Origin of the sequence: Lysinibacillus contaminans (assembly GCF_001278945.1) — a bacterium.
In the GTDB taxonomy this organism is placed as follows: domain Bacteria; phylum Bacillota; class Bacilli; order Bacillales_A; family Planococcaceae; genus Lysinibacillus; species Lysinibacillus contaminans.
This window is the reverse complement of sequence record NZ_LGRV01000003.1, coordinates 1,499,460-1,557,130: the sequence shown is the minus strand read 5'-3', so window position 1 is coordinate 1,557,130 and position 57,671 is coordinate 1,499,460. Positions and strand designations below refer to the sequence as shown.

56 protein-coding genes (1 of these 56 only partly in view) are annotated in these 57,671 nt (G+C 35.9%); 47 read left to right on the top strand and 9 right to left on the bottom strand.

Annotation, left to right across the window (positions count from 1 at the left end):
• Both AEA09_RS09780 and AEA09_RS09775 read left to right on the top strand, forming a co-directional pair.
• On the top strand, nucleotides 1-505 hold the 3' portion of the coding sequence (locus tag AEA09_RS09780) for a LysE family transporter (protein ID WP_053583654.1). Its footprint begins 80 nt before the window's first position; the window shows 505 of its 585 coding nt (coding positions 81-585); its start codon lies beyond the left edge, outside the window; the stop codon is at nucleotides 503-505.
• A 252-nt stretch (nucleotides 506-757) separates the two neighbouring features.
• A complete protein-coding gene (locus tag AEA09_RS09775; RefSeq protein ID WP_053583653.1) occupies nucleotides 758-1,204 on the top strand; it encodes a hypothetical protein in 447 nt (148 codons plus the stop codon).
• A gap of 194 nt (nucleotides 1,205-1,398) precedes the next feature.
• Here the strand turns inward: AEA09_RS09775 and AEA09_RS09770 are convergent, their stop codons facing one another.
• Nucleotides 1,399-1,911: a cysteine hydrolase family protein gene (locus AEA09_RS09770; protein ID WP_053583652.1), complete on the bottom strand. Its 513-nt coding sequence runs from the start codon at nucleotides 1,909-1,911 to the stop codon at nucleotides 1,399-1,401.
• Nucleotides 1,912-2,284: 373 nt separating this feature from the next.
• Between AEA09_RS09770 and AEA09_RS09765 the strand changes: the two genes are divergently transcribed.
• Nucleotides 2,285-2,701 (top strand): NUDIX hydrolase, encoded by a 417-nt coding sequence (locus AEA09_RS09765; protein WP_053583651.1) that lies wholly within the window; start codon nucleotides 2,285-2,287, stop codon nucleotides 2,699-2,701.
• Nucleotides 2,702-2,855: 154 nt separating this feature from the next.
• On the top strand, nucleotides 2,856-3,407 hold the full coding sequence (locus AEA09_RS09760; RefSeq protein ID WP_053583650.1) for a GNAT family N-acetyltransferase: 552 nt from the start codon (nucleotides 2,856-2,858) through the stop codon (nucleotides 3,405-3,407).
• A gap of 110 nt (nucleotides 3,408-3,517) precedes the next feature.
• Here AEA09_RS09760 and AEA09_RS09755 read toward each other — a convergent pair whose 3' ends face one another.
• Complete coding sequence (locus tag AEA09_RS09755) at nucleotides 3,518-3,958, bottom strand: DUF2621 domain-containing protein (protein WP_211263243.1); 441 nt, start codon at nucleotides 3,956-3,958, stop codon at nucleotides 3,518-3,520.
• A gap of 111 nt (nucleotides 3,959-4,069) precedes the next feature.
• Here AEA09_RS09755 and AEA09_RS09750 point away from each other — a divergent pair, with 111 nt between their 5' ends.
• The 15 genes from AEA09_RS09750 (at nucleotide 4,070) to AEA09_RS09685 (ending at nucleotide 16,253) form a co-directional block, all read left to right on the top strand.
• On the top strand, nucleotides 4,070-4,285 hold the full coding sequence (locus AEA09_RS09750; protein WP_053583648.1) for a DUF1659 domain-containing protein: 216 nt from the start codon (nucleotides 4,070-4,072) through the stop codon (nucleotides 4,283-4,285).
• 39 nt (nucleotides 4,286-4,324) lie between these two features.
• Entirely contained in the window at nucleotides 4,325-4,549 is a 225-nt protein-coding gene (locus AEA09_RS09745; RefSeq protein ID WP_053583647.1) for a DUF2922 domain-containing protein, read from the top strand.
• A gap of 63 nt (nucleotides 4,550-4,612) precedes the next feature.
• Nucleotides 4,613-4,735: a YvrJ family protein gene (locus tag AEA09_RS19600; RefSeq protein WP_082332620.1), complete on the top strand. Its 123-nt coding sequence runs from the start codon at nucleotides 4,613-4,615 to the stop codon at nucleotides 4,733-4,735.
• A gap of 104 nt (nucleotides 4,736-4,839) precedes the next feature.
• Nucleotides 4,840-5,448 (top strand): SCO family protein, encoded by a 609-nt coding sequence (locus AEA09_RS09740; RefSeq protein WP_053583646.1) that lies wholly within the window; start codon nucleotides 4,840-4,842, stop codon nucleotides 5,446-5,448.
• Between the two features lie 117 nt (nucleotides 5,449-5,565).
• Nucleotides 5,566-6,096: a sigma-70 family RNA polymerase sigma factor gene (locus AEA09_RS09735; RefSeq protein WP_053583645.1), complete on the top strand. Its 531-nt coding sequence runs from the start codon at nucleotides 5,566-5,568 to the stop codon at nucleotides 6,094-6,096.
• Entirely contained in the window at nucleotides 6,080-7,354 is a 1,275-nt protein-coding gene (locus AEA09_RS09730; protein WP_053583644.1) for a DUF4179 domain-containing protein, read from the top strand. Before AEA09_RS09735 ends, AEA09_RS09730 begins: the two co-directional genes overlap by 17 nt.
• A gap of 253 nt (nucleotides 7,355-7,607) precedes the next feature.
• Nucleotides 7,608-8,141 (top strand): DUF1572 domain-containing protein, encoded by a 534-nt coding sequence (locus AEA09_RS09725; protein ID WP_053583643.1) that lies wholly within the window; start codon nucleotides 7,608-7,610, stop codon nucleotides 8,139-8,141.
• Nucleotides 8,142-8,375: 234 nt separating this feature from the next.
• Nucleotides 8,376-8,585, top strand: coding sequence for a DUF5316 family protein (locus AEA09_RS09720; protein WP_053583642.1), 210 nt, complete (start codon nucleotides 8,376-8,378; stop codon nucleotides 8,583-8,585).
• Nucleotides 8,586-8,590: 5 nt separating this feature from the next.
• The gene (locus tag AEA09_RS09715; protein ID WP_053583641.1) at nucleotides 8,591-9,061 is read left to right on the top strand and encodes a DUF2691 family protein; all 471 of its coding nucleotides are present in this window, start codon (nucleotides 8,591-8,593) and stop codon (nucleotides 9,059-9,061) included.
• Nucleotides 9,062-9,233: 172 nt separating this feature from the next.
• Nucleotides 9,234-10,913: a methyl-accepting chemotaxis protein gene (locus tag AEA09_RS09710; RefSeq protein WP_053583640.1), complete on the top strand. Its 1,680-nt coding sequence runs from the start codon at nucleotides 9,234-9,236 to the stop codon at nucleotides 10,911-10,913.
• Between the two features lie 123 nt (nucleotides 10,914-11,036).
• Nucleotides 11,037-11,528 (top strand): GNAT family N-acetyltransferase, encoded by a 492-nt coding sequence (locus AEA09_RS09705; protein ID WP_053583639.1) that lies wholly within the window; start codon nucleotides 11,037-11,039, stop codon nucleotides 11,526-11,528.
• A 10-nt stretch (nucleotides 11,529-11,538) separates the two neighbouring features.
• Nucleotides 11,539-12,228 (top strand): aspartate/glutamate racemase family protein, encoded by a 690-nt coding sequence (locus AEA09_RS09700; RefSeq protein WP_053583638.1) that lies wholly within the window; start codon nucleotides 11,539-11,541, stop codon nucleotides 12,226-12,228.
• Between the two features lie 132 nt (nucleotides 12,229-12,360).
• On the top strand, nucleotides 12,361-14,013 hold the full coding sequence (locus AEA09_RS09695) for an amidohydrolase (RefSeq protein WP_053583637.1): 1,653 nt from the start codon (nucleotides 12,361-12,363) through the stop codon (nucleotides 14,011-14,013).
• 565 nt (nucleotides 14,014-14,578) lie between these two features.
• Nucleotides 14,579-15,541 (top strand): helix-turn-helix transcriptional regulator, encoded by a 963-nt coding sequence (locus tag AEA09_RS09690; RefSeq protein WP_053583636.1) that lies wholly within the window; start codon nucleotides 14,579-14,581, stop codon nucleotides 15,539-15,541.
• An 82-nt stretch (nucleotides 15,542-15,623) separates the two neighbouring features.
• On the top strand, nucleotides 15,624-16,253 hold the full coding sequence (locus tag AEA09_RS09685) for a type 1 glutamine amidotransferase family protein (protein WP_053583635.1): 630 nt from the start codon (nucleotides 15,624-15,626) through the stop codon (nucleotides 16,251-16,253).
• 591 nt (nucleotides 16,254-16,844) lie between these two features.
• Here AEA09_RS09685 and AEA09_RS09680 read toward each other — a convergent pair.
• The gene (locus AEA09_RS09680) at nucleotides 16,845-18,242 is read right to left on the bottom strand and encodes an alanine/glycine:cation symporter family protein (protein ID WP_053583634.1); all 1,398 of its coding nucleotides are present in this window, start codon (nucleotides 18,240-18,242) and stop codon (nucleotides 16,845-16,847) included.
• A 278-nt stretch (nucleotides 18,243-18,520) separates the two neighbouring features.
• On the opposite strand from AEA09_RS09680, the gene AEA09_RS09675 reads away from it, so the two are divergent.
• Nucleotides 18,521-18,985, top strand: coding sequence for a GNAT family N-acetyltransferase (locus tag AEA09_RS09675; protein WP_053583633.1), 465 nt, complete (start codon nucleotides 18,521-18,523; stop codon nucleotides 18,983-18,985).
• Between the two features lie 28 nt (nucleotides 18,986-19,013).
• On the opposite strand, the gene AEA09_RS09670 is transcribed toward AEA09_RS09675, so the two are convergent.
• Complete coding sequence (locus AEA09_RS09670; protein WP_082332682.1) at nucleotides 19,014-19,751, bottom strand: glucosaminidase domain-containing protein; 738 nt, start codon at nucleotides 19,749-19,751, stop codon at nucleotides 19,014-19,016.
• A gap of 526 nt (nucleotides 19,752-20,277) precedes the next feature.
• On the opposite strand from AEA09_RS09670, the gene AEA09_RS09665 reads away from it, so the two are divergent.
• Both AEA09_RS09665 and AEA09_RS09660 read left to right on the top strand, forming a co-directional pair.
• Nucleotides 20,278-21,492 (top strand): YbfB/YjiJ family MFS transporter, encoded by a 1,215-nt coding sequence (locus AEA09_RS09665; RefSeq protein ID WP_053583631.1) that lies wholly within the window; start codon nucleotides 20,278-20,280, stop codon nucleotides 21,490-21,492.
• A gap of 18 nt (nucleotides 21,493-21,510) precedes the next feature.
• Nucleotides 21,511-21,933 carry a DUF1801 domain-containing protein gene (locus tag AEA09_RS09660; protein ID WP_053583630.1) on the top strand — a complete coding sequence of 141 codons (423 nt, stop codon included), beginning with the start codon at nucleotides 21,511-21,513 and terminating at the stop codon, nucleotides 21,931-21,933.
• 170 nt (nucleotides 21,934-22,103) lie between these two features.
• Here AEA09_RS09660 and AEA09_RS09655 read toward each other — a convergent pair whose 3' ends face one another.
• A complete protein-coding gene (locus AEA09_RS09655; protein WP_053583629.1) occupies nucleotides 22,104-22,478 on the bottom strand; it encodes a thiamine phosphate synthase in 375 nt (124 codons plus the stop codon).
• A gap of 541 nt (nucleotides 22,479-23,019) precedes the next feature.
• On the opposite strand from AEA09_RS09655, the gene AEA09_RS09650 reads away from it, so the two are divergent.
• Nucleotides 23,020-23,679: a GTP pyrophosphokinase gene (locus AEA09_RS09650; protein WP_053583628.1), complete on the top strand. Its 660-nt coding sequence runs from the start codon at nucleotides 23,020-23,022 to the stop codon at nucleotides 23,677-23,679.
• A 560-nt stretch (nucleotides 23,680-24,239) separates the two neighbouring features.
• Nucleotides 24,240-25,496 carry a DUF5068 domain-containing protein gene (locus AEA09_RS09645; protein WP_053583627.1) on the top strand — a complete coding sequence of 419 codons (1,257 nt, stop codon included), beginning with the start codon at nucleotides 24,240-24,242 and terminating at the stop codon, nucleotides 25,494-25,496.
• A 243-nt stretch (nucleotides 25,497-25,739) separates the two neighbouring features.
• On the opposite strand, the gene AEA09_RS09640 is transcribed toward AEA09_RS09645, so the two are convergent.
• On the bottom strand, nucleotides 25,740-27,434 hold the full coding sequence (locus AEA09_RS09640; protein WP_053583626.1) for a methyl-accepting chemotaxis protein: 1,695 nt from the start codon (nucleotides 27,432-27,434) through the stop codon (nucleotides 25,740-25,742).
• A gap of 908 nt (nucleotides 27,435-28,342) precedes the next feature.
• Between AEA09_RS09640 and AEA09_RS09635 the strand changes: the two genes are divergently transcribed.
• The 8 genes from AEA09_RS09635 to AEA09_RS09595 all read left to right on the top strand — a co-directional run bounded on the left by AEA09_RS09635 (nucleotide 28,343) and on the right by AEA09_RS09595 (nucleotide 38,289).
• Nucleotides 28,343-29,539, top strand: coding sequence for an IS256 family transposase (locus AEA09_RS09635; RefSeq protein WP_053583625.1), 1,197 nt, complete (start codon nucleotides 28,343-28,345; stop codon nucleotides 29,537-29,539).
• 695 nt (nucleotides 29,540-30,234) lie between these two features.
• Nucleotides 30,235-30,930, top strand: a complete 696-nt coding sequence (locus AEA09_RS09630) for a response regulator transcription factor (RefSeq protein ID WP_082332618.1) — start codon at nucleotides 30,235-30,237, stop codon at nucleotides 30,928-30,930.
• Nucleotide 30,931: 1 nt separating this feature from the next.
• Nucleotides 30,932-31,867: a HAMP domain-containing histidine kinase gene (locus AEA09_RS09625; protein ID WP_053583624.1), complete on the top strand. Its 936-nt coding sequence runs from the start codon at nucleotides 30,932-30,934 to the stop codon at nucleotides 31,865-31,867.
• A 302-nt stretch (nucleotides 31,868-32,169) separates the two neighbouring features.
• Nucleotides 32,170-33,093 (top strand): ABC transporter ATP-binding protein, encoded by a 924-nt coding sequence (locus tag AEA09_RS09620; protein WP_053583623.1) that lies wholly within the window; start codon nucleotides 32,170-32,172, stop codon nucleotides 33,091-33,093.
• The gene (locus AEA09_RS09615) at nucleotides 33,086-33,790 is read left to right on the top strand and encodes an ABC transporter permease (protein WP_053583622.1); all 705 of its coding nucleotides are present in this window, start codon (nucleotides 33,086-33,088) and stop codon (nucleotides 33,788-33,790) included. Before AEA09_RS09620 ends, AEA09_RS09615 begins: the two co-directional genes overlap by 8 nt.
• An 18-nt stretch (nucleotides 33,791-33,808) precedes the next feature.
• Nucleotides 33,809-34,501, top strand: a complete 693-nt coding sequence (locus AEA09_RS09610) for an ABC transporter permease (RefSeq protein WP_053583621.1) — start codon at nucleotides 33,809-33,811, stop codon at nucleotides 34,499-34,501.
• Between the two features lie 265 nt (nucleotides 34,502-34,766).
• On the top strand, nucleotides 34,767-35,009 hold the full coding sequence (locus tag AEA09_RS09600; protein WP_053583619.1) for a hypothetical protein: 243 nt from the start codon (nucleotides 34,767-34,769) through the stop codon (nucleotides 35,007-35,009).
• 268 nt (nucleotides 35,010-35,277) lie between these two features.
• Nucleotides 35,278-38,289 (top strand): efflux RND transporter permease subunit, encoded by a 3,012-nt coding sequence (locus tag AEA09_RS09595; RefSeq protein ID WP_053583618.1) that lies wholly within the window; start codon nucleotides 35,278-35,280, stop codon nucleotides 38,287-38,289.
• A 193-nt stretch (nucleotides 38,290-38,482) separates the two neighbouring features.
• Here AEA09_RS09595 and AEA09_RS09590 read toward each other — a convergent pair whose 3' ends face one another.
• The gene (locus tag AEA09_RS09590; protein ID WP_053583617.1) at nucleotides 38,483-38,938 is read right to left on the bottom strand and encodes an AraC family transcriptional regulator; all 456 of its coding nucleotides are present in this window, start codon (nucleotides 38,936-38,938) and stop codon (nucleotides 38,483-38,485) included.
• Between the two features lie 345 nt (nucleotides 38,939-39,283).
• Here AEA09_RS09590 and AEA09_RS09585 point away from each other — a divergent pair, with 345 nt between their 5' ends.
• The 4 genes from AEA09_RS09585 (at nucleotide 39,284) to AEA09_RS09570 (ending at nucleotide 43,916) form a co-directional block, all read left to right on the top strand.
• Nucleotides 39,284-40,768 (top strand): aldehyde dehydrogenase family protein, encoded by a 1,485-nt coding sequence (locus tag AEA09_RS09585; RefSeq protein ID WP_053583616.1) that lies wholly within the window; start codon nucleotides 39,284-39,286, stop codon nucleotides 40,766-40,768.
• Between the two features lie 391 nt (nucleotides 40,769-41,159).
• Nucleotides 41,160-41,585: a MarR family winged helix-turn-helix transcriptional regulator gene (locus AEA09_RS09580; protein WP_053583615.1), complete on the top strand. Its 426-nt coding sequence runs from the start codon at nucleotides 41,160-41,162 to the stop codon at nucleotides 41,583-41,585.
• Nucleotides 41,586-41,658: 73 nt separating this feature from the next.
• On the top strand, nucleotides 41,659-43,008 hold the full coding sequence (locus tag AEA09_RS09575) for an MATE family efflux transporter (protein WP_053583614.1): 1,350 nt from the start codon (nucleotides 41,659-41,661) through the stop codon (nucleotides 43,006-43,008).
• A 533-nt stretch (nucleotides 43,009-43,541) separates the two neighbouring features.
• On the top strand, nucleotides 43,542-43,916 hold the full coding sequence (locus AEA09_RS09570) for a homoserine dehydrogenase (RefSeq protein ID WP_082332681.1): 375 nt from the start codon (nucleotides 43,542-43,544) through the stop codon (nucleotides 43,914-43,916).
• A gap of 414 nt (nucleotides 43,917-44,330) precedes the next feature.
• Here AEA09_RS09570 and AEA09_RS09565 read toward each other — a convergent pair whose 3' ends face one another.
• Nucleotides 44,331-44,609, bottom strand: a complete 279-nt coding sequence (locus AEA09_RS09565; RefSeq protein ID WP_053583612.1) for a MerR family transcriptional regulator — start codon at nucleotides 44,607-44,609, stop codon at nucleotides 44,331-44,333.
• 270 nt (nucleotides 44,610-44,879) lie between these two features.
• Between AEA09_RS09565 and AEA09_RS09560 the strand changes: the two genes are divergently transcribed.
• From AEA09_RS09560 to opuFB, 11 genes are all read left to right on the top strand, one after another.
• Nucleotides 44,880-46,088 carry a branched-chain amino acid ABC transporter substrate-binding protein gene (locus tag AEA09_RS09560; RefSeq protein ID WP_053583611.1) on the top strand — a complete coding sequence of 403 codons (1,209 nt, stop codon included), beginning with the start codon at nucleotides 44,880-44,882 and terminating at the stop codon, nucleotides 46,086-46,088.
• Between the two features lie 119 nt (nucleotides 46,089-46,207).
• The gene (locus AEA09_RS09555; RefSeq protein ID WP_053583610.1) at nucleotides 46,208-47,194 is read left to right on the top strand and encodes a branched-chain amino acid ABC transporter permease; all 987 of its coding nucleotides are present in this window, start codon (nucleotides 46,208-46,210) and stop codon (nucleotides 47,192-47,194) included.
• Between the two features lie 9 nt (nucleotides 47,195-47,203).
• The gene (locus AEA09_RS09550; RefSeq protein ID WP_053584675.1) at nucleotides 47,204-48,466 is read left to right on the top strand and encodes a branched-chain amino acid ABC transporter permease; all 1,263 of its coding nucleotides are present in this window, start codon (nucleotides 47,204-47,206) and stop codon (nucleotides 48,464-48,466) included.
• A 28-nt stretch (nucleotides 48,467-48,494) separates the two neighbouring features.
• The gene (locus AEA09_RS09545) at nucleotides 48,495-49,289 is read left to right on the top strand and encodes an ABC transporter ATP-binding protein (RefSeq protein WP_053583609.1); all 795 of its coding nucleotides are present in this window, start codon (nucleotides 48,495-48,497) and stop codon (nucleotides 49,287-49,289) included.
• A gap of 15 nt (nucleotides 49,290-49,304) precedes the next feature.
• Complete coding sequence (locus AEA09_RS09540; RefSeq protein ID WP_053583608.1) at nucleotides 49,305-50,012, top strand: ABC transporter ATP-binding protein; 708 nt, start codon at nucleotides 49,305-49,307, stop codon at nucleotides 50,010-50,012.
• Between the two features lie 861 nt (nucleotides 50,013-50,873).
• On the top strand, nucleotides 50,874-52,025 hold the full coding sequence (locus tag AEA09_RS09535; protein ID WP_245622865.1) for a glycoside hydrolase family 5 protein: 1,152 nt from the start codon (nucleotides 50,874-50,876) through the stop codon (nucleotides 52,023-52,025).
• Nucleotides 52,026-52,169: 144 nt separating this feature from the next.
• Nucleotides 52,170-52,817 (top strand): response regulator transcription factor, encoded by a 648-nt coding sequence (locus AEA09_RS09530; protein ID WP_053583606.1) that lies wholly within the window; start codon nucleotides 52,170-52,172, stop codon nucleotides 52,815-52,817.
• Nucleotides 52,801-54,195: a sensor histidine kinase gene (locus AEA09_RS09525; RefSeq protein ID WP_053583605.1), complete on the top strand. Its 1,395-nt coding sequence runs from the start codon at nucleotides 52,801-52,803 to the stop codon at nucleotides 54,193-54,195. Before AEA09_RS09530 ends, AEA09_RS09525 begins: the two co-directional genes overlap by 17 nt.
• 542 nt (nucleotides 54,196-54,737) lie before the next feature.
• Nucleotides 54,738-54,893, top strand: coding sequence for a hypothetical protein (locus AEA09_RS19940; RefSeq protein WP_156312126.1), 156 nt, complete (start codon nucleotides 54,738-54,740; stop codon nucleotides 54,891-54,893).
• On the top strand, nucleotides 54,890-55,699 hold the full coding sequence (locus AEA09_RS09515; protein WP_053583603.1) for an ABC transporter ATP-binding protein: 810 nt from the start codon (nucleotides 54,890-54,892) through the stop codon (nucleotides 55,697-55,699). Before AEA09_RS19940 ends, AEA09_RS09515 begins: the two co-directional genes overlap by 4 nt.
• Nucleotides 55,692-57,206, top strand: a complete 1,515-nt coding sequence (opuFB, locus tag AEA09_RS09510; protein ID WP_053583602.1) for an osmoprotectant update ABC transporter permease/substrate-binding subunit OpuFB — start codon at nucleotides 55,692-55,694, stop codon at nucleotides 57,204-57,206. The genes AEA09_RS09515 and opuFB overlap by 8 nt, the downstream gene beginning before the upstream one ends.
• A 95-nt stretch (nucleotides 57,207-57,301) precedes the next feature.
• Here opuFB and AEA09_RS19935 read toward each other — a convergent pair whose 3' ends face one another.
• Nucleotides 57,302-57,469 (bottom strand): histone protein, encoded by a 168-nt coding sequence (locus AEA09_RS19935; protein ID WP_156312124.1) that lies wholly within the window; start codon nucleotides 57,467-57,469, stop codon nucleotides 57,302-57,304.
• Between the last annotated feature and the right edge of the window lie 202 nt (nucleotides 57,470-57,671).

Sequence of the window (57,671 nt, the reverse complement as noted above, 5' to 3'; positions counted from 1 at the left end):
TGCGAATAAACATGGGTTAAATAAATCGGTGCGGTTTAGTTTCGGGGTAGGTACAGGATTTTTTGTGATTATTTTATTATGCAGTATTTTTAATATCGTCCTGACAAGTATTATGCCAATCATTGAAATTCCTCTAACTATTTTGGGTGTAGGGTACATGTTGTATCTGGCTTACAAAATTCTTATGAGTAAAGATAGTGCTGAGGGATATGATGAAGATCATCGAAACTTTTTCCTAATAGGGGTCTTGTTACAATTTGTAAATCCAAAAGGTATTCTTTTTGGCATTACAGTAGTGGCAACCTTCATTCTTCCTTATTATGCTTCCTATTTAAGCTATTTTCTTTTCGCATTATTTTTAGGAGTCGTTGGTGTAACAAGTACATTTAGTTGGGGTTTATTTGGATCAGTTTTTCAAAAGCTCTTAGTACAATACAGAAAACAGTTTAATATCATTATGGCAGCTTTATTGGTATTTAGTGCTTTTTCAATTCTCGTGAATTAGAAAGATATTATTACAGGCGTGTGGATTAACCAATTTTCACCATTACTAATAAAGCGGGAGTGTTGATTTCCGCTACGGGAGCTCGCTTTCCGCGGGCAAGCACCGAGCCGCTTCCTTCGCGATGCTCAGTCCAGGGTCTCGGTTCGCTTGTATTTCACTAATCAACACACCTGATATTATTGTTTTTTATAAAATGAAATATCTGAATTTTCTTGTTATTTTTATATGAAATAGTTAATTAGGGAGGTACTTATGAAAAGAAAAATCCTATTATCTCTTCCATTTTTATTAATCATTTCTTTCTCTGTTCAAGCATTAGACTGGGCTTATTCTTTTGTTGTTTGGGAAGGAAAAGTATATGAAGTTAAACAAGAAGAAATTTTTACAGATAGTGAGATTGACAAAATCATAGGGGAAGTAAAGACGAAGCCTAACGATATGACTGGGGATTATTACGGTGATGCTTCAAATTCTTACCCAAAAGGAACAAAGTATTATGAGATTAAAGGGACACCAACTTCCACTGCAATTGCAGTACAAGAAGGTAATCAGTGGGTAAAGGCTGTATATGTGCGAAATGCACCTTTTCATATAATGAATGTATTTTCTAATATCTTCTTCAAATCCGCTGTGTTAATAATTGGACTAATTGTAATCGGAGTCATATACCGTACAAAAAAGTTTGAAAGTCATGTGTAATGACAATAAAGTTGTTTATTCTTTATATAAATACATAAGAGCCTTACTACAAATTAAGTGTAGCAAGGCTCTTTAAAGTTGTTGGATTTTTATCCATTTGAATGTGTTCGCGCCCAAAAGTTAATAATATAGTTTTTTATTTTTGCTGTGGAATCCTCGTTTTAGGATTCCTTTGAATTAAATAATCGCTCATTCTAAGATTCATCTTCTATCAATTCTAAAAATCTGTGGTTCCATATATTTTCATAAAAATCAATCGTCTCTTTTGCAGACATGAATGGATTATTCAAAGTAGAGGTTGCTTTCTGTACCATGAAGTTATCGTATCCCAATCCATGAGCAAATTTAATCGTAGCATCCATACAGTATTCTGTTTGGGCGCCGCAAAATTCAATACGATGTACAGCTAATTGGTCTAAAATATTCTTTAAGTTTGTTTTGTAAAAAGAATTTGCATGTTTTTTTCTTACAAAAAAATCATGTTCTTGAACATTTAGATTGGCATTAATAGCCCAAAGTTCTTCTTCAGGTACTAATTCTTCATCACAGTGTTGTACAAAAATGATTGGTTTATGTAACTTTCTATATAAGGCGATTCTATTATTTACTTTAGTGAATAAATTTTGTAAATCAAATAAATGCTCTCCGCTGTAACATACGCCATTTTGTAAATCGATAACGATTAAAACATCTGCATAAGTCTTCATGATTTTTTACCTCTTTCATTTTTCATTATATTAATGATTCTATCATTCGAAAACGTTATAAACACTCTTGTTTCGCAATAAACAAGAGGACTTTATAGAAAAAATATAAAAATTAAATTTTAAATAATCAGTATACTAAACAACATTAAAAGATGAATTGAAATACCAATTACATTTCATTATTCGTGAATAAGTCAACGATATCAAAGAGACAATCTACTTAAAATAAGCATTTGCGCTACAAGATTATTAAATTCAAATCCTTCTATTATTTACGCCGGAATCAAGAAGTATTATCATTGTTATATTATTACAATTGCGAATTAGGTATTATAATAACAAGATAGATTTGTCTTACAAAGGGGAGAAAGAAATGGATTTTCAGCGAGTTGATGTTGTCTATGCATTACTGTTTGATGAAGACACAAACAAAATCTTAATGGTATTCAACAAGAAAGGTACATGGTCTTTACCAGGAGGTGGAGTTGAAGCTGGCGAAACTTTACCGGAAGCAACTATAAGAGAAGTTAAAGAAGAAACCGGATATGACATTAAGGTTGGAAATATTGTGGCTTTGAACGAGGCTTTTATAGATAAAAATCATATTTATTTTATTACTTATCATGGGCAAATTACTAAACGCCCTGAAGAAATTCCACAAGAAGAAAATATTATTAAAGTTGAATGGATGAGTCTAGATGAGGCAGATCGACTAATGCCATATCATCCAGAAGGAATTTCCAAACTACTTAATGAAACGGGTGCGAACTATACATTACAAAAAGGATAATTATTATAATGGCTAATATTATGATTCTATTCGGATGGGAAGAGTGGGAAAGTCATAAATAAGTTTAATGGCGTTTCCTATAAATTAGAGTTCTCGAAATAATACAAGAAAAATCGAATTGATTCTATCTCATAGAATGAAGGGAGGATTTTTTATGATATTTGATCATCAAAATAAAACAATTACTACTAAAAGGTTAGTGCTAAGGCTGTTTCAAAAATCGGATGCAGTAGCTGTTACTAAACTTTGCAATAATTATAATATTTACAAAAATACATTGTACCTACCTTATCCATACGCTATAGAGGATGCTTTATCGTGGATTGAACATCATCTTGGTAATTTTAATGCTAACAAATCATATGAATTTGCGATAACAAATAAAGAAAGTGGAGAACTATATGGAGCAATAGCGTTATCTAACAACCAAAAGTTTAATAATGGTGAATTAGCTTATTGGATGGGTGAAGAATTTTGGGGAAATGGCTATGCCACAGAGGCAGCGCAAGCTATTTTAAAATTCGCATTTGATGAAAAGCAATATCATAAAGTATTTGCTCGTTACTTTAATTCAAATCCAGCTTCAGGAAGAGTATTACAAAAATTAGGAATGAAACTAGAAGGGATATTAATTGACCATGTAAAGAAAGAGAAACGATATGAAGATTTAGTGCATTATGGAATTATTAACTCCGTGGAATTATAGGGGAGTAGTTAATATCGATAGGGAAGTCACTTTCTGTCGGTGGGGAATAGGTCATCATGTTTAAACAGAAGAGCCGCACTTACTTAAAAGCGCGGTATGTCTTCTTCGTATTAATCGAATAAGCTTTCGTACGGGGCAACGTCAATTTGAAGTTGCTCTAATTTTTTTCGTAAAAATTTATGATCTCGCTTTGGAGTGGCTTGAATATAGCCGCGAATAATTAAATCATTATTAATGGCTGGTGCTTTTTCTTCTATCGCCAGTTCCCCGATTTTTCCGGCAATTTTCTCTTTTGCCACTTGTCTAAATAATTCAGGTACAGGGCTAACAAGTTCATACAACAATTCCTTCTCAGGTTGTCCCCATAAATGAATGGTTTTATCTAAATAAAATTCTTGCCAATCTAAATCCGATTTACCGTCCTGTTTTGGCATAGCTTTTAAAAACTTGCGGAACATGAAAAATCCGCCAATCCCCATTAATGAAATTAGCACGACTACCCAAAATAAGATAAACCATAAAAACCAACCTTCTAATGCCAATCCGTTCACCTCTTTACATTCTCTATCTCTATTATAAAAGTTAACTCAAAAAAATCCACCCAAAATGTCCCTCTTTTTACAAGTCAACTGTATATATTGTGTAGAAAGGGGGGAACGCACATGGCAAACTCAATGTTTTTAGGCGCAACACTACGCCTAAAGTATATCGCTGGTCAAAACGAGCAAAATGAGCCGGTTTTCGCATCGAAAACGTATCGTAACTTAAACAGCTCACATACAGCAGCGAATTTACTAGCTGTGGCAACAGCAATCGCAAGTTTATCATCACAGCCACTTGATAGTGTTGTAAAGCAAGAAACGACAGACTTATCGTAAGTGCTGTTTAATGGCAAAAACAAAAGGAGGTGACAAACCATGGCACAAGTATTAGAACTACAATTCGAAACTGCGGCGGGTAAAACAGCAACGATTTCCGTTGATGCACCAAAAGCAGAAGTGACAGCTGAGGAAATTCAGCAGGTGATGCAAACTATTATTACGGAAAATATATTTGAAGTACAAGCCAGTGCTTTTGTTGGCATAAAGGGTGCTCGTATTGTTGAACGACAAGTTTCACCGTTTGAATTAGAAATCGTGTAAGTCAAAAAATGGTCTTTGCGGATACTGCTGCAAAGGCCATTTTTAAGAAAGGAGGCAACGTTTATGGAACAATGGCTGAATATGGTATCAGATATTGGCTTTCCGATTTTGGTGTCGTTTTATTTACTGCACCGAGTTGAAGTAAAACTTGATGCGATTCACGATGTTCTCTTGGCGTTAAAGTGAAAATTGACTTCACAAATATGTACGAAAGCTGTCACGAGGGGCGCTTGTCATCGCTTACATTATTCGGGTAAGATGGAATTAGTGTAATTAGGGAGTGAGTAGAGATGAAAGTAAAGGTAATAGGTTTAGTAATGCTGCTCGCGATGACGGCTGTGCTTAGTGCATGTGGCAATGTGAAGTTTAAAGCGGACTATAATTATGAAATGCAAGAATTTGAGCATATCAATCAACGAAATGAAACGGTTTCGCTTGAAAGTTTAAAAGGTAAACCATGGCTAGGTATGTATATTTTCACGAATTGTACGACGGTTTGTACACCGATGACTTTTAATATGACACAAATTCAAGAAAAACTAATAAAAAAGGGAATTGAAGATTATAATATTGTCGCGTTTTCAGTAGATCCAGAAGTGGATACACCAGAAGTTTTAAACGATTATTTAGCACGCTATACTGTACCAGATGATTCTAAATGGAATCTTCTTACAGGTTATACGCAGACTTATATAGAGCAGTACGCGCTGAAATCAACAAAACAATTAGTCAAGAAAAGTCCAGGTGAAGACCAAGTAACACATATGGTAACATTTTTCTTAGTCGATAAAGAGGGTGTACTTGTAAAGCAATATAGCGGGTACAATCAAGATGAATCCGAAGTGCCTATTGATACAATGGTTGGCGATATAGAAACATATATTGAAGAAAATTTATAGGTGCAAGCTAGTGCTACTTTTTTTGTAGTGCTGGCTTTTTTTTATAAATTTCCTAAATTTGAAACGAAATATGTGTTTCGTTCATCTAACAATTGTAAAGGAAAAGGAGGGTGAAAATTGTTTGGACAAAGTTTACTGAAAAAAGCACAAAAAGGGCATCGAAAATCATTTCTTCAGCTAATTGAAGTTGAAAAAGTGAAGCTATACAAAATGGCGTATGTCTATATGAAAAACGAAAATGACGCGCTAGATGTTGTGCAAGAAACCATTACACGGGCATATATCAAAATTGAATCTGTGAAAGAGGAGCAATATTTTAGTACGTGGTTAATGCGAATTCTCATTAATACAGCAGTTGAAATGCTCCGAAGAAATGCAAAAGTGATTGTACTAGAAAATGAGATAGGAGAGACGCGGGCCGCTCATTTACCAATAGAAGATAAATTGGATTTACTTACAGCTATTGAGCACCTTGAAGAAAAATATAAAACAGTTATTGTGCTTCGGTACTATCAAGATTTAGCAGTGAAGGATATTGCGGATTTTCTAAATTGTCCAGAAGGTACAGTGAAAACGAATTTACATAGAGGAATTCAAAAGTTAAAGGAATTTTATGAAGGAGGGAAAGTTAGTGGACAAGGATATTAAGCGAGCAATTGATACCATTCAAGTACCGATGGAAAAACTCGATAACGCTATTGAAAACGGCTTGAAAGTTCCTAAACGGCATGTGAAACCTAAACAACGACGGGCATTGACATTGGTTTTATCGAGTGTCGTAACGATTAGTTTGATTATCGGCTTAGGCTTTATTTCGCCAACGATGGCACGCGTTTTATCAAATTTCCCTTTATTAAATGGAATTTTTGAGACAATCGATGATTCTAGTTTGAAAGTGACATTAAATGATAAAAATTCAACCGCATTAAATAAAACGCTAACGAGTAATGGTGTATCCTTAACGATTCAAGATATCGTATTTGATGGTACGCGTCTAACCATTAGTTACTTGCAAGAAAAGCAAGCAGAAATTTATCCTCTCCATATTGAAGTGAATGGGGAGGTTATTAATTCTTCAGGGGTTTATAGAGGCGAATATTTAGAAAGCGGCAAATTTGTAGGAGTTATTGAATTTTCTCCAACAGAGCAGCTACCAGATGATTTTGACTTATTGGTAAAGATTCATCAAATTGGGGATATGGTAGTTGATTGGCAGTTCAACACACCAATTACGAATGTTAACATAAACAGCAAAAAAATAGCTGTCGGGCAAAAAGGGGAAGTAGAAGGTATTCAGTATGAAGTGAAAAAATTAGAACTATCCGATACGGGAGTCAGCTTACATGTTTTATTCCATACAGATTCTAATCAGTTAGATAAGATTGTCCTAAATGTTCTTGATGATAATGGCAAGGTTCTCCCTATAATCAACATAGAAGGGCAAGGTGATGAGAAAAGCTTTCTTTTTGAATATCTAATGGAGCCAATTGGTGGTGATGTAGAAAGTCTTACGATTAGTCCATTCTTTAGGCCAAGTATAATTGAGAGGAAAGAAGTAACGGCTACATTACATGAAGAACAATTGCCACTCACAATTTCACAAGGAAAAATGGGTGACTTGATTGTGACGAAGATTGAAGAACAAAATGGGCAGCATACTATGTACTATAAATTAACGAGGGCTTTTACCTTTGGGGCACGTCTTCAACAAAGCTATCTAGCTGTAGAAGATGAACTTGGTAATAATCTCGTTGTAACCGACACTAAAACCATTGCCTATAATCAATATAAATTAGTTTTTACTAAGCCTGCGCAAGGTGATATAAAGTTGACAACGATGGAGCTACCAATGACTAAAAAAGATGAAAATGCACAAATAACTGTGGATTTGTCTAAAACTAAATAATGATGTTGAGAGGCTGTGCCAATTGTCATTCTATATGATGTTTGCACAGCCTTTTAGATTATTTGTAAAAATCACGCAACTAAAAGACCAAATTAACAGCGAATTTCTCTACTAAATTGAAAGGATAGTAGTGATTTTGGGTAGAAGTTATTAAGTAAATGTAGAAAATATTTTATAATGATAGGAGTGAAATTTTAGCTGACTAACTAGTAGCGAGTTACCAGTTCAAACAGGAAGGGAATGAATAGAACGTATGAATATTGCTGAAACGTATTTAAAGGTAATTCAAGAAAGATTTCATGCTGTCAAAGACCTGGGTGATAAAACGATTGCGCAATTGGAACATGAACAACTACATTGGTCTTACAATGAGGATTCAAATAGTGTTGCTGTGATTGTCAAGCATGTAAGTGGCAATATGGTTTCCAGATGGACCGATTTTTTAACGACTGATGGTGAAAAGTCCACAAGAAATCGTGATGATGAGTTTGTTGATAATCTTACTACAAAAGAAGAGCTAATTGCTGTTTGGGAACATGGTTGGCAAGTACTTTTTGAAGCTTTAAAACAGTTAACAGAAGCGGATTTAGTTAAATTTGTGACTATTCGTGGGGAAAAACACACGGTGATTGAAGCGATTGAACGTCAAGTGGCGCATTATGCATCACATGTTGGTCAAATTGTCTATGTTGGTAAGATGATTAAAGGGGAACAATGGAAAACGTTGAGCATTCCAAAAGGGCAATCACAGGCTTTCACAGAAGCTAAGTTGAAGGGACAAAATTGAGTAGTACGATGTATGCAATTGATCTGCAAGCCATATCCTTAACCTCAATTCCGAAAAGGTATTTACATTCTAGTTATGATGTCAAATAAGAGAAGAAAGGTATGACCCCTTAGTAGTTGAATTACAATAAACATTGAGCCGGCAGCGAACAAACTGTCGGTTTTTCTTTGTGGAAAATAGTTGAAACATATACGCCTTCTAAATCGTATAGTAAGGTAAGTGGGGGTGAGACGATTGTTCAAATTTTTCATGGTGATTGGCACGGTAGCTATAATCATATCTGGACTTACTAGCGGGGCATGGACGAGTGGTATGCAAGCAAGAGCGAATTTTGCTACAGAAACGAGGGAGAATCGTGATCAACGTAATAAAGTGGGGTTGTATACAGGGATAATTGGAGTTGTTGCCTTTATTATTGCAGGAGTGATTTCGTATTTGGGGTGACATAGATGTATAGAGGGATTCGATGTTTTGTGCCAAATGAGAAGGGACGTATTTTAGGAAATGTACTTGAGCCAGTTGATTTCATAAAGTATGTGTGGAAGATTGGGAATAGTGAGGCGTATTTTGTGAATCAGAATAACCATTTTGAAGATTTTTTCTCAGATGACGATTATGAGCTTGGAATTGTTGGGGCGGATTTACAAAGAAGATTCGAGGAGAATTCATATTACACAATATTTGTGGACCTTCAAGGCTATCCAAGTGAGCAGTTTGAAGCTATTACTACGTATGAGGATTTTGTGAAAAGTAATTGTGAAATTGTTATCTTACTGACGGATTGCACGTACCTCGATATTTATTGCAAAGATCGTCAATTAATAGAAAAGTTGTATAATCACGCAAAAACACTGCCAGTTAAAGGCCTTCATTGTTTAAGCGATGAAAACGACGGACGAACAGGAATGGTTGCTTTTTAATATATACTAGTAAAATACTCCTTACAAAAGTCAATGCACTTTGATAGGAGTTTTTATTATTGTCAAATATTAGATGGTATTTATTATAATTGTTGGAAGAGACGTATGAGGATGCCTGTACATACGATATACTCGATAAGACTATACATAATTGGGGAATAGAGGGTGTACGATGAAATTGACAGTAGAACGAAAACTACAATTTGCATTTGGTATCGTTTTGGTTTTTCTTATGATGATTGCAGGTATTTCAATGTATTATTTAAATTCGAATAATAAAACACTTGCATCAATTGAACAGGATACTGAACTTATCCATTTATACAATGACATTTCCTTCCAGACAGTGCGTGCGAATGCGGCAATTCGTGGGTATATGTTATATGGCAAGGAAGATATGTTGAAAAATCATCATGAAATTCGTGATACTTTACATAGTTCCATAGACCGTATTAAGGATTTAGGCCGTAATGATGCGGATTTTGACAAGTTTTTAGTGCAGTTAAAGGAATGGGAGACGCCGATTGATGAGCAGATTGTACCGCTTTATCAAAGTGGCGAAAAAGTTCAGGCACAGCAGGCAGCATTACCTGTACTTGGTGATGGTTCACAAAAACTTGTCGTTTTCGGGAAAACGATGGCAACAGCTAAAAATAAAGAAATGATGGAGCATATCGCTAAAACAAAGGGGCAAGGTTCAAGGAGTGCGAAAGAAATAGGCGCACTATTGATTGTTTCGTTGCTAATTAGCATTATTATTGCAACAGCTTTTGGTCGTCGTGTGGCGAAAAATATTCAACAAACTGTAGCTGAAATGGACAAGTTTTCAAACGGCGATTTAAAAACGCATTTACACTTTAAAACGAATGATGAGTTCGCACAGCTGGCTAGTTCCTTTAATATTATGTCTGAGAAACTCCGTCATACGATGAAGCAAGTCGGTGATTCATCCGAACAAGTTGCCGCAACGTCTGAACAGTTGACTGCGAGCAGTATGGAAGTCACACAAGCAACAGAAGTCGTTACAGAATCCATTCAAGACATTGCACATGGTATTGAAAAGCAAGATACATTAACGGCTGATGTAAAGGGCTTATCTTCGCACATTTTACAAAAAATGAACGAAATTTCAACAAGTATCGAAAATGTGAATGATGCGACAGTATCTACAAAAAATATGGCAAGTGCAGGTCGTGCTTCTGTTCGAAATGTCATCGACCAAATGAATGAAATTTCTGATAACACAGCGGAGCTAACTACACGTGTGAAAGACTTAGACGACAATACAGCAGCGATTGCCTCGGCGGTCAATGTCATTAAAAACATTGCGACACAAACGAATTTACTAGCCATCAATGCCTCGATTGAAGCAGCTCGAAGCGGTGAGCATGGTAAAGGCTTTGCTGTTGTAGCAGAGGAAGTTCGTAAATTGGCTGATGAATCAAATTTAGCGGCAGGAGATATCGAAAAAGTAGTTGCTCAAATTACAGATAGTACGCGTATTATTGAAGAAGATATGGAACAAAGCAACGACTCTGTAACGGTCGGACGTGAAAAAGTAAACGTTGCCCGAGACAACTTCCTTCAAATTGACGGTGCGATTGATGACGTACAAAATCAGGCTGAATCTGCAACAGCAGCAATTCGAGCAATTCATCAGGACATCGAAAAGCTCGTAAAAGAAATCGACTACATTAGCGAAGTTTCAATGCAATCAAGTGGCAACGTCCAAAGCGTCGCAGCTTCCTCAGAGGAACAAAACGCCGCAATGGAAGAAGTAGCAGCCGCTTCCACACATCTGTCCAAAATGGCGATTGATTTGCAGGAATCGATTCAGTCGTTTAAATACTAATAACATGAATCCCCAAGTTACATATCATGATGCTTGGGGATTTTATATTATAAATCAATGATTTCATTGATATTTAACAAGTTTCCTAAAAAAATGAAAAAATTTAAATAAGTAGGTGTTAAGGTGAGCGTAGTAATCGAAATAAAAAGATATCAAAAAGATTATCAAGAAGCGGTGCTAAATCTAATTTTGAACATTCAACAAGATGAGTATGGGATTGCTATTACGAAAGAAGATCAGCCAGACTTATTTAAGATTGAAGCATTTTATCAAAACGGAAACGGGAACTTTTGGGTAGCACTGCATGATGGTGAAGTAGTTGGGACAATTAGCCTTGTTGATATCGGCAATCAGCAGGTCGCTCTTCGCAAAATGTTTGTAAAAAAAACATACCGAGGTAAGGACTATGGTACGGCTAGTCACTTACTTCAAACAGCACTTGAATGGGCGAGGGAACGAAACATTACGGGCATCTATTTAGGTACAGTGCCAGAGTTTCTAGCGGCACATCGTTTCTATGAGAAAAATGGTTTTGAACAAATAGATAGAACAGAATTGCCAGAGAATTTTCCTGTTGTAAAAGTCGATAAATTATTTTATCAATATACATTTTAGGAGGAATGGTATGAAAACAATCGGATTAATTGGCGGTATGAGCTGGGAATCTTCAGCCGAATATTACCGTCTTATCAACACGGAAGTGAAGCAACGACTTGGTGGTTTACATTCGGCAACATGTATTTTGTTTAGCGTGGATTTTCAAGATATCGAGCAATATCAGGCGCAGGATAATTGGGATAAGGCAGGGGAGGTGCTCGGGGAAGCGGCGCATTCTTTAGAAAGAGCAGGTGCCGATTTTATTGTGATTTGTACCAATACAATGCATAAGGTTATTGATTTGATTGAAGCGAAAATCTCGATTCCTGTATTACATATCGCAGATGCTACAGCCACACAAATACAAAAGGCAGGCTTGCAGAAAGTTGGACTTCTCGGTACGAAATATACGATGGAACAAGCATTTTATAAATCGAGAATTGAAAGTCAGGGAATTGAAGTTATTGTGCCATTGGAAGAGGAAAGAAACGGCGTAAATCAAATTATCTACGAGGAATTATGTTTAGGGGAAATCTCACAATCTTCGAAAGAATACTACTTGCAAGTGATTCGAAAACTGGTTGAATCGGGCGCGCAAGGCATCATTCTTGGTTGTACTGAAATTGGTTTACTCATTCAACAAGACGATGCAGCTGTGCCTATTTTTGATACAACTGTGATCCATGCAATTGAAGCAGTGGAACAAGCAATTATATAGGAAATACACAAAGTCTCCTTGCTAGTAAGTTAGTGGGGAGATTTTTGTGTATCAATAAGAGTGTGAATAGCTAAATTATGAAAAAGGGCATACTGTGTTTAGGATATTTTAAAATAGGAAATGAGGGTAGAAATGAGCAAAATAGATCTTTTAATCAAGAATGCAAATGTACTGACTTTAGACAGTCAAAATCGACGTGCCGGCTCTGTAGCAGTATCCAATGGGAAAATTGTTGGTATTTGGGCAGAAGATGAACCAGCTAAAGGTGAGGTGATTCTATCAGCTCAAACAAATGTCGTTGATTTGCAAGGCGCTACACTAATACCTGGTTTTATTGATACGCATAATCACATATTAATGTATGGCGAGTTAAAGGAGCAGTTAGATTGTAGCCCGACACGTCGCAAATCTATTAACGGTGTTTTAGATGCTATTACTACGAAAGCAAAGGAATTACCAGACGGCGAATGGATTAAAGGTTATGGCTATGATGATACATTAATACTTGAAAAGCGCCATATCACTTGCGAAGACTTGGATCGAGTCGCTCCTAATAATCCTGTAATCATTTCTCATGTTTCAGCACATGTGTCTACTGTAAATTCACTTGCTTTGCAGATGGCAGGGATAAAGGACGGTGATTCTAACCCTCAAGGAGGCCATTACGGTCGAGATGAGAAAGGGCGTCTTAATGGCATTCTTTTTGACTCTGCTATGCAACTTATAAATAACATCTTGCCGAAAAGAACGGTAGATGATTTGGCGAAATCTATACAAAATGCTGCAAAAGATTATGTAGCACAAGGAATAACAACGAATACAGATGCGGCTGTCTATGCAGAAGATGATTTTGAAGCTCATATTCATGCAGCTAAAACAAGCATGAATCCAATGCGAACACAGTTGATGATAATGCACCATCTACTTCAAGAAGGAGCGATTTTCGGTAATTATTCTGCTGCTCAATTGAATCAAGAAATTCAAGAGAAGTCAGGAGGTAAGGCTAAACTAGATAGTGCAAAAATATTACAAGATGGCTCTATTCAAGCTTTAACAGGGGCATTACGGGAACCCTATTATGAGAATAACGATATTACAGGGGACTTGATTCATCCACAAGAAATTCTTAATAAAATGGTATTAGACCTTCATCAACGTGGCTTTCGAATAGCTACGCATGGAAATGGCGATCGAGCTATTGGTTCGATCTTAGAAGCCTATTCATATGCACTGACAAATGGAGGGCAGCGTGATCACCGTCATCGAATTGAGCATGTACAAACAGCTACACCCGAAGATATAGCAATGATGAAAGAGCTTGGCGTTGCTGCTTCTTTCTTCATTAATCATGTTTATTATTGGGGAGATCGACATCTGCAAATCTTCTTAGGGCCAGAGCGGGCAAAGCGTATTAGTCCATTGCATGAGGCAGTGGATGCCAATCTTTTGTTTACGCTCCACTCAGATTGTCCGGTCACACCTATTTCACCGTTATTTTCTGTGTGGGCAGTCGTTAATCGCTTAACGATGGAAGGTCATGTTTTGGGGCCAGAACAGCGTATAGATGTAGAAACCGCATTAAAATCCATGACGATTTATGGGGCCAAATTGAATTTTGATGAAGCTGTATCAGGTAGTATTGAGATTGGTAAAAATGCTGATTTTGCCGTCCTAGAAGCGGATCCGACGACTGTAAATCCAAAGGAAATAAAGGATATTGCAGTCCTTGCTACTTATATTGATGGACATCCAGTATATGGACAAGGGACAACTAGAACTTTTTAATAAAATAAACAGTTTGTTGTGCAGAAATTAATTACTAATTAAATGCTTAAGAGAGAACTACTTTGACTATATATATTGAACTAAAGATTCAAGTGAGAAGCGAGCTGTGGACATTCGCGCCTGGCAAATGTTTTTTAGGAACGTGCGACCAGCGCGAATGTATCGACCGCAATAAGAAGGATTCTTAAGTTCAACTTATTTAGAAAGCAGGTTGGTTGCATACGGTGTTTGTTTAATCATTTAACAATAGTGATAGATGGTCGATGAAAAAGAATACAGTTTAGCATTAGTTTCGGTGAACCGTGCCATAAATAAATGAGGTCTTTACTAAATATGTTAAAGTACACTATAAACATTGAAATCGAGGGTTATTCAAAACTAAGGAATTAGTGATGTGAATATTAAAAGAGAGGTTGTTATTAATTAACATGATGCTTATTTGTGTACAATTGAAATTAAAAACTATTTGATTATTGAATTTGACCAATGCGAAAATGTGATTAGTAAAATGGTTTTATCGCTATTGAACGCGTTCGTATAGAGTGGAATAATGAGGTGAAATATTATGTCTAAAATTGATAATATGATGGTGATTCTATGGATGTTGAATTCTGGTAGGAAAATTACTGCAAAACAGATATCCGAAAAGTTAGAGATGAATATAAGGACTGTTTACCGTTATATAGATGCACTTTCTGCTAGTGGTGTTCCGATTATATCTGACACAGGCCATAATGGTGGGTATACCCTGTTGAGTAATTTTATTGAAAGTCCTCTTTTATTTAATGTTGATGAGAAAACTGCATTACTTCAAGCTGCTGATTTTGCTAAAGAAGCTGGATATTTTTTAGGGGAGGCATTAAACAGAGCAACATCAAAGCTAAAACTGTATTCAAATCAAGAGCAGGAAAAATTGATCAATCAACACTTAGAAGGGCTTGAAGTAATAAGCCCAATTGGAAAATCATCTATGGAGCAAATATTGAAGAAATTGGAGCAAGATATAGTAAACGAATCATCTGTAGAAATTGAATACCATACAAGTCGTGAAGAGCAACCCAAACGAAGAATTGTTGATCCCTATGGAATTATTTATTGGAATAATAACTGGTATGTCATTGCATTTTGTCATTTAAGGAATGAAATCCGCAGTTTTAGAGTGGGGCGAATTATTAGTATGATTTCAACAGAAATTAGCTTCATTCGGCCAAGTTTATTTTCGGCAAGTGAATTTTTTATGAAAAGCCTACAACCAGAAGTGGAAGATAAGCAAAGACATATACCTTTAGTTGTTGGTGGTAAAGCAAGTGCGTTGGATGACTTATGTCAGCATTGGTTTTTAGGACATCATTTCAAAGAACGGAATTCAAATAAGGTGATATTTTTACTAGAAGAAAAAGCAATTCATACATATGTACCGAATTTACTTTTACCCTATGGCAAGTCTATTCAAGTAATTGAACCAATAAGTTTGAAGCAAAAACTTATTGAAGTTTTAGAGGAGTTAATTAATCATTATCAAGTTTAAAAACTTTACTGACGGAGAATGTCAGTGAAGTTTTTTTATAATAGGGTAGATCGATCAATTTATTACAAAAGGAGTGCGTATTATGCTTACAAAAAATCTGTATCTTTATGTATTCGATACTATGTCAGACTGGGAGGTAGGTTATTTAATCGCTGAATTAAACTCGGGAAGGTATTTTAAAAAAGAATTAGAGCCTCTAAATCTGGTTGCAGTAGGCGTGGATAAAAATCCTGTTACTACAATGGGCGGATTGAAAATACTACCGAGTATTTCAATTGAGGAGTGTATTTTGGAAAGTACGGATGTTTTAGTTCTTCCTGGCGGAAATACTTGGCTAGAAGCAATTCATGAGCCAATCTTGAAGAAAGTTTCTAAATCTTTAAAAGAAGGAACAGTTGTTGCGGCGATATGTGGTGCAACAGTGGGTCTAGCAAAAATGGGATTGTTAGACTTAAGAAGACATACAAGTAACGATTTAGAATATATGAAAATGATTTGTCCTAATTATATTGGAGAAAAATATTATGAAATGGAATCAGCAGTAACTGATAGAAATTTAGTAACTGCATCAGGAATAGCTCCGTTGGAATTTGCGATGCATGTATTGAAGGTGCTAGATGTATTTGAACCAGAAACATTACATTCATGGTTCAATCTTAATAAGACACATGAACCAAAATACTTCTTCGAGTTAATGAATTCTATCAAATAGCTAATCAATAAATTGATATACATTTTATAGTACTTGGGTAGTCCTCTATTAGAAATTTAAGACATAGAAAAAACCGCACTTAGCACTGAAATGAAGAACCATATATAAGTAGCATTTTTAGAAAGAATTACTATTCAAATAAGAGGGCACTGAAAAAGTGGTTCTCACAATAAAACTCTAATAAAAATCTGTGATTAGGATTTAGCGCTCTGGCGTTCGCTTTCCGCGGGCGAGCGACGAGCCTCCTCCTGCGCTTCGCTTCGTGCGGGGTCTCGTCTGCCTCGCTTTCCCGCAGGAGTCTCACGCCGCCGCGCTAAATCCTTGCATAGTAAAAAATGCTAATGCAAAAAAAATACTATAAAAAAATCCGGATTTAGAGTTTTTCAGTGGCTTCTTCAAATAACGGGGGACGTTTCTTCAATAAGTACCCTTAGTTTTCTGAAATCTTAATTCTACCATTTTAATTTAATGCACTATGTTCCATTAACTCTGGTTTTTTGTTGTGCTGAAACCTATGATTCAATTTGCAACAATCTTTGAGAACACATCCAATGAAAAAAACGTGCAGGCAAATGCTGCACGTTTTTTTCATTATCGATCTTCTTCTTCCCAACATTCCGTATTCTTCAATCCTGGAATTGATTTTGCATAAAATACTGGGTTTTTACCTTGTTTACGTTGCTTCGTAAAGTCGTCTAACACGCGGAAAGCGATTCTTCCTAGCAACAAGATGACGATAATGTTTAACATGGCCATGAATCCCATAAATAGATCGGCTAAGTTCCAAACAAGCGATACTTGCGCAAGCGAACCGAACATCACCATTCCTAGAACAAGGATGCGGTAACCAGTCATCCATCCTTTATGAGCGTTCATAAATTCGATATTTGTTTCCCCGTAATAGTAATTGCCTACAATCGAACTAAATGCAAAGAAAATAATCGCAATTGCTATAAAGTATGGAGCCCAACTTCCTACATGAACTGCGAATGAATCTTGAGTCAAGACGATTCCGTCACTTTTACCGGTATTATAAAGACCTGCCAAAATAATAATGAATGCAGTGGCAGAACAGATAATAATTGTATCAAAAAATACGCCTAGACTTTGAACGAGACCCTGTTTTGCAGGGTGTGAAGTACTTGCAGTAGCAGCAGCATTTGGTACACTACCCATCCCTGCTTCATTTGAGAATAAACCGCGGCGTACACCTTGCATAATGGCAGCCCCTAGAGCTCCACCAGCTGCTTCTTGTAGCCCGAATGCCTGCGATAAAATTAAGCTGAAAACTGCTGGAATTTCAGATAAATTAGTCATTACAACATAAAGTGCTATGAGTAAATAGAAAATGGCCATCACTGGTACAATTACTTGTGTAACTTTCACAATTCTATGTACGCCACCAAAAATAATCATAGCTGTTAGTACAACTAATATTATCCCGATGATATAAGGGGGGATATTAAATGCCTCACCAACTGATGTGGCAATCGTATTAGATTGCACGGCATTAAAGATAAAACCAAAGCTTAATGTTAAAAGAATACTGAAAACGATTGCCAGCTTACGTTGTCCTAGCGCTTTTTCCATGTAATAAGCGGGACCACCACGGAAAGCGTCTCCATCTCTTACTTTGTAAACCTGTGCAAGCGTACTCTCTATAAATGCAGTTGCCATCCCGATAATAGCAATTACCCACATCCAGAACACAGCTCCAGGTCCACCGACTCCGATTGCTAGTGCAACACCTGTAATATTACCAGTACCTACACGAGAAGCTGTACTAATCGTAAAAGCCTGGAACGCGGAAACGCCTTCGTCTTTTTCTTTTTTCTCTACAATTAATCGGAACATTTCACCGAACATTCTAAATTGTACAAATTTAGTTCCTATTGTGAAATAGAATCCAGCTCCTAGTAATAATATGATTAGTATATAGGTCCATAAAACATTATTTGTTTCATTAACGAAATTTTCAATCCATTCCATATACCTACCTCCATTTCTGCATAAACTCAATTTTATACTATATTTGAATAAACAATCAACTTAAAAGCAAGATATTAAGTATTTGTTCAAAAAAACAAGAGACTTTAGAATTAAATTCTGATAATTCGTAAAAAACTGAATACCAATATTTTAAATATTAATTGACATGTAGAGGTTACTATATGTAATATAGAAAACCTTACGTATTCTATTTCTGGCATCGAAGAAGCCCTAAAAGAAATATGAAACTGTTTTAGTTGAGAAAGCGAGATGGAATTATGAATCTTCACATTTGTGAAGTAACGCCGAGTAACTGGCGTGCAGTTGCTGCTTTAGAAGTATCGCCAAATCAGCAGCAATTTATTGAAAGTAATGCATATTCTTTAGCAGAGTCAATGTATGAAGAAAATGGAACGTCTGTAGGTTTATATGACGGCGACACACTTGTCGGTTATGCAATGTACGGCTGGTATTCTGAAATAGGGAAAAGTGTGTGGTTAGACCGCTTTATGATCGACCACAGTTTCCAAGGAAAAGGTTATGCGAAACGCTTTTTGGTTTTGTTAATCGAGCATTTGCAGCAAATATATCAATGTGAAAAAATATATTTAAGTTTACATCCGGATAACAATCTAGCGATGAAGATATATGAGTCATTCGGTTTCCGATTAACAGGTGAAAATGATGATAATGGCCCAGTTGTAGGGGTTGTGATGGAATTACTAATAAATAAAGAGATTTGAGCTTACTTGCTCAAATCTCTTTATTAATTTATTGATAGATATTCAATTTTTGTCCAGCTTCAATCGTATCGGAGTTAAGTTGATTCCACTGCTTGATGGATGTAACTTTTACATTATGGGCTTGGGCAATTTGCATAAGTGAGTCACCATCTGCTACTTGGATGGTTTTTTTACTTTGTATGGGTTTGTCGTATTGTACTAAGTCATATTCTGCAATAAGTTGGTTGAGCTTTTCTTGATATTTTGAATCAGTTGCGTAAGACCCTGTTAAAAAGTTTGTCGCGTCTTTATAGGACTGTGTATTGCTTTTGAATACGCTCGTATAATACTGTTTGTTCCATGAAACACCGTTGCGAAGTAAATTCACATAATCCTTCAAAGAATCTTCATAAGAAGGATACTTGCGGAATTCAGCATTAATGGTTGTCATATTGCCAGTGCCATCATCTTCAGATGTTTCGAGCACTACTGAATCGTTTTGATATTTACCTTTTATGCCAAATAAATTATAGTTTGGAGCTGAAGCGAGACCACTTTGTCCATGCTTACTCTCTAAAATGGCTTGTGCAATCATAACAGAGGCATATAAATCATTTTCTTCGCCAAGCCTGCGTGCTGTTTCTGCAATTTCACCTATGAATTCTTCAACACTGGGCCTTTCCTCTACGTATTCCGAGCCAGTCGTGTCTGCTTGATTAAATGTGTAATTGAATAGTTGTATGCTTATAAAAGCAGCGATACTGATAACAGATCCTATTACAATCATAGCTAGTAGTAACTTTTGAAATAATTTCATATTGTTTGTAGATGTTGAAGCTTTGCAACACCTTCCTCCTTCCTGTTACACTCGAAAAATCGATCTTTTCTGGTAGAGTTTATTATTTATTATTATAACGAAATGTGAAGTGAAATGGTTTCGAAATATGGATGTTTGCAAGAATATTGTGGCACAAATTGTGATTTGATAATTTATCATTTTAAATAAGAGTATAGCATCGTTTAATTAAGTTAGGAACAGATTGATTGAATACAATGATAAGAAAAGCGAAGATAGAAGTCTTAGAAGTTTTACAGGAAATATCAAGAGGTCATGCTAGAAGCTTCCTTTACACAATTAACATTTAACTAAGTTGATTTTAATCAGAAATAGGAATTTTTTATCGAAACGATATAATAGTATAAAGTCCTTAAATTTCAGAATAATCAGTATTTCTTGTTGTGTTTTTGTTATAGTAAAAGGTATTATTACCAAAAAGTGGTTTTTTATTTATTAAGTTGATTGGGGTGGTCCAATGAATCAGGAGCAGTATATTTGGAAGTATGCGTTTGCAAGTCTAGTGGTGACGATAAGTACACTGGGTTTTGGGCGAATGTCTTACGGGGTTCTTATGCCTTTTATGAAAGAAAGCTTGTCGCTATCATACGAACAGGCGGGCATGTTGGCAACGATGAATTCAATTGGTTATTTAGGGATGGTTCTTTTTGCGGGAATTCTAGCGACAAAATGGGGATCTAGGAAGCTAGTCGTTTTCGGTACAGTGCTTGTTGCCGGCGGTTTACTGTATTTAGGAACGGTTCAAAGCTATGGGGCAAGCTTGGTGGGGATGATTATTCTTGGAGTTGGAACCGCTTTTGCTTATACGCCACTGGTAAATATTGTGGTCGGCTGGTTTCCACAGCGGCGGGGGATGATGATTGGTTTCCTTGTTAGTGGGCTTGGACTAGGAACGCTTTTTTCCAGTTTGTTAATCCCTTTTTTCACGACTTGGTTTACAAGCGATGGCTGGCGTTATCTTTGGTTTATTTATGGAATTTTGTCATTGTTGTTTGCGCTGGTGGCCCTGCTTATTTTGCGGGATCCCCCTATCCCATTACTAAAAAAGGAGCAGAAGGAACAATCTTTGTTACGGGAAGTGTATGTACATAAGGGTGTGCTTCTTGTTGCGATTATTTATGGGCTCATTGGGTTTGCGTATTTAATTCCACAAAGTTTTCTATTTAGTTTTATATTAGAATCCAAGATTGATCGATTTTCGGCAGGTCAAATTATGGCTATCGGCGGATTGATGTCGATTTTTAGTGGTCCGTTATGGGGAACGATTTCCGATAAAATCGGGCGAAGAAAGTCGTTAATTATTACACTTGTAACTGGCGCGACGTCCATGCTACTTCCGGTGATATTTCCTGTATTCATCGGATTTGTCATCAGTCAATTTTTCTGGGGCATCACGGTTGTCGGCATGCTATCACTCATTCAAGCGCTGTCAACGGAGCAAATGCATGCCTCGTATGCGCCTGTTGCTTTAGGCTATGTAACGATATATTTCGCTGTAGGACAGCTTCTTGGGCCTGGTCTTGGCGGTTGGATGACCGACAATGTCGGTGGCATCTCATCCGCGTTGCTTTTATGCAGTGGATTGTTAATGCTTGCTTTTTTATTTTCGTTAAGATTGCAGAAAAAAAGTGTTCTAACGGGTAGACTGAGTAAAAAGGTAGGTACAAACTAGGGAAGGAGTCATAATAATATGTACGAACAAAAAATGAAGGAAACTGATGTAAGCGTTATTGAATTTATCGAACAAATAGAGAGTCCTAAAAAACGTGAGGATGCTTATAGATTACTCGATATATATACAGAAGTAACGGGGTATAGAGCGAAAATGTGGGGGCCGAGCATTATTGGATTCGGTGCATATCATTATGTTTACAAAACAGGTCATGAAGGTGATGCACCACTCGCTGCTTTTTCACCACGTAAAGCAAAAATTAGTTTGTATTTTGAACCAGACTACCCTGAACGTGAAGCGCTACTAGCCAGATTTGGCAAGTATACGTCTGGAAAATCATGTGTCTACATTAACAAAGTAGACGATATTGATATAGACGTTTTAAAGGAACTAATCAGCAAATCGGTTGAATTTACGCGAGACCAATATCCCGAAAAATAATAGCGAGTAATTTACGAGCCTCTCACAACCAGCCTGATTGACTCTGTGGTACACCATAGCCTTTAGGATGTAAGTAGACAAGGGGAATGGTATACAAAAAAGCTAATTGATGGGGTTGAGCAAGAAAACACTTTGGTATTATAAGCAGGAACAATTACTTGAACCTGCGACTATAAATCCTTTAAACAAGTAACGCTATTATAATGACGGTTTATTTTTTCCTGGCAAGGGAGCTTGAATTCATTCTTCATCTTGATGATTCTATGTATACCAGTTGTAGTTTTGCCATTTTTACAATTGGTTTCATAGAAATGTCCATATAACACATAGTCTGCGCCATCAGCTTCTGCTAATTTGACTTCTGCAAAAATATGTAAAGAACGGTCAATCCGTAAATGAAGATAGGTTGTTCGCACTTCTTTAACAGGTAGACTATGCGAAGGAAAAAGAGTGTTTGGGCCATTTGTTATTAGCCTGAATGACGAATTTTCACTAGCCATTTCAAAGACAGTATGAGAATCATCAATTACGGCAATGAGTTTCATCAATGTTCGCTCTATTCGACTGAATCAACGTAAAAAAACCACTAACCTTTGGAAAAAGAAAAGTGGATTTTTTAAATTGAAAGGAAGTTTAGTTGAATATTACTTTTACAGTAACACCGAAGCAATAATATTAATTTCTATATGTATGTTGTTACGGTTAGACCTGTATTTATCTAGGGTGCGCTTGGGATTATGAAATTAACTCAATAGGATACTTGCAGAAAATGGTTATCACTTCAATAAAGCAAAGAACAAGCTACTAGAAAAGAATCAATCAGATTCACATATATAACAATTTCTTCAATAGGTGGATGTTTAGCATGTTAAGAAAAAAATTGCTAGGCACTCATAGCAATCTCTTTTCCGATGCAATTTACCTGTGATATTATGGCTTAATGTTAAAGGTAAAGCCTTGGAGGGTGCCACAGATTTTCTGAAGAGTTTATCCAGCGAACTCGAAAAAATAAGGGCGTATTACCTCAGTGACTAAAGCAAATCAAAAATAAAAACAATAGTGAATTTGATACAAGGAGTGGTTTATATGAATCGAGAGAAATATAAAATTGATGTAATCCAAACGGTATTAAATAACTGGAAAGGATTTTTTATTCCATATGAGATGGCACTATACGAGTTGGAAAGTGATTTTAATATTATTGATCTTGAATGGAAAGCTAAATACGGCTACTCTCCAATTGAGCATTTGAAAACACGAATGAAAACTTTAACGTCGCTGATAGAGAAAATTGAAAGAAAAGATTTACCTTTGACTCAAGAAGCTATTAAACAAGAAATACGAGATATTGCGGGAGTGCGAATTGTAACGAGCTTCATTGAGGACGTATATTTGCTGAAAGAACATATAGAGCACCGTGAAGATATTCGCTTGATTAGAGTAAAAGATTACATTAAAGAACCTAAAAATAGTGGCTACAAAAGCCTTCACCTTCTTGTGGAAACACAAGTAATCTTATCTAATGAAATAATATGGGTGCCAGCAGAAATCCAAATTCGTACAACTGCTATGGATTTTTGGGCATCAACAGAACATAAACTCAACTATAAATATCAAGGTGAATCGATACCAGAAGAAGCTCAAAAACAATTATTTGAGCTATCAAATGCCTCCTTTTTATTGGACAAGGAAATGTCTAAATTAAGACATCAATTATTATCTGGTGAAACAATTTTAAATGAATAAATAAAAAACGGAGACTACCTTGGACTAGTTTGTATTTTGCACCAGAAGATACCGAAAGTGAAGCATTACTCGCTTGATTCGGTAAGTATATGGCAGGGAGAGTGTGTGTTTACACTAATAAAGTAGATGATATTGATACAGAAGTATTAAAAGCGTTAATTAGCCAATCGGTGATGTTTTTGCAGAACCAATATCCCGAAAAAGAATAGCGTGAAATTTGTAAACCTCATTAGCATGCGATAAGCCGTTAAATCAACGCTTGTCGCATTTTTTAATTCAATCTTTCTACCAATGTAATAACAGTATTAGGTCTTTCTTCATTTATACCATGAGAATAGCTTGCGAAAATACAAATGGAATTCGAATAAATTAGAATTTTAGGCACTTATGTATTTTAACATAAACAATTTATGGGATTTAATTGGTTCTGTAGTATAAAATTTCCATAAATGATTGAATTTCATCCGAGCGGTGGATTAAAATATCAACAGGCTTTGTATTTTCCACATTAAGGTAGTGGAGGGCTTAGTTTGTTGATAGAACATCATTGGAGGGTGAAAATGAAAAGAAAATTATTACTGTATTTTTCGTTATGTCTGATTACTGTACTAATGGTTAGTGGCTGTGCAAAGAGTGAAGAAGAAACAAAAAAAGAAGTTTCAGCTAATGCCGATCAAGAAAAACCAGAAAAAGAAGACAAAGAAGACAAAGAAGATGAGAATAAAGAAACTGCAAGTTCACATGACTTTTCTTCACTAATTCAATATATGGAAAAAGAAACGCAGGGGACAACGAAGGTTCTTTACGAAAATAACACGCCTCAAGTGCATAAAATGGAGGGTGTTTCTATATCGTTAGATGCCTATACATTGATAGAGCTAAAAGATTTCCACACAGATTTTAGTATACCATTCGGACGCGAAACAGACGGTGGTGTCATTTTAGCTAAATATACGGTTAAGAATGACATGGATAAAGACGTCTACTACATGCCGACCTTAGATATTACTTTTACGGGTGCTGAAAAAGTTTATACAAATTATAAAGACTTACTTCCTAAAGAAGAGCAATTACCAACAAAATTAAGTCACGCAACAGATTATTTACTAAAAGCTGGTGAAGAAGTATCAGGATACTTCGCATACCCATTTAGCGCGACAGATTTAGGGAAAATCAATGAGCTAGCGACTGTGGCTGTTATGGTTACTGTTCCATTTGCGGAAAAAGGGGATTTTGGTTCCGGTTTTGGTTCAAAAGGTAGATTTGAGTTAGCATTGAATGCGGAAGGCGCAGAAAAAGTATCAAGTAACGCAGTGTTTTATCAAGATAAGGCATCAATGGAGAACATGGGTGATAAGAAGATGCTGAAGGAAAAAAGCAGCATCAATGATAGCAAACAATTAGGTGATGTAAATGTCACATTGGATGGGTATCAGTTTACTGCATTCACACCAAATGAGGTAGAAGCACCTCGATTTACTAATTTCAAGAATGGCATTGTATTATTAACAACGAAGTTTAAGCTAGATAATAAAGGTACTAGTGAGATTGGCTTGTCGTCCATGACTTCAAAGCTTACTGTTAATGACGGCTCTCAGTATTCATTTGGTGAAGGTATGCTACTTAATTATGGTTATAATGACATCATTAAGCCTGGAGAAGCTGGCGAACTTCTACAAGTATACGTTTTAGATCAAGAACAATACGAAAAAATTTGGAAAGAAAAATCATTTGAAATAGAAATAGGCCCGATTAAAACTCAAAAGGCAGAAGACATTTCTAAAGGCAAAAAGGCTACGTTTACTTTACCAAAATGAGTTGATTTCATAAATAGATTTTCTATAAAGGAACACGAACATTAATCGCCTGTAGCATAATTAAAATATATCATGCGATAAATATTTCAAAAATACTTGATAATAATCGTGTTTAAAGTGAATTGTGAAATGAATTCAAATAAAAGAACAATAAAACAGACACCTAGAAAATGGTGTCTGTTTTGTTGTTCCTTATATTCAAATACATATAATGATAAATGGAGTAGTTACTTAAAAACGTGATTACACTTGGAATTTACGAACTGAATTATTAAGTTCCTCAATTAATTTAGCAAGGTAAAGCGTGTTTTCAGAAATTTCTTCGATTGAGTAGCTAATTTGTAAAGAACCTGCTGATGTTTCTTCAATCCCAGCAGCATTTTCTTCAGAAATTGCCGCAATTTCTTGAACAGATGCTGTCATTTCTTGACTGCTTGACGCTATTCCATGTAAATTGTTAGACATAAATTGAATACGTTCTACCATATCTTTTACGGCTGTATTAATTTCATAGAATGTCTCATTTGTTGTTTTTAATTTTTGTGTTCCCTCGGTAACTTCTTTATATCCGCTTTGGAGTGAAACGGATACTGATTGAGATTCACTTAGGAGGTTGTTTACTATTGTTGTAATCTCTTTAACGGAATTCGATACTTGTTCCGAAAGTTTTCTTACCTCATCTGCAACAACTGCAAATCCTTTACCATGTTCACCTGCTCGTGCAGCTTCAATAGCTGCATTTAATGCAAGTAAGTTTGTTTGATTCGCAATATTTTCAATTACAGAGTTCAGTGTTGAAATTTCTTGTGCTTTATCATCTAAGCCTTGGACTTTTTGAACAGCTGTTCTTACTAATTCATCAACTTTAGACATTTGATTGGTAGATACGTTCATTAATTCGTTACCTTTATTTGTCATTTCTATTACTTCGTCTGTAGATTGACGGATTTTTTCACTATGTTCACTTGCTTCCTGTATTTCACCGGATAGACTTGTCATCATAGTAGCAATCTCATTAACACTGTTCGCTTGTTTTTCTGAGCCTGATGCCATTTCTTGCATTATTGTAGAAACTTGGTCAGTGCCAGCTTTAATTTCAGATGAAGATTGTGATAATTCTTCACTATAACTCATTACAGTATTTGTTGAGTTTCCGATAGAGGTGATAATGTCACGCATACTGCTACTCATATCATTTATTGCTATTTCTAGTTGTCCTATTTCATCTTTTGATGTAACTTGTAGTGGTGGACTGCTTAAATCACCTTTTGCTACAAGATGCATCCTTTCCATAACGACATTAATCGGTCTTGAGATAGTTCTAGCTGTGATTAATCCGATGCCTAATGCCGCAATCAAAATTACAATGGCGATAATGATTCCTAGTGTTCGAATTTGTTCATTATCCGCAATAGAATCATCTACAATACCTGTAGCAATCCTTTTTCCTTGTTCAGCAACTTCTATTAATGTCTCTAAAATTTCTTCCTCTAACTTTAATAGTTTTTGATCCATAATGACACGTGCAGCTTCTCGATTACCTTTATCTACCTCGGTAAAAAACTCATCTACATGACCTTCCCAAACAGCTTGTAAATCCAGTAACTCTCTCATGCGATTGGAATCCACATATTTCATAATGGCATCATCTAGCGCTTGGCTATCAGCTGTTAATTGATAATACTTATCCCGATATGTATCGTCAGTATAAATCATGTAGGCACGTAACATCGATGTGCGATTATACATATCTAAAGCTAGATCATAGCTTGTTGTTAAAAAGGGTAACTCTTTATCTTGTAATTTATTAATTTCATTTTGTGATTTTGTTAATGCATAGAAATTGTACGAGGCTAATGCTAAAACAAGAGCAAGTACGAGTGCAAATCCAAATAATATTTTTTGTGATAAGCTTTTAAAAACAAATAGTCGTTTCATTTTATAATTCCTTTCTATTTCTACTTAAAAGCTGCTCGTTATTTATACGAGCAGCTTCTTTAATAATGTCATTAGCATCAGGCTTTTAAGTTATATGTTTTATTGCCAATTTTTTAGCTTTGATTTGGTTGCTTCATAAATACTTTTAAAACCTTCTTCAGTAATAAACTCACGGAAAATTCCTGTTGATTCTCCCGTAAGTGGATATCGATCGATATTACCACCTGGAGGATTTGGTGTAATAGCATCTACGCTAGCTTTTTCGATTGCTTTTGAGTTAGCCCAAACTTCATGGTGTCCTACTAACTAATTTTGCTGGCAATTTCATAGTCCTCAAAAGTGCTATATTTTATAAGGTCTAACCAGAAAATTGATTCAGCCATTAAATAGGAGTGTAAGTGACCATCAATATAACCTGAAGATACCATTTTCCCATCTAAATCCATCACTTTTGTGTTAGATCCAATATAAGATTGCACATCTTTTACAGCAATGGCTTCTACAATGCTGTTTTCTCCATCAACTGCATAAATGCTAGCGTTCTTAATAACTAAGTCAGCTGCAAGATTTTGTTTTTCCGCAGATGCTGACCATGTGCCAGTGAAAATGGAACTGCTAACTAATAAGCTTTCGTTAGCAAAAGAAAATATTTTTTCGAATTCTATACCTCTTTTCCTATGTTTATCTATCTACTTCAACAATTAAATATGTAACGAGAAATCTTGGGACTAACACTAATATGTATAGTTAAAACTTCAATTAATGGTAACTAACTTATAAATAGAAATGCCTAATGCTACGGAGAGTATAAAATATTTTGTGTAAATAACTGAAGTCATAGAAAAAGGAAGACCTTTTCTTGGTAGAATTAAGTCACCACAACCAATCCTAGAAAAGAGGTCTTCCCTATGAATCAGTTTACAACAGAAATCGTTCAAGCTCTAGTCCAAAAACAAGATATAACTGAAGTTTTTCGCTCACATTTAGAAACAGCCGTGAATTCGCTGCTAGCTACAGAATTAACCGAATTCCTTGATTATGATAAATACGATCGCATTGGTTTTAATTCAGGTAATTCTCGCAACGGTTCTTACGAACGCTCCTTAAAAACAGAATTTGGTGAGCTGACGATTCAAATTCCACGTGATCGCAAGGGTGAATTCAAACAACAGACCGTTGCACCTTATAAACGTACGAATGATACGCTCGAAGAAACCGTGATTCACCTGTTCAAAAAAGGCATTACGATGTCTGAAATCTCGTCTTTAATCGAGAAAATGTACGGGCATCATTACACACCACAAACGATTTCAAACATGACAAAGGCTGTTTCTGAAACAGTAGCAGCATTCAATAATCGCACGTTGTACAATCGTTACGTCTGCGTTTATTTAGATGCAACTTATATCGCTGTACGTCGTGATACCGTTTCAAAAGAAGCTGTGTATATTGCCGTCGGCATTCGCGAAGATGGCTCAAAAGAAGTACTGGCCTACACAATAGCCCCAACAGAATCTGCATACAACTGGCATGAACTGTTGAAAGAATTAAAAGAACGTGGCGTAGAAGATGTCCTATTATTCATTTCGGACGGTTTAAAAGGCATGGTTGAGGCAATTCAAACAGTATTTCCGAAAGCGCAGTATCAGACATGTTTAGTGCATGTTGCACGTAATATTTCGCATAAAGTTCGCGTAGAAGATCGCCAGGCTATTTGCGATGATTTCAAAACGATTTACAAAGCAACGAGCAAAGAAAAAGGTCAAAAAGCGCTCGATACATTTTGTGATACGTGGAAAAAAGCGTATCCAAAAGTCGTAAATTCTTTAACAGACAATGTGTTCTTACTGACGTTTTATGACTTTCCTAAAGATATTTGGCGAAGCATTTATTCGACGAATTTAATTGAATCGTTCAATAAACAAATCAAGAAACATACGAAACGTAAAGAACAATTTCCAAATGAAGAATCACTGGAACGCTTCCTTGTGACGCAATTTGAGGACTATAATCAACGCTTCGCCACAAGATGTCATCTAGGCTTTAACAAAGCTCGATCAAAACTTACGGAAATCTTTGAAAAGCTATACGACCCAGCAGAATAGAGAGGACGGGCCAGTTCGAAATTATTCATTTGAATACGTGAAAATTAAATAAAAAGTGATATTCTACCCGGAAGGGTTGGAAAGTCATTTACACAAAAATATTGACGCTCCCATGCTACGCCATTATAAATATCAAATAATTTAAAACCAAAAAAAATCGTTTATTAAATTTATATCGTTCGTTAGACAGAACACACAATAATTTAGACTGTTGAAATAAAAATAACTAGTTTAGATTACACTCTATTCGTTATAGTACAGAAGTGCCTTATGGATTAATTTACACATATTTATTTATTGATATACCAATTCAATGGAGGGTGAGTAGTAATATTTTATTATTTTATTTGAAAATATGAACATATATAGTTATGTTTATATAATTTGTTTCTTTTATATATAAAACTAAAGATAAAAAAGAAAAAATGTATAATTATACCATGGTTAGGTGATATTTGTTTGCATCATACACATTAAAATTTGGCTCAGGTGAACTATATTGTTAAATTATGGGGTATAAACCAATGTGCATAGATAACACTATTACAGTGAACATATGCTTTCTGTATTACTATTTATTTACTTAGAAGTACTCGGTGCCTTTTGTCTGGAAATTAACCCTGTTTTTTACATTCTGTTGGTGTTGCGATATAATTACGGGAAATTATATGTGTAAAAGTTAGGAGGGTGAGGGAGTGCAATCTTCTATTTTAATAGTTGAAGATGATTTATCCATTCAAGAAATGGTAGAAACCTATTTAACAAAAGAGGGCTTTGCAGTAGAGACAGCTGCTGATGGTGTGGATGGAATGACAAAATTTTTGCAAGGGTCGTTTGACTTAATCATTCTTGATATTATGATGCCGAAAATTGATGGGTTAGAAGTAGTGAAGTTAATTCGTGAAAGAAGTGCTGTCCCAATTTTAATGATGTCGGCGAAAGATACAGATGTGGATAAGGCGATCGGGTTAGGTCTTGGAGCAGATGATTATATTTGCAAACCATTTTCGATGATTGAACTTTCTGCACGGGTGAAGGCAGCCATACGTCGTTCAACAAAATATTCAGCACCATTAAAGAAACAAGACGAAGTGATTCAAATTGGCGATTTAAAAATAGATACAATTAATTATACGGCTTGGAAGAAAGATGAGGTCATAAAACTCACATCCAAGGAGTTTGAGCTATTAAAGCTATTTTCGAAGAATTGCAATCGTGTGTTTACAAAAGCTCAAATTTATCAACACATTTGGAATGAAGAATATTATGGAGATGAAAATGTCATTAATGTCCATATGAGAAGACTGCGAGAGAAGATAGAGGAGGATCCATCAAATCCTACGTATATTAAAACATTATGGGGAATCGGTTATAAGATGGAAGTGATATAGCATGGTGCCTTTTTTAATAATGATCATTATCATCTTAGTAGGTGTCGTTTTTTTTCAATTTCGCGTGCAGAAAGGTAAAGGTGAGAATTTACGTTATACATATGAAAAGCTACAGGATATTGTGGGAAATCAAACGGGTGAAAAGTTATTAGTGTTTACGGATGATAAGGAACTACAAAAGTTGTTAGTGGCTATTAATCAGTTATTAGAAGCAAAGCAAATTACGCAGGCAGATTATTTAAAAGTAGAGATGTCCATGCGCAAGATGCTTGCCAATGTATCGCATGACTTGAAAACGCCGCTGACCGTTGTCCTTGGATATGTAGAGATGTTGCATACCGATCACGCGCTGAGTGAGGAAGAACGACGTGCATTGCTAACAAAAGTGCAGCTGAAAACAAATGAAGTAATAGAACTCATTCATAAATTTTTTGACTTGGCAAAATTAGAGTCAGGAGACAAAGAAATCGAGTTAACTAGAATCAATATGAATGAAGTATGCCAGGAAAATATTTTAGCGTTCTATGATTTGCTTACGGCAAAAGGATTTTCGGTCCATATCGATATACCAGAAAAACCAATATATGCTCTTGGAAATACAGATGTGTTGAGTAGAGTGTTAAATAATTTGATTTCGAATGCCATTACCTATGGGGACGATGGGAAAACGCTAGGCATGACATTAAGAAGTGATGAAAAGGCTGTATCCATTGATATATGGGATAAGGGTAAAGGGATTTCTGAGTCACATATCGACAAAGTATTTGAGCGCATGTATACATTAGAAGATTCAAGAAATCGTTTGTACCAAGGTAGTGGGCTTGGGCTAACAATCACGAAGCGGCTTGTAGAGGCATTAGGTGGAGAAATTCATCTTTCAAGTAAGCCATATGAAAAAACAATATTTACAATCATATTAAAAAGGATGCAGTTTTAGCTTGTAGGAAGTGTTATTCTACAAGCTTTTTTATCGTCATTCAGTGGAAAACCCCTACCTCTATAGGAGATGTGATGAATCCAGTTTTAGTCCTTTTTCAGTGGTTGTCTAAATACCCACTGAATGATGATAAAGCCTCCGGCGGATGTCGCAGATTTTGAATTGTGCAAGCACAATTCAAAATCTGGACGCAATTACGCCAAGGCGTAATTGACAAGCTTAAGAAATTTGTAAGGAATGGGTAAGAAAAAAGAGATGATCGTTTTGTACAATAAAAGTACAAAGGGAAAGGGGAATATAAAATGTCCTATATAGTAAGAACAAATCAACTAACGAAAGTGTTTGAAGGAAAAGAAGTTGTTTCCGGTGTTAATATGCATGTGAAGCAAGGTGAAATATATGGATTTTTAGGGCCAAACGGTGCTGGTAAAACGACGATTATGAAAATGCTGACGAATTTAGTTAAACCGACGAGCGGTGAGATTGAAATTTTTGGCGAGCGATTAACAAATACATCATACGAAGTGCTCAAACGAATGGGCACAATTATCGAATATCCTATTTTTTATGAAAAACTGACAGCTAAGGAGAACCTGGAGCTCCATTGTGAGTATATGGGCTATTATGACAAAAAGGGCATTGATCGTGCGTTAGATCTTGTGAAATTACACAATGTTGATAACAAAAAAGTAAAAGATTTCTCACTCGGGATGAAACAGCGCTTAGGGATTGCTAGAGCGATTACGACAAAGCCAGAATTGTTAATATTAGACGAACCCATCAATGGTTTAGACCCAATCGGTATTAAAGAATTACGAGAGTTATTTAAAATACTATGCAAAGAATATGGCATTACATTATTAGTTTCTAGCCATATTTTAGCTGAGATGGAACTAATGGCTGATACGATTGGTGTCATTCGAGATGGGAAGCTGATCAAAGAAGTTTCGATGAAAGATATCAATGGTGTACAGACCGAGTACATTGAGCTTACGGTTCTCGACATTAAAAAAGCTACTTACATTTTAGATCATAAACTTGGTATTAAAAATTATAAAATCATGAGCGAAAAAATGATTCGTATATATGAAATGACAGTATCGCAGCAAGAAATTTCGAAGACGCTCATTATGAATGACATTGAGATTGAAAGCATCAATAAAAAGCATAGCTCTTTGGAAGAGTATTTCTTGAATTTAATGAACGGAGAGGGAATCCATGCTTAAACTGATGAAACTAGAATGGAAAAAGCATCAATTATCTAGTTGTTTTAAAGGTGTTGCCATTTGTATTGTGGCAATTTTTTCCGCTGTTAGCCTTATGGTTTGGGGTTCCAAATACGATAACGATTTGATGTTTTCAGATTATGCAGGCTTCATGTCATTAACAAATGTTCTTATAAGAATAACATTTATCATTTATTCGTCTGCAATTTTATCTCGTTTAGTCATTGATGAATACAAAAGTAAAACGATTCAATTATTGTTTACCTATCCGCTACAACGGAAAAAAATAATGCAAGCTAAGCTCTTAACTGTCTTTTTATTTTGTTTTTTCAGTATAATCTTTACTACTTTTATCATCAGTATGTTAGTTTTTATCTTAAATCCAATGATAGGATTCTTTGAAGTACCTGTTAGTATGGGGGATTTCATTGCTACTGTCCCAACGACTTTTATAAACTCAATTATGATTGCTGGTGTGAGCCTGATTCCTTTATATTTTGGTATGAGAAAAAAATCAACGCCTGCAACAATTACTTCAGCGATATTAATTGGATCTATACTTAGTGCATCTACTAATGATGGAAGTGGTCAGGTTAGTTTGTTCGATTTTATTGGGGTACCAATTGTACTTTGTGCGTTAGGGCTGGCAATTGCCTATCTTTCTTACCGTAAAGTTGATCGAATAGATGTGACGTAATGAATGAGGGGGGAAGAAATGTTACAGCTCATTAAATTGGAAATGAAGAAATTTAAATTAGGTTGGTATATAAAAGGTGTGCTTCTCGCAAATATCATTTTAACAGCCATTATGTGTTTCGTTATTTTTTTGGGACAACAGGAAGGTGATTTACCGATTACAACATACCAAGATGTATATATATTCATTGGTGCACTTGTGCGGGCGACATTTATAGTGTTTGCCTCTGTATTAATTGCGAAAATCGTCATTGAGGAATATAAGAACAAGACCATTTTGATTCTATTCTCTTATCCTGTTAGTCGAAAGAAAATAATTGCTAGTAAACTGATGCTTATAGCTTTGTTAACGTTCATCACCATGGTCTTCTCTAATGCTGCTGTTGCGGGTCTATTTTCTATTATTAATGCTTATTTTCCGATTGTTCCATTTGAAATGACTGGAAATCAATTTATAGGTGAGTTCACAAACATAGTTCTATTTGCGATTGCTTCGGCCGGAATGAGCTTAATTCCATTGTATTTTGGCATGCGCAATCATTCTGTTCCTGCGACAATTGGTTCATCGCTTATCGTGGTGGCAATTGCCTGTTCCTATAATCCAGCATTCTCATTGATCACTTTCATTCCACTTCAGTTAGGGCTCGCAGCTATTGGCGTAGCAATTGCGTACTTTGCCATTCGAAATATTGAGAATGAGGATGCGGTTTAACTAAAAATCTGAGTCAGAAGGAGAAAAATTGAGATGCAATTAGAGAGTATTTTTAATAGTCCATCATTAAGTACACAGTTGTTCATAATTCTTTCAATAGTTTCTATAATTATTGGATTGTGCCTCATCATTTTTGGGTTTGTAAGGCAAAAAAATCTTAAAAAAAGTACGTTAGCAACATGCTGTATTATTTTTGGTATTTTAGTTATTGTTTCGCATACTATCCAAATCATTGTAAGAATGCTTTTGTAGAGGAGATATTAAAATGCGCAAGTTTACGGGTAAATTAAATGACTCATTTGAAAAAACAAATAAATTTTTTGGAGTATCTATTCAGCGTCCAAATCCTAGTTATAACACAGTACGAATAGGTTCAATTATTGGAACAGTATTAGGAATGTTAATACTAATTATCAGCATTATTGCAGGGTTTAAATGGAGTGCTATAGGTGGCTCATTAGTGGCTGTATCTAATTTAGGGAATTTATTGTCAAAGAAGAAATCCTAAATGGTAATTTTTTTAAAACATAACTGTACTAGTAAACAATACAAGCTGACATAAAATATAGACTCTCTTTTCGACTTTAAATAGCTGTTCATGTTTTTGGAACCTCCAAAAAGTGGAAATCAGTCTTAAGGCTGATAGGTAGTACCGCCTCTAGCTTGTTTCCGGTAAAAAGAAAGCGTTATACAATTACACCATTAAAGGAAAAACAAACCATATATGAACTTACATTCCGTTAATGCAGTAATGAAGAAGAGGAAGGGGATTTTTTATGTCTTTGTTTACTAAGTGGTCCTTTAAAAATAAGGCGGCCATTTCGTTAGTGACAGTTCTAGTTTTACTATTAGGGGTTGTTAGTTATTTCAAATTACCAATGGAGTTTTTGCCTCCAGCCGATCAACCACAAGTAACAATTATTGCCATGGGGCAAGGGGTCGATTCAAATTCAATGGAGCAACAGGTCACAACACCAATTGAAATGGCAGTGGGGTCTGTCAAAGGAAAAAAAGATGTTTTCTCTACAACAGGAGATGGGTTTTCAAAGATAGATATTTTCTTTGAATCGAAAACGAATATGAAAGAGGCCAAGCAAGAGGTTCAAGATGCGCTTGCAATGGTTACACTTCCTGCTAATGTTCAGAAACCTTCAATTACTCAATTAAATACATCGATGATTCCAATCGCACAGGTTAGCATTACTTTCAACGATGGATTAACACGAAGCAACAGCGAATTTGCGAAGAAAAAGATCATTCCAATGTACAAAGATATAAAAGGCGTCGCAAATGTGCAAACCTTTGGTACAGAAAGTTCATATGTCTCTTTAGAATTAGATAATAAAATTCTATCAGAAAAGCAATTATCACTTGAGAACATAATGACTGCGCTACAAGGGCAAAACCTTTCTGCGGCAGTCGGTGAAAAAGCGATTGACGGAAAAGCAAGTAATATCAAAGTCGTTGGAACATTAAATTCGGTGAAAGACATTGAACAACTATCCATTTCGCCAGCTGTTAAACTGGGGGATATTGCAAAAGTAAGCATTAAAAAACCAAATACGACACTTACTCGTGTAAATGGTAAGGATGCTTTGATGCTGATCATGACAAAAGAAAGTAGTGCGAACGCAGTAAGTACTGGGGAGGATATTGCCAAAGTAACTAAGAAAATAAATAAACAATATCTTGACGTCCAAGGTGATGTTCTTGTTTCGACCGCAGATATGATTGAAAATTCAGTCAATACAATGCTGAAGGAAGTATTATTGGGTGCACTGTTTGCAACCTTCGTGATCGTTCTATTTTTAAGAAATCTTCGTTCAACGTTTATTACGATTGTTTCAATCCCACTTTCTCTAGCTTTTACACTGTTTCTACTATGGATGTCAGGCATCACGTTAAACATTTTGACACTGGGTGGAGTAGCGGTAGCAGTTGGACGACTTGTTGATGATAGTATCGTCGTCATTGAAAATATTTTCCGCAAAATGCAAAACGAGAATTTCTCGGTACGTCTTGTTACTGAAGCGACGAAAGAAGTAGGAACAGCGATTTTAGCTTCAACATTAACAACTGTAGCCGTTTTCTTACCAATCGGATTAGTTAGTGGCAGTTTACAAGATTTCTTAATGCCATTCGCCTTAACCATCACGTATTCTTTACTTGCATCATTAATTGTGGCAGTCACCGTTGTACCGCTGATGAGTTCAGCTTTATTGAAAAATAGTAAACTCGCTGAGCATAAGCCAGCACTACGTTTTTCTCGCTTACTAACATGGACATTAAACCATAAATGGGTTGTCTATCTACTTGCTATATTATTGTTTGTAGGTTCAATAGGTACGTATTTTGTAATGCCTAAAGGAGCAGTTGACCAATCGACAGCTGATTATGTGATTGCTTCTCTAGAGTACCCAAATGATACCCCTCTTGAAAAAGTAAAAGAAAATACAATTCGCCTTGCAGATCTCATCCATTCACAAGATGAAGTGGAATATGAATACACACAGCTTGGTAACACAGAAGATGGAGCGAGTTTTGGGAATGTTGATTCACCAACGCTAGCGACAATCGTTGTGATATTAAAGGATAAGAAAGACACTGAACAAATTATTGAACTACTTGAAAAGCAAAAGAAGGAGTTTGAGGGTGCTGTACTATCAGTAAACACCGCTTCCTTTATGTCAGGTTCGTCTAACGATATTACGATTGATGTCATGGGTGACGATTTAACAAAGATTGAAGAAACAGCCGCAAACGTGAAGGGGGAAATCGAGAGAATCAAAGGTGTCGAAAAAGTAACTACCAATCAGGATGCCAAAAAAATGATTTACTCATTTGAAGTGAGTGCTGCAGAAGGAAGTGCAATGCAAATTTCTCAGCAATTAGGTGTCTATTTAAATCGAACACCTATAGGCATAGCAACCATTGATTCACAGCCAACTTCCATTATGCTAGAGCCACTTTTGAACCCAAAAACGAAGGATGACTTAAATAACATGTTAGTGGCTACGCCTACAGGAATGGAGCCGATCTCCAAGGTAGCTACGTTAAAAGAGGAAGAGAAACCATCAAATGTATTTCATAAAGATGGCGATTCATATGTACGTATTACGGCTAAAGTTGACCCTGAAAAACTATCTAAGGTCAATGCAGAGATCACAAAAGCAATCTTTGGTGAGAAAGATGTAAAGGGAATGAAAATCCCGGACGGGGTGAACGTGTATATTGGCGGTGCAAGTGCTCAACAAGCCGACGATTTCTCTGATTTATTTATCACCATGCTTGTGTCAGTTGGCATTGTGTTCTTAATTATGGTTGTTACATTTAAAACATTCCGTGCACCAATCGCAATCTTATGTTCACTGCCTTTAGCAGCCATTGGTGCCATTCTTGGGCTATTAATAAGTGGTATTACTGTAGACATTACTGCATTACTTGGTGCCTTAATGTTAATCGGTATTGTCGTGACCAACGCAATTGTATTGTTAGACCGTGTCAAACATAATGAACAAACGATGATTATTCGTAATGCGTTAGTAGAAGCGGCAGCTACAAGAATGCGTCCAATCTTAATGACGGCTATGGCCACTGTCAGTGCGATGATTCCGTTATTATTTAAAAAAGCAGAGTCAACTAGTTTAGTATCAAGTAGTCTTGCAGTAGTGGTAATTGGCGGATTAACAATGGCAACATTATTGACACTTGTTGTTATTCCAGTCGTATATGAATCTCTTCATTTCAAAAAAGCTAAGAAACAGTTAAAAGAAAAAGCAAGAGTATAGAAGATAAGCGTCAGTTTACTCATAGTCAATGGTTCATCTGGCAAGCAATTGTAAGAAGAAGTAAGAATATTATTGAGAACTCAGCCTACACCATATAGGCTGAGTTTTGTTTTGTCTATTTGTGTGGCATATGTTAGCCGCGGTGCGTAAGTACTGTATCTTGGTTTTGTATACATAAGTTGGTTTTCCCTGTCTATAACGGTTTTACTGGTACACATATTTCGCAATAATGGTTGTTAATCATTTCGACAGTATATCTTTCAAAAATCGGTTTGTTGTCAATTTGATATCCCTTCTTTTGTAAAGTTGAAAAAATTTCAGGCCACGCTTTTTGAATATCCTCCGCTGTATGTTTGACTTTACAAATAACATATTCTCCACCAGAGAGTTCACTTTCACAAATGGAGTCATCCAATGGATAATCATTTGAAATGACAATACACGCATCGTATCGGCAGTTTTCAGGAAGTGTTGTTTCTGGGTGATCCTGGGGAATTCCGAGTATTATTCCCGATTCCGTAAATAGATTTTTCTCCAAAGCCCAATTTTTCAACTTTCCCATTACATGCTTGTTAGCAGGACCATACGGACCAACTTGTCGCATATATGCGATGCGATATTTTGGAAGTGTTTCGACTTTTATATTCATACCTTCTCATGCCCCTTTGTATTAAGATTGACTACACTTCGAATGCTAATATGATATAAAAATATAAGCAATTGTTTTTTTGCTCTACATCCAAAACTGATTTTGAATAATTATCTATTGGTAGAAGACGCAAGGAAGGGAGTGCGAAGAATCCTTGTGGCAAAGTGAGAGGAATGTTTATGACAATATTTCAATCGGTACATCATTAGATTCTCGATAAATACTATTCTAGTATGTTCGGTTTTTCACAAGCGTATTTTTTGAAATTCAATTTTATCGGCTATATACTAGCGTTAACTAGTTGGATTTAACTATACTAGAATAATTTTCAGAGGTGTTAGTTTTATGAGTATAGATAGAACAAATATAATAGATTCACAGTACAAATTATATATAAATGGGAAGTGGACTGAAGGTTCTGAGGGAAAAACAATTGCCGCTTACAACCCAAGTAATGGAGAAAAATTAGCCGATTTCATCGATGCGAGTCATGCAGACGTAGATGCAGCTGTTGAAGCTGCGCAAAATGCATTTAAAACGTGGAAGCATGTGAGTATTGAAGAACGTAGTAAATTACTTCTTCAAATTGCAGACTTAATCGATGAAAACCGTGAGCATTTAGCAATGGTTGAAACATTAGATAATGGGAAACCTTTACGTGAAACGATGAGTGCGGACGTGCCACTGAGTGCAGACCACTTCCGTTACTTCGCAGGTGTTATTCGATCTGAAGAAGGCACTGCTCAACAATTAGACGAAAATAACTTAACATTAACATTGAAAGAACCAATTGGCGTTGTTGGTCAAATTATTCCTTGGAACTTCCCGCTACTTATGGCAGCGTGGAAAATTGCACCAGCTATCGCGGCAGGTAACACAGTTGTAATCTCTCCATCATCAACAACTTCACTTAGCCTTTTAGAACTTGCGAAAATTTTAGATCAAGTTTTACCAGCTGGTGTTGTAAACGTTATAACTGGACGTGGCTCACACTCTGGAGACTATATGCTACACCACGAAGGCTTTGCAAAATTAGCATTCACTGGCTCAACAGATGTTGGTTACTTAGTTGCCAAAGCTGCAGCTGATCGCTTAATCCCTGCTACATTAGAGCTTGGTGGTAAATCAGCAAACATCTTCTTTAATGATGCAAACTGGGAACGCGCGGTTGAAGGAGCAACAAACGGTATTTTATTCAACCAAGGGCAAGTATGTTCTGCAGGTTCTCGTATTTTCGTACAAGCTGGTATTTACGATGAATTTTTAATAGCATTAAAAGAGAAATTCGAAAGCGTTAAAGTTGGCTTACCATGGGAAGAAGGCACACAAATGGGTGCACAAATTAACCAACGCCAATTAGATAAGATTTTAGAATACGTGAAAATCGGGCAAGAAGAAGGGGCAACACTTGTAACAGGCGGTTACCAATTACAAGAAAATGGTCTTGAGAACGGTGTATTCATGGCACCAACGATTTTAGCAGGTACAAATGATATGCGCATTGCACAAGAAGAAATCTTTGGACCAGTTGCAACAGTCATCAAGTTTGAAACTGAGGAAGAAGTAATCGCCATGGCGAATGATTCTGAATTTGGTCTTGGTGGCGGTGTCTGGACTAGCAACTTAAATACGGCTCTACGTGTAGCACGTAGTATTGAAACGGGCCGCATGTGGGTGAACCAATATACAAACTTCTCTGCGGGTGCTCCATTTGGCGGTTATAAAAAATCAGGTATTGGCCGAGAAACTTACAAATCAATTTTAGATGCATACACACAAACGAAAAACATCTTCATTAACACGAAAGAAGATGCAGATGGATTATACTAATTACTGTTAAATAGAATAGATATATCGAATTGGACTATAAATAATACAGGTGAAGAAAAAACAACTCGTTATTCTGAGGCTACTAAAAAAGTCTATTTCTAAAAAATAAGCGCTCCTTTCAACTGAAAAGGTGTGCTTATTTTTTTATTATTCGCCAATCTGAATTATTTCTTTTGGCAGTGATTAAGGTCTGTCTTCGGTAATGTACCGGATGAGGCCTTTTATTGTTGTTTTTTGTTCGGAATATTCAATTAGTACCTCAATGGAATAGGTACTTTCGTAAAATCATTAGATATCTAACTAAAATAATTGACCTTGGGAAGTTATCGTTATACTATTAGTTAGAAATCTAACTAATAGTGTTGAGAATCTAATTGAAAAAGGTGATTGAATGCAAAAAACAAATTATCAATTTCAAATTCGAATGATTGGTCATCAGATGAAGCAGCGAGGAGACAGAAAACTCGAAACCTACGACATTACATTGGAGCAAGCCCATGCTTTAGATTTCTTAGTCGCGCATATGGATGAGGGAATTACGCAAAAGCATATGGAGAAGGCCTTCCAACGAAAAGGCTCGTCCATTTCAAGTATCGTTACGAATCTTGAGAAGAAGGGATTAGTTGAACGAAAGACAGATCTAACTGACGAACGTCGCAAGATTATTCGTCCACTGCAGAAGGGCATTGAGATCGTTAAGGACTTTCAAGTGTTTTTTGAAGAGCTTGAGGCAGAAATGACAAAGGATTTTTCTACAGAAGATAACGAGCTACTTACATCTTTACTGAACCGCATCATAAAAAACTTGGATGATTAAAAAGACTGATTCATTCAGTTCTTTCAGCTATATAGTTAGATATCTAACGAATTATCGAATAGGAGATTTTTATATGGAAAACACATATTATTTTGAGAAAGCGCCGATTGCAAAGGCGGTGGCTCATTTTTCATTACCAATGATGCTTGGGATGTCTATCAGTGTCATTTATACATTACTAAATGCTTACTTTATCGGCTTACTCCACGATTCTGTTATGATAACAGCAATCACGCTAACATTACCCGTCTTTGCCGTTTTGATGGCGCTCGGTAACTTAATCGGTGTAGGTGGTGGTACATTTATTTCTCGCTTACTCGGAGAAAAGAAGCTCGAACAAATAAAAGAAGTTTCATCTTTTGCATTTTATGCATCAATCGGTTTAGGAATCATCGCCATTATAGTAGGGATAGTAGCTGCTAATGGCATTACAGCAGGACTTGGGGCTAGTGCAGCTGCTTTTGCCTATACGAAGCAATACATTTTAGTAATGTTTATTGGTGCGCCATTTATTATTTTAAACTTTTCATTGGAGCAAATTGTGCGTGCTGAAGGCTCAGCTATGGTATCGATGGTTGGAATGTTTATAAGTGTTGGAATTAACTTAATTTTAGACCCTATATTCATTTTCGTATTTCACTGGGGTGTTCCAGGGGTTGCAGTAGCGACACTCATTGCTAACATCGGCGCAGTCTTATATTACAGCTGGCATATCATCTGCAAAAGTGAGTATTTAACCTTTTCAATGAAATATTTCAAAATCGAAAAATCGGTCGTATTTGAAGTGTTGAAAATCGGTATTCCAATTGCAATGATGAGTGCTTTAATGGGATTAACAGCTTTGGTTTTCAATAATTTTGCAGCTGGTTACGGTGATGCTGCAGTTGCTTCCTATGGCATTTCACAACGCATTTTACAATTTCCAGAGTTAATCATTATGGGACTTTGTGAAGGTGTTGTACCACTCATTGCATACAACTTCACGGCCAACAAAAAACGCATGAAATCAGCCATTACATTCACGAGTATAACGGTAGCCATTATGGCCTCTATTTTTGCCCTCATTGTATTTTTAACAGGCAACCATTTAATTGGGATTTTCACAACGGATGCTCAGTTAATAGAAGTCGGTAGCTATGTTATTAAAGTGATCTTCCTATCTTTATTCGTCACAGGATTTACATTCCTAATCATTGGGATTTTCCAGGCGACAGGGCAAGGAAAGGCAGCGATGATTATGTCACTTACACAAGGCCTTGTTATGATACCCATCCTATTTATCATGAGTAGTATCGCGGGATTCCATGGTATCATTTGGTCTATTTTTATTGGTGATTTCATAACGTTCCTAATTGGAGTAAGCGTGCTTTATATATTGCGCGAAAAATTGATTGTCAATATAGAAGAACTTGAATTAATGTGATGAAACAAATGATACTTATTATTTCCATTAAAGGCATTACGAGGACTGGAATTATGGATTCAATTGAAAAAATGTGCGGTCATTATTTTCTGAAGGTATTTCTTTGCTAGCTGTTATATCAAAATTGATTTAATCTCCGTTAAATGAGCTTATAAATCCGAATATTTAAGAAATTGGAAGGTAATACAATAAGATGGTACAATATATAAATAGAAATCATAGTTGAAAATAAGAGTGATTTGAATGGTCTTTTTCTAATATTTGTTTTATTATTTTGTGAGAGCTACGCATGATAAAAAGAGACCAGCTCTTTTTAAGTCTAAGAAATCAGTCTGGAAATTTAAAAGTGCCTATAAACAAAAAAATATGGTGTTCACAATTTTTTCTTAATAGATTTGGTTATACTTATTTCTATTTGGAGAAAGATAAAATTGTTTAAAAATCAGCTTATCTTAAGAAAAAAATAGCGATTTTTATAAAAAAACATTGTAAAATAGATAGGTAAATAATTATCAATGGAAGTCGGGGGAAAAATGAAAAAGAGTAAGTATAGAATTCTAAATAATACACTAGTCGAGATAGCACAAAGCCGTGAGTTTACGGCGAAAGATGATCTTGACGCTAAATTCGATGAACAAGGCAGTATTGTTCTTGTGAGTGATAGAGCTGGAGCAGGTTTAACGTTATCTATCGTTAAAATCGATGATGCAATAAGATTTTTGGTTAAATGGGATGATTCCGAGGAATATTTCAAAGGTTGGAATATGGCTTGGGAAGAGTTTCTGTGGTGTCTAGACGTCGCAACAACACCGGAAGAAGCTGAAGTAGAGGCGGAAGTAGAAACAGAAGCAGAAGCAGAAACTGAAACTAAAGTGGAAGCAGAAGCAGAAACTGAAACAACTAATTAATATATGTGCTCAGCTGTGAATGTTTTTCAATAGCTATGACAAATAATGCTGTTGCTTATTGAAAAAAATTTATTGCTATTAGACATATAAATAATTTCCGAAAAATGACTTGAGGCCATGCTATTTAAATTAAGTCAATATGTAGGATATTCGAAACGTTCTGCAGTGAAGTGTGCTGTGGAGCGTTTTTTTATCGCTTATCCACCACATCCATCAGTTCTCGCCATGTCCGTTGGTTATTCACTAATTCCATGTGTGGTCCAAGGGTAAGTTCCAGCGTTTTTGGTATGGCTGAACCAGCGCTTGATTAGTTCTTACCATAGTTGAAGACAATTCCAACAGACTGCCTTATTCCAAATAATTTTTAAAATAATGCCCACCTGAATGATTAGGTGGGCATTATTTGCTGATTACTTATGAAAGGATAGCTTTTTTGGGGGCTTGTTCTCGAAGTTGTAGTTCTTTTTTTATTTCATTTGTCCAAATTCCTTCTTCCAGTTGATTGGCGATGTCGATTAATAGTTCGATATCCTGAAAAGAGTATTTCCTTATTCCTGTTTTAGATCTTTCTGGGAATAGTAGTTTGCGAGCTTCATAATAGCGAATTTGTCTTTCGGATAGTCCTGTTAATTCTCTCACAGTTCCAATTGAAATTACTTTTTTGTCCTTATAAGAAATATCACTCCATGTCATGATCTAATCACCAACTTTCTAGTAAATTCGATAATACTATTATTTCTTCTTATCTAATATTTTATGACTGATAAAACAATAAAATACATCATTGTGTAAAAAAAAATATCGCTAATTCCGGTATGATTCGACAAAAAATCATTATTTCCAAACTATAAACGAAAGTGTGTTAGAACATCTAACAGGGTTGCTGTTTTTTTCAAGTTTTAAAATTATACTTATTTGAATCTAGTTACTAAACTAGAGCGAGAAAAAAATAGGGGGTATACTATGAAACTAAAAAAATCTTTTGCCTTACTTTCAGCAAGCGTATTAAGTATAGGAATATTGGCGGCATGTTCATCTGACTCATCGGGCTCATCTGATTCTAAGAAAGATGTGCCCGATGATGGCACTTCTGTGATCAAAATTGCGGCTCAATTACCTTTATCAGGTGGTTCGGCAATTATAGGTGAGTCAATTCGATTGGGTGCCCAACTGAAATTAGAAGAAGAATCGGAAAAATTTAAAGAGCTTGGCTATACACTTCAGCTTGAACCGTATGATGACCAATCAGATCCGAAAAAAGGCGTTTCAAATGCGAATATAATCGGAGCAGATGAGTCCATTTTTGCTGTAGTCGGACATTATAACTCTGGTGTAGCCATTCCGTCATCAGAAGTGTATGACAAATACAAACTTGCGATGATAACACCAGGAGCGACAGCTGTTGATGTAACAGAACGTGGATTAAAGACGGTTAACCGTATTGTTGAGAGAGATGATGGACAAGGTCCTGCAGCAGCAAAATATGGGGTTGAAACATTAGGTGCTAAGAAAATTTTTATAATTCAAGATAAAACGGCATTCGGTACAGGTGTTGCTGAAGCATTCAAAGGAGCTGCTGAGAAATTAGGAGCTGAAATTGTTGGATTCGAAGGAATTACAGTTGGTGAGAAAGATTTCAACGGTGTAGTAAACCAAGTATTATCAAAAAAACCAGACTTAGTTTACTTCGGCGGAATTTACTCTGAAGCTGGGATCATCATAAAACAAGCACGTGAAAAAGGTATAGATGTACCGTTCATGGGGGCTGATGGGATGGACTCTTCAGGTTTAGTTGATATTGCGGGAGATGCAGTGAAAAATACATTTATTACTTCTGTAGCAGGTGAAAGTACTGCAACTGAAGCTGGTAAAAAATTCGTAGAGGCTTATAAAACGGCGTTTAATAAAGACGCAGAAGCATTTTCAGTATACGGCTATGACACGATGGGCGTAATCCTTCAAGCAATTGAAACAGCTATTAATGACAACGGTGGTAAGGTCCCTTCAAGAGAAAAAGTAGCAGAAGCGATTAGAGCGACGAAGGACTACCAAGGTGCACTGACAAACGTTACATTTGACGAAAAAGGTGATAACGTAAACGCAAAAATTTATTTATATAAATTTGATGAAGCGGTTTATCCAGGTGTGCTAGAGGGCGAAGTTACTCCATAATACGTAAATTTAGTCAAGGTGTTGAGATTTTATTTTTTCTCAACACTTTTTCTATAGTATCTCTCTTACTTTTAAACGAGGTGTTTCTTTCTAACAAATGAACGTGAAGGAGGGTTATTATGTTTCTAGAAATGATACAAACATTACCTCAAGTGCTGATTGATGGACTGACATTAGGGGCTGTTTATGCAGTTGTAGCCCTTGGTTATACAATGGTTTACGGCATTTTGCAATTAATCAATTTTGCGCATGGTGAAATTTTTATGACAGGTGCATTTATTGGCACAGCGCTCTTTATTTTTCTAATGGGTATGAGTTGGATAACGGCGATTCCTCAAATACTTGTTTTAATTGTAGTTTTAGTAGTGACAGCTAGTTTGACTGGATTAATGGGAATGGGAATTGAGCGGGTTGCATATCGTCCACTTCGAAAGGCACCGCGGCTTATCCCACTTATTACGGCAATAGGTATTTCCTTCATTTTACAAGATGTGGTTCGTTTTATCGCGGAATTATCATCAGGGAACTATATTGTGACAGGTCCATCTTTATTCACAGAACAAATCACGCTGAAACTATCATCGGTTTCAAGTAATTTCAATGATGCTAGCTTTAAATCTTCCTTTATTATTGTCCTTGTGATTGCGATTATTTTGATGGTTTCGCTTGATTACTTTATAAATAAAACGAAATATGGAATTGCGATGCGAGCGGTAGCACTAGATCGCGATACAGCATCACTAATGTCGATTAATGTAAATAAAATGATTTCTCTTACATTCTTTATTGGTTCAGCTTTAGGTGGAGCGACAGGTGTATTATTTGCTGTTCAATATGGAACGATTGATCCATTTATTGGCTTTATTTTAGGCATGAAGGCATTCATCGCAGCTGTTTTAGGCGGTATCGGGAATATTCGTGGTGCTATGTTTGGAGGCATTCTATTAGGGGTGTTGGAAATGTTTGCTGCTGCTAATTTATCGCTCATAACTGCTGGTATACTTGGCGCTGAATATAAAGATGTTTTTGCATTTGCAATCTTAATATTAGTACTTATTTTCAAGCCAGAAGGTTTATTAGGTAGACCTGTGGCTGAGAAAGTGTAGGTGATGGTAATGAAAGAAAAATGGTCATTATTTTCACAAAATAAATGGGCACAAGTTCTATTATTCACGTTGTTTGTTTTCGTAACATCTGCAGCATTATATTTTTCCCAAAAATCAGTGATTGCCTTTTTATTATTACTTTCTTCTTTATTAATCCTTCATTATTTGAAGTTGAAGAAAATAACGAAATGGGTAGTGGCGGCTGGGTTATTATTTATTCTTATTCCATTTGCTTCGAGTGGAGGGCCAGCTTTCCAATCCTATATGGACGTTGCGACAATGGTTGGTATTTATGTGTCTATGGCATTAGGTCTGAATATCGTTGTTGGTATGGCGGGGTTACTTGATTTAGGTTTCGTTGCATTCTTTGCAGTAGGTGCCTATTCATATAGTATTTTTGCGACTCCACAAGCATCAAATTTTATGCCCTTTGGAACATTTCCTCTAGGTGGAGAAAGTTTTTGGATGTTTTTAATTATTGGTGGTTTCGTAGCTGCGATTGCAGGAGTTCTCATCGGGATCCCAGTACTTCGAGTGAAGGGTGATTATTTAGCGATTGTTACGTTAGGATTTGGTGAAATAATTCGAATTCTATTCAACAATGCAGATCGACCAGTAAACATTACTGGTGGTGCAATGGGGATAGCATCTGTTACCCCCCCTAAAATTTTCGGAATGGAACTTATTTTTCCAAATCAGTTTTACTTTGTCACACTTGTAATCTTATTATTTACCCTTTTTGCCGTTATTCGATTAGAGCAATCCAAGTTAGGTCGCTCCTGGAAGGCTGTTCGAGAAAATGAAATTGCTGCGCAAGCAATGGGCATACCGATTGTGAAAACGAAATTAATGGCCTTCGCACTGGGTGCATCTTTTTCCGGCATGATGGGTGTTGTATTTGCAGCAAAACAAGCATTCATCGATCCAACAAGTTTCACTTTAATGGAGTCCTTTACAATTTTAGTTATGGTTGTACTTGGAGGTATGGGCAGTGTACCTGGCGTTATTCTTGGTGCAGCAGTCGTAACAATTTTGAATTTGCAAGTATTAACTGAATTAACGAACTGGATTAATCAGCTTAACTTTAATGGGGTAATCTCCATTCCTGAAGCACTTTCTCCTGCGAAAATGCAGAAATTTATTTTTGGCGCTATTCTTGTATCATTTGCATTGTATCGACCAAAAGGGTTAATTCCTGCAAAGAATAAAGTCTTTGATGAAAAGAAACTAAAAGACGCTATAAAGAAAAAGAGCCAGATAAGTACTGACTAGAAAGGATCTACTTGTAGGAGGGATGCAAATGTCGATTTTAGAGGTGACAAATTTAACAAAAACATTCGGTGGCCTAATAGCCAATCAGGATGTCTCAATGAATGTCGAGAAAGGCTCTATAACAGCAGTAATCGGACCAAATGGCGCTGGGAAAACAACATTCTTTAATATGATTACAGGCGTCTACCAGCCAACTTCAGGCGACATTAAGCTAGAAGGGAAATCAGTAGTCGGGATTAAGGCTGATGAAGTATCCAAAAGAGGGATTTCGAGAACGTTTCAAAATATAAGATTATTCGGAGAGATGTCAGTCATTGAAAATGTGCTTGTGGGTATGCATACACAATTGAAAACAAACTTGCTTGGTATTTTCTTGAATTTTCCAGGTACAAAAAAAGAAGAATTAGAAGCAGAAGAGGAAGCTTACCGCTTGCTAAAGCATTTCGATTTGGCACATCTGTTAAATGAAAAAGCAAATAACTTAAGCTATGGTGCGCAAAGAAAGCTTGAAATTGCTCGTGCCCTTGCGACAAAACCTAAACTAATTTTATTGGATGAGCCAGCAGCTGGGATGAATCCAAAAGAAACGAAAGAACTCACTGAAATCATTAAGAGAATGGGCGAAGAGTTTGATGTTTCGGTACTGTTAATTGAACATGATATGAAATTAGTAATGGAAATATCGGAGCATATTATTGTACTAGATCATGGAGAAAAAATTGCAGAAGGAAATCCAGAAGAGATACGAACAAATCCTAAAGTAATTGAAGCCTATTTAGGTTCTAGTGCCGTTCATGCACCAACTACTACTCAACCGGTTTAAGGGAGTGAAACGTAAATGACAATACTGCAAATAAATAATATCGAAACCTATTATGGCGGTATACAAGCATTAAGAGGTATTAGTATGGATGTGAAAAAAGGCGAGATTGTTACTTTAATAGGGAGTAACGGAGCGGGGAAATCCACGACTTTAAAATCGATAAGTGGGTTGGAAAAAGTCAAAACTGGCTCCATTTTTTACAAGGAACAGGAAATCACAAACAAGCCAGCGCATCAAACGACATTGATAGGGATGGCACATGTACCAGAGGGAAGGAAGATTTTTGCAACGTTGACTGTAAAAGAAAATTTATTGATGGGCGCGTTTTCGGTGAGCAAAAAGAGTGTCATTGAAGAACGTATGGAAATGGTGTTTGGACTTTTTCCAATACTTAAGAAACGGATTGATCAAAAGGGAGGCACAATGAGCGGCGGGGAACAACAAATGCTAGCCATTGGACGTGCACTAATGATGAAGCCGGATCTATTAATGCTGGATGAACCGTCAATGGGATTAGCGCCAATCATTGTGGAGCAAATTTTTGATATTATTAGACAGTTAAATCAAGAAGGAATAACGATTCTATTAGTAGAACAAAATGCGTATCAAGCATTAAGTATTGCACACAGGGGTTATGTTATTCAAAACGGTGAGATTGTACTAAGTGGAAAAGGTACTGATCTCATTGAAAATGATGAAATAAGAGAAGCGTATTTAGCGTAACTGCTAGTAAAATCAAGAATAGCCTTTCTTTAAAAAACAGGCTCGCAAAATAGGAGGGCACTGAAAAACTCTAGAGTTGTAATTTTTTATAGTAATTATTTGCAGGAGCATTACATTTTTATTAAGGATTTAGCGCGGCGGCGTGAGACTCCTGCGGGAAAGCGAGACAGACGAGACCCCGCACGAAGCGAAGCGCAGGAGGAGGCTCGTCGCTCGCCCGCGGAAAGCGAACGCCAGAGCGCTAAATCCTAATGATTGATTTTTATTAGAGTTTTATTGAGAGAACTACTTTTTCAGTGCCCTCCAAAATAGACTTAGTTCTACTAATTTCAGTAGAGCTAAGTCTATTTTGTGTAGTGATAGCTTTTAACTATTTTCGTATACGTTTTTTAGTTTCACTATTGTAGAACTGCGCATACATAAAATAAAATACTAATAAGAGTGGTGAGGTTATAAAATTCAAGCACAATGGTAGTAATAAGTAAGCTCGTAATCAATCCACGCATATTTAACACGTAGCACCCCTTGGTACGAATGGGTGCTTATTAAAGATTCGACTACTAAAATAATCACCAATTAATAAATGAAACCCACTTTTTTTCAAAGCCACATTTACCGATTTTCTATATACGAAAAGTTAAGATCTTTTTTTGTGACATACTTGTAACATTCGTATTTTACAATGCGCTATGAGGTGAGGAAATGAGTAACAATCAAAATCGTTCGTTTAGAAGCATTCTTTCATTAATGTTAATTGTCATTCTTCTATTCGTAGTAGGATGTACAAGTAAGAAGGAAGAAGACAAAACAATAAATATAGAAGGAGACCTAATAGCAAGTAAGGAAGAAGCTTCAAGTAAGATGTCATTTTGGGATGAACAGAAAAAAGGTACAAATTTCATGAATTCAAAATCCATTCCAGAAAATTATACTGCAGCAAATGAAGAAAATATCGAATTTATCCGCTTAGCTCCAGATAAATGGGCAAAGGACAAAGATTTTTTATTCAATGATCAGCCGGATTCAAATCCAAAAAAGGATTTCCTAATTGGTAATGCAGATCAATATGAAGGTCTTGTAGAAGAAGATTTTGCGGAATTAAAAGCAGACTTAGATGAAGCTTATGAACGAGGTTCAAAAGTAGTGTTAACGGTTTTAAGTCTACCCGGAAATCGTTGGAGACAATTTAATAACCGTCAAAACGATGATCGAATTTGGCAGGATTATAGTTATCACGAACAATCTGCGCAGTTTTGGAAAGACCTCGCGTCTAGATTGAAGAATCATCCAGCTGTGGTTGGATATAATCTAGTGAATGAACCACACCCAGAAACAGCGTCAGGATTTAATGATTTTTGGACGCAAGATTACAACGAGTGGTATAGCCAAGTGGAAAATACAGCAGCAGATTTAAATAAATTGTATGAAACGGTTGTAGAAGCGATCCGTCAGGTTGATAAGGATACACCAATTATTGTTAATTCAGGATTGTATGCAACCCCATGGGCATTTGAGTATTTGAAGCCAATCCAGGATGATAACGTTCTGTACGCATTCCATATGTATGAGCCATATGAAATGACAAGTCAAAATCGTCGTAAAGGATTCGAGTATGAGTATCCTGGTAAGGTGAAAGTGGGCGAGCAGAAAACTGAAAAAATGTTTAATAAAGAAGCTTTAAAAGACTTTTTGCAACCTGTTGATAAATGGGCAAAAGATAATAATATTCCAGCTAATCGAATCATTGCTGAAGAATTTGGCATTAACCGAATGGTAAAAGGTGCTGATCAATATTTGTCAGATCTCATTTCAATTTTTGATGAATATGGTTGGCATTGGGCTTTCTACGCATTCCGTGAGGATACATGGGAAGGTATGGATTATCAGTTGGGCGATCAACCTCCAAAGTGGAAATATTGGGAAGCACTTGAAAAAGGAGAGCTACCAAATCGAGAAGAAATCGAAGTGGAGAATCCATTATGGGATGCACTGAAAAATGGATTAGTAAATTAATAAATACGTATGCTGCAGGTTAGCGTATAAATGCTAGAAAAAAGGTGAAGTCTTCTTTTAAGGAATTCACCTTTTTTCCATTATTTTCAGGAGAGGTCAATGTGTAAATAGTTAATTGTATAACAGATAAGGAGTTTATATAAAGTGAACATACTAATTGCTGATGATGAAAAACATATGACTACTATCTTAAAAACCTATTTTGAGAAAGAAGGGTTTAATGTAAGTGTTGCTTCTGAAGGGGAAGAAGCACTTGAAATCTTTTATTCGAAAAAAATAGATCTTGCAGTTTTGGATTGGATGATGCCTAAGTTAAGTGGTATTGACGTTTGCCGTGAAATAAAGAAAGTGAGCTTAACAAAAGTGGTTATGTTAACTGCAAAGACGTCGAATGATGATGAATTTGTTGCTCTTGATATTGGTGCAGATGAATATATTCGTAAGCCGTTTGATCCACGTATATTGATATTAAGAGTAAAAAAAATGCTCGGAACAGAAAAGTTGGTTGAAATAAGAAATTTGAAAATCAATTTACAAAGCAAAAAAGTATATAAAGATGGGGAAGAGTTAGTACTCTCAAAAAAAGAATATGACCTATTGAAGCTTTTATACGAAAACAAAGGGATAGTATTATCTAGAAATTCTTTGTTATCAATGGTTTGGGGTTTAGACTATTTCGGAGAGGAACGAACAGTCGATACGCATATTAATAGGCTGCGCGACAAGATTGGGGCTGACCATATCATAACCCATAGAGGAATGGGGTATAGCTTTAATGATAAAGACGAATAAAATTAGTAAAAAATTATTAATAATGGTGAGTATAATTATGCTCATCGTTTTCGGCGTTTCGTTTTTATTTAATAATTTCTTTTCCTCCGATTATTATCTCTATAAAATGAAAAACAAAGTTAACGCTGTCTATGAAGAAATCGATGATTTAACGATTCAACAACTAAGTGAAGTAGAATACCAGGTTGAAAATGCTAATAACGTTACAATCGTTACGATTGAAAATGGCGGTAGTATCGATGAAATTAATGAAAAAATCCAATTTGCGTTGTTTAAAGATAAAATTGTTTTAAATAAATTTTGGATTACAGAGGAGTCGCTAGAAAAAGTAAATGAAGGAAAAACAGTAAGGCTTCTATTTAATCAAGGAAAATTAAAGTCGAGTCTTTTAACAGTGCTATATGAGCAAGAGCATCATTTAGTGTTATTAGGAACAGTGGTCGTTCATAATACAGACGTTATAAAGATAGTGAACCAATTATATTTATACTCCATTCTCCTTGGCATTATCATCAGCATATTACTAGTAGCTTTCTTCTCTAAGAAAATTATTACGCCTTTAGAGAAACTTAAAAATGTAGCGAAAGATATTTCAAATTTAAATTTCAAACAAGTGGAAATAACCTCAGGTGATGAAATTGAAGAGTTATCACATAGTATCAATGAAATGAGCGATCGTTTGAAAAGTGTTCATTCAGAATTAGAAAAGAAAAATCAAAGTTTAAATACATTAATTTCAAGCATCTCACATGAAGTAAAAACGCCGTTGTCATTAATACAAGCGTATACAATCGGTATAAAAGATGGTCTTGATGATGGAACCTATACAGATGTTATTTTAGAACAAGTAAATTACACGTCAGAAATGGTTGATTATTTAATTAAATTATCTAAAGTACACGAATTAGAAGTGAAAAAAGAGCCATTTGAGTTAAAAAATCTTCTGCAAAAAATCATAGCGCAATATAATATTTCATTAAAAAATAAGAATGTACACATAGTGCAAAATATAGATTCAATACAAAATTCAATAATCAATGAAGATAGTAATCAAATTGAAATCGTAATGAATAATCTAATAAGCAATGCTATAAAATACGGAGAAGAGCATTATTTTGAAATTAAGCTAACCAATGAAGATAAGGACAAAATCAAGTTTACTATTCGTAATAAAACAACTCGTTTGCAACAAGAGCATCTCCCGTATATTTGGGATGCGTTCTATGTAGTAGAAGAATCGAGGAACAAAGAGGTTTCAGGGACAGGGCTAGGTTTATCCATTGTTGCAAGCATCTTAGCTAAAAATGAATTACAGTATGAAGTTATGTTAGTGGACTCATATATTAGTTTTAATATTTGGTTTGATTTAATAGAGTGAAAAAAACGCCAAGGTATCATTGAATGTCTCTTAATTTGAGGATAAAAATAAGACAAAGAACGAGCATCGCTATGATGCTCGTTCTTTGATTGAGCAAGTATCTTATTAGTGTGATGAAATCAATTGTAAAATTTGGCTATCATATACTGTACACATTACTGTGACAAAGCTTCTTTGTAATAACGGTTATATATTTGATAAGGGAATTCGAATGAAGAATTTTAAAATGCTAGTAAAAATCGTTTTATTTTTGGTTGGGGGTAAAGAGCTTTTAATTGCAAACATTTTTATTCAGAGTAAACGCAATTGTACCGAGAAATTAGACCAGTCTTATCTGTTTAAAATGTTCAAGAACGGGTACTTAAGACGTAAAATGAGAATAAGACGTGGAAATAAGAAATATAATAATATTTGGAAGTAAAAAGGTTAAAAGAGGAAAGAGTCAACACAAGTCAATTTTCAACGATGAATTTAAGTAGTGATGATTGATTAGTGTAAAAATATGGAATGTTAAAGGCAGTATATGATTGGGAGGTTTCTTGATGCATTATGTAAGGATAGATGATATTAGGCACATAGCGATGAAAATGCCAGAAGAAGTGAAGCGTGGGATTGAGGTAACAGAAAGCTTTAAATCTATAGTAGGCGAAAATCCAGAACAGTTGGAAGAAAATTATTATAGGGAGCTCTTACGATGATTTTATTTGAGAATGTATCTAAAAAGTATGATAATGACCAGATTGCAGTGAATGGAATTGATCTTGAAATTAAAAAAGGGGAATTCTTTGTTATTATTGGCCCCAGTGGATGTGGCAAAACGACATTACTAAAAATGATTAATCGTTTAATTCAGTTGACGGAAGGCACTATACGTATTGATGGAAAGAGAATAAGTGATTATAACATCCATGAGTTACGATGGAATATCGGCTATGTCCTGCAACAAATTGCGCTGTTTCCGCATATGACAATTGAAGAGAATATATCGATTGTGCCAGAGTTGAAAAAGTGGCCACAAGAGGATATTCAGCATCGCGTTCGTGCGTTATTGGAGATGGTTGGGCTTGATGCGGATAAATATAGCCAACGAAAACCATCAGAGCTCTCTGGTGGAGAACAGCAAAGAGTTGGTGTCATTCGTGCATTAGCAGCTGACCCGGAAATTGTTTTAATGGATGAGCCATTTAGTGCCTTAGATCCGATTAGTCGGTCGAAACTACAAGATGACCTTCTTGAACTTCAACGGGCGATTCAAAAAACCATCGTTTTTGTTTCCCATCATATGCAAGAGGCATTAAAATTAGCTGATCGAATTTGTTTAATGAAGGATGGGGAGATTGTACAAATTGGTACGCCTCAAGAAATTAGTCAAAATCCAGTGAATGATTTTGTGAAAGAATTCATTGGACTGAACGAGCACTCGTTACAAGGTTTCAATATGCAGCATGCGAACGAACCGATTTCTTCTAAAGAATCCATAGAAGGAGTGGATTCGAATGACTAATTTTTTTGACGTTTTCAATGAACGAAAAGGGCAACTATTAGCCTCTTTACTAGAACACGTTCAGATTTCATTTATTGCTTTATTTTTTGCTGTTGTTATTGCAATCCCTTTAGGTATTTGTTTAACAAATAAGAAGAAAATAGCCGAAAGCATAATTGGCGTCAGTGCTGTACTACAAACGATTCCTTCATTAGCGCTATTGGGTTTGTTAATTCCACTGTTCGGTATTGGTAAGGTACCTGCTATCATTGCTTTAGTAGTCTATGCGCTATTACCGATTTTACGAAATACATTCACGGGCATAAATGAAGTGGATGCTTCGCTTAAAGAAGCGGCTACGGCTATGGGCATGAATACGTGGAAGAGATTAGTGAAAGTGGAACTGCCACTTGCTATGCCTGTTATTATGGCAGGGATTAGGACAGCTATGGTATTGATTGTGGGGACAGCAACACTTGCCGCATTAATTGGTGCTGGCGGATTAGGGGATATCATTTTACTTGGTATTGACCGTAATAATCCTTCTCTTATTATTTTAGGCGCTATACCAGCTGCATGTTTAGCATTATTGTTTGATTTTCTACTGAAAAAGCTCGAATCACTTTCCTTTAAAAAATCGGTCACAGCATTAACTGCAATTAGTGTTGCGGCATTACTGATGATTCTCGCACCACTAGTAAACGTTAATGAAAAAGAAGAAATTGTGATTGCCGGGAAACTGGGATCAGAGCCTGAAATTCTTATTAATATGTATAAATTACTCATTGAAAATGAAACGGACTTAACAGTTCAATTAAAACCAGGTCTCGGAAAAACTTCCTTTGTATTTAATGCGTTGAAATCGGGGAGTATCGATATTTACCCAGAATTTACGGGAACAGCCATTTCCGAGTTTTTAAAAGAGGAAGCTATCAATAATAAGCAAGAGGATGTTTACAAGCAGGCGAAGGCAGGGATGATGGAGAAATTCGACATGGAGATGCTTAGCCCAATGACGTATAACAACACCTATGCACTAGCTGTTTCAAAAGAAATGGCGGAGACATATCAATTGAAAAATATTTCGGATATTAAGGCCATTCAAGAGTCTGTAAAAGCAGGGTTTACATTGGAATTTAATGATCGTGAAGATGGCTATTTAGGCATTCAAAAGCTCTATGGAATTACGATTGCAAATATAATTACAATGGAGCCGAAGCTAAGATATCAAGCCATGAATTCAGGAGATATTGATTTATTAGATGCCTATTCAACAGACAGTGAACTACGACAATACGATTTAACTGTATTAGCGGATGATCAAGAGTTATTCCCACCTTACCAAGGCGCTCCATTAGTAAGAGCAGAAACACTAGAAAAGTACCCCGAAATAGAACAAGCGTTAAACAAACTAGCAGATAAAATTACGGATGATGAAATGCGTGAAATGAATTATCAAGTAAACGTAGAAGGCAAAAATATTGCTGATGTCGCACGCGAGTTTTTAGAGAAAGCAGGCTTAATGTAAAATAAATGTCCAACAATGGAAAGAAGGATCTATTTACAAGTTAAAGCAGCTGGAGAAAAACGATTCGGTTTTTCTCCAGCTGTCTTATTTTGCTGTTAGGCAGCTTTTTTGCTATTTTTTTTCTTAGCTTTTTTATTAACAACTTTCTTTTCAGCTTTTTTCTTAGCTAACTTTTTCTCGATTTTCTTTTTGTCAGCTTTTTTCTTAGCTTTCTTTTCTAGTACTGCTTCTTCGATCTTGTTTTTCTTGATTTTTTTAGCCATGATAAATGCACCCCTAATATATATTGACGTTCTTTGTAAAAGAATGCCTACCTATAGGGTATACCAACCTCAATTGGAAAGCAAATATAATAAATGTAATATATTACCAATATAGTTTTTTGCGCTTTAATAGAATTACAAATAAGAGTGTTAATAACTTAGGATTATTGTTTAAAATGCCCCTGAATAGATCCACTATTCA

Coding starts and splice junctions, on each gene's coding strand:
- AEA09_RS09775 (WP_053583653.1), top strand. CDS start 758: ATGAAAAGAAAAATCCTATTATCTCTTCCATTTTTATTAATCATTTCT.
- AEA09_RS09770 (WP_053583652.1), bottom strand. CDS start 1,911: ATGAAGACTTATGCAGATGTTTTAATCGTTATCGATTTACAAAATGGC.
- AEA09_RS09765 (WP_053583651.1), top strand. CDS start 2,285: ATGGATTTTCAGCGAGTTGATGTTGTCTATGCATTACTGTTTGATGAA.
- AEA09_RS09760 (WP_053583650.1), top strand. CDS start 2,856: ATGATATTTGATCATCAAAATAAAACAATTACTACTAAAAGGTTAGTG.
- AEA09_RS09750 (WP_053583648.1), top strand. CDS start 4,070: ATGGCAAACTCAATGTTTTTAGGCGCAACACTACGCCTAAAGTATATC.
- AEA09_RS09745 (WP_053583647.1), top strand. CDS start 4,325: ATGGCACAAGTATTAGAACTACAATTCGAAACTGCGGCGGGTAAAACA.
- AEA09_RS19600 (WP_082332620.1), top strand. CDS start 4,613: ATGGAACAATGGCTGAATATGGTATCAGATATTGGCTTTCCGATTTTG.
- AEA09_RS09740 (WP_053583646.1), top strand. CDS start 4,840: ATGAAAGTAAAGGTAATAGGTTTAGTAATGCTGCTCGCGATGACGGCT.
- AEA09_RS09725 (WP_053583643.1), top strand. CDS start 7,608: ATGAATATTGCTGAAACGTATTTAAAGGTAATTCAAGAAAGATTTCAT.
- AEA09_RS09715 (WP_053583641.1), top strand. CDS start 8,591: ATGTATAGAGGGATTCGATGTTTTGTGCCAAATGAGAAGGGACGTATT.
- AEA09_RS09710 (WP_053583640.1), top strand. CDS start 9,234: ATGAAATTGACAGTAGAACGAAAACTACAATTTGCATTTGGTATCGTT.
- AEA09_RS09700 (WP_053583638.1), top strand. CDS start 11,539: ATGAAAACAATCGGATTAATTGGCGGTATGAGCTGGGAATCTTCAGCC.
- AEA09_RS09695 (WP_053583637.1), top strand. CDS start 12,361: ATGAGCAAAATAGATCTTTTAATCAAGAATGCAAATGTACTGACTTTA.
- AEA09_RS09690 (WP_053583636.1), top strand. CDS start 14,579: ATGTCTAAAATTGATAATATGATGGTGATTCTATGGATGTTGAATTCT.
- AEA09_RS09685 (WP_053583635.1), top strand. CDS start 15,624: ATGCTTACAAAAAATCTGTATCTTTATGTATTCGATACTATGTCAGAC.
- AEA09_RS09680 (WP_053583634.1), bottom strand. CDS start 18,242: ATGGAATGGATTGAAAATTTCGTTAATGAAACAAATAATGTTTTATGG.
- AEA09_RS09675 (WP_053583633.1), top strand. CDS start 18,521: ATGAATCTTCACATTTGTGAAGTAACGCCGAGTAACTGGCGTGCAGTT.
- AEA09_RS09670 (WP_082332682.1), bottom strand. CDS start 19,751: ATGATTGTAATAGGATCTGTTATCAGTATCGCTGCTTTTATAAGCATA.
- AEA09_RS09665 (WP_053583631.1), top strand. CDS start 20,278: ATGAATCAGGAGCAGTATATTTGGAAGTATGCGTTTGCAAGTCTAGTG.
- AEA09_RS09660 (WP_053583630.1), top strand. CDS start 21,511: ATGTACGAACAAAAAATGAAGGAAACTGATGTAAGCGTTATTGAATTT.
- AEA09_RS09655 (WP_053583629.1), bottom strand. CDS start 22,478: ATGAAACTCATTGCCGTAATTGATGATTCTCATACTGTCTTTGAAATG.
- AEA09_RS09650 (WP_053583628.1), top strand. CDS start 23,020: ATGAATCGAGAGAAATATAAAATTGATGTAATCCAAACGGTATTAAAT.
- AEA09_RS09645 (WP_053583627.1), top strand. CDS start 24,240: ATGAAAAGAAAATTATTACTGTATTTTTCGTTATGTCTGATTACTGTA.
- AEA09_RS09640 (WP_053583626.1), bottom strand. CDS start 27,434: ATGAAACGACTATTTGTTTTTAAAAGCTTATCACAAAAAATATTATTT.
- AEA09_RS09635 (WP_053583625.1), top strand. CDS start 28,343: ATGAATCAGTTTACAACAGAAATCGTTCAAGCTCTAGTCCAAAAACAA.
- AEA09_RS09625 (WP_053583624.1), top strand. CDS start 30,932: ATGGTGCCTTTTTTAATAATGATCATTATCATCTTAGTAGGTGTCGTT.
- AEA09_RS09620 (WP_053583623.1), top strand. CDS start 32,170: ATGTCCTATATAGTAAGAACAAATCAACTAACGAAAGTGTTTGAAGGA.
- AEA09_RS09615 (WP_053583622.1), top strand. CDS start 33,086: ATGCTTAAACTGATGAAACTAGAATGGAAAAAGCATCAATTATCTAGT.
- AEA09_RS09610 (WP_053583621.1), top strand. CDS start 33,809: ATGTTACAGCTCATTAAATTGGAAATGAAGAAATTTAAATTAGGTTGG.
- AEA09_RS09600 (WP_053583619.1), top strand. CDS start 34,767: ATGCGCAAGTTTACGGGTAAATTAAATGACTCATTTGAAAAAACAAAT.
- AEA09_RS09595 (WP_053583618.1), top strand. CDS start 35,278: ATGTCTTTGTTTACTAAGTGGTCCTTTAAAAATAAGGCGGCCATTTCG.
- AEA09_RS09590 (WP_053583617.1), bottom strand. CDS start 38,938: ATGAATATAAAAGTCGAAACACTTCCAAAATATCGCATCGCATATATG.
- AEA09_RS09585 (WP_053583616.1), top strand. CDS start 39,284: ATGAGTATAGATAGAACAAATATAATAGATTCACAGTACAAATTATAT.
- AEA09_RS09580 (WP_053583615.1), top strand. CDS start 41,160: ATGCAAAAAACAAATTATCAATTTCAAATTCGAATGATTGGTCATCAG.
- AEA09_RS09575 (WP_053583614.1), top strand. CDS start 41,659: ATGGAAAACACATATTATTTTGAGAAAGCGCCGATTGCAAAGGCGGTG.
- AEA09_RS09570 (WP_082332681.1), top strand. CDS start 43,542: ATGAAAAAGAGTAAGTATAGAATTCTAAATAATACACTAGTCGAGATA.
- AEA09_RS09565 (WP_053583612.1), bottom strand. CDS start 44,609: ATGACATGGAGTGATATTTCTTATAAGGACAAAAAAGTAATTTCAATT.
- AEA09_RS09560 (WP_053583611.1), top strand. CDS start 44,880: ATGAAACTAAAAAAATCTTTTGCCTTACTTTCAGCAAGCGTATTAAGT.
- AEA09_RS09555 (WP_053583610.1), top strand. CDS start 46,208: ATGTTTCTAGAAATGATACAAACATTACCTCAAGTGCTGATTGATGGA.
- AEA09_RS09550 (WP_053584675.1), top strand. CDS start 47,204: ATGAAAGAAAAATGGTCATTATTTTCACAAAATAAATGGGCACAAGTT.
- AEA09_RS09545 (WP_053583609.1), top strand. CDS start 48,495: ATGTCGATTTTAGAGGTGACAAATTTAACAAAAACATTCGGTGGCCTA.
- AEA09_RS09540 (WP_053583608.1), top strand. CDS start 49,305: ATGACAATACTGCAAATAAATAATATCGAAACCTATTATGGCGGTATA.
- AEA09_RS09535 (WP_245622865.1), top strand. CDS start 50,874: ATGTCATTTTGGGATGAACAGAAAAAAGGTACAAATTTCATGAATTCA.
- AEA09_RS09525 (WP_053583605.1), top strand. CDS start 52,801: ATGATAAAGACGAATAAAATTAGTAAAAAATTATTAATAATGGTGAGT.
- AEA09_RS19940 (WP_156312126.1), top strand. CDS start 54,738: ATGCATTATGTAAGGATAGATGATATTAGGCACATAGCGATGAAAATG.
- AEA09_RS09515 (WP_053583603.1), top strand. CDS start 54,890: ATGATTTTATTTGAGAATGTATCTAAAAAGTATGATAATGACCAGATT.
- opuFB (WP_053583602.1), top strand. CDS start 55,692: ATGACTAATTTTTTTGACGTTTTCAATGAACGAAAAGGGCAACTATTA.
- AEA09_RS19935 (WP_156312124.1), bottom strand. CDS start 57,469: ATGGCTAAAAAAATCAAGAAAAACAAGATCGAAGAAGCAGTACTAGAA.